We start from the raw sequence: 56323 nt of genomic DNA, 5'->3' as shown, positions 1-56323 counted from the left end.
CAGGCGGACACCCGACGACGACGTCTGACCGACCAAGGCTTCCCCGGCGTCGCCGGGTGCCGCTGCGGACCCCACCACGCCGCTCTCAGCCCAGAGCGGCGTTTTTCGCCCCGTCCCGCATGCCGTCGGCAGTGCAGGGCGGGGCGCCCCACCGTGATGCGCGCGCGTGTCGCGCACCGATGCGACCGGCCGTGCCGGTCACGTGTGTCTGTCGCGCGTCTCCGCCATCGCAGCGAAAACGCGCATCGTTGCAGCCGTGTTACGCGGCCGGCGTCTGGCCGATCTCGAAGTTCGACATGATCTCGAGCGCGCGCACGAGTGCCGAGTGATCCCAGGCCTTGCCGCCGTGCGACGCACACACGCTGAACAGTTGCTGCGCGCTGGCCGTGTGCGGCAGCGCGAGGCCGAGCTTGCGTGCGCCGTCGAGCGCGAGGTTCAGGTCCTTCTGGTGCAGCTCGATGCGGAAGCCCGGATCGAACGTGCGCTTCGTCATCCGCGCGCCGTGCACTTCGAGGATGCGCGAGGCGGCGAAGCCGCCCATCAGCGCCTGGCGCACACGCTCCGGATCGGCGCCCGAGCGTGCGGCGAACAGCAGCGCTTCGCCGACGGCTTCGATGTTCAGCGCGACGATGATCTGGTTCGCGACCTTGCAGGTCTGGCCCGCGCCGTTGTCGCCGACGAGCGTGATGTTCTTGCCCATCTTCTCGAACAGCGGCCTGGCGCGCTCGAACGCTGCCTCCGGGCCGCCGACCATGATCGTCAGCGTCGCTTCGCGTGCGCCCACTTCGCCGCCGGACACCGGCGCGTCGAGGTAGTCGCAGCCGAGTGCGTTGATCTGCTTCGCGAATGCCTGCGTGTCGAGCGGCGAGATCGAGCTCATGTCGATCACGAGCTTGCCGGCCGTCAGGCCCTTCGCGACGCCGTCGTCGGCGAACAGCACGTTACGCACGTCCGGCGTGTCCGGCACCATCGAGATGATGATGTCCGCGTTCCGTGCGACTTCGGTCGAGTTCGCGACGACCTTCGCGCTCGTGCGCAGGTCGTCCGGGATCGGGAACGCGCCGTTCACGACGAGCTGGTGGTCGCCCTTGAGCAGGTTGCGCGCCATGTGCGCGCCCATGATGCCGAGGCCGATGAAACCGATGGTTGCCATGTGAATGTCTCCTATAGGGCTGAAAACGGAAAGGGCGGATCTCAGGCGGCGCGACGCGCCGAGCCCGGTGCGCGGCCGGCGACGCTTTGCAGCCAGCCGAGGCCTTCCGTCGTGGTGGTGCGGGGCTTGTACTCGCAGCCGACGTAGCCGGCATAGCCGAGCCGGTCGAGCAGCGCGAACAGGAACGCGTAGTTGATCTCGCCCGTGCCCGGCTCGTTGCGGCCCGGGTTGTCCGCGAGCTGGACGTGGCCGATCGATGCGAGGTTGCGTTCGATCGTCGCGGCCAGTTCGCCTTCCATGCGCTGCATGTGATAGATGTCGTACTGCAGGAACAGGTTGTCCGAGCCGACCGCGCGGATCACGTCGAGCCCTTCCGACGAGCGGTTCAGCGCGAAGCCCGGGATGTCGAAGCTGTTGCACGGCTCGACGAGCAGGCGGATGCCTTCGCGCTTTAACGCATCGGCGGCAAAGCGCAGGTTGTCGACGATCGTGACGAACGTCTTGTCGCGCGCCGTGCTGGCCGACGGGATGCCGACGAGGCAGTTCAGCTGCGGCACCTTCAGCGCCTTCGCGTACTCGATCGCACGGCCGACCCCTTCCTGGAACTCGCCGACGCGATCGGGCAGGCACGCGATGCCGCGCTCGCCCTGGTCCCAGTTGCCGGCGGGCAGGTTGTGCAGCACGAGGCGCAGGCGGTGCGTCTCGAGCCGCTCGGCGAGCTCTTCTTTCGCGTACGGATACGGGAACAGGAACTCGACGGCGTCGAAGCCCGCGTCGGCGGCCGCCTTGAAGCGGTCGAGGAACGGCACTTCGTTGAACAGCATGGTCAGGTTTGCAGCAAACTTCGGCATGAGCTAAGCCTCTTCGGTCGGTCAGTCAAAAATGTCGTGCGGTTCAGTCGAGCATCGAGATCGCGGTCGGTGCGTGCTCGGCCTTTTCGGCGAGATCCTCGAATTCGTTGATCGCGTCGATTTCGGTGCCCATCGAGATGTTCGTCACGCGCTCGAGGATCACTTCGACGACCACCGGCACGCTGAACTCTTCCGCGAGCGTTTGCGCCTGGCGCAGCGCCGGCTCGATCTCTTCCGGCTTGAACACGCGCAGCGCCTTGCAGCCGAGACCTTCCGCGACGGCCACGTGGTCGACGCCATAACCGTTCAGTTCCGGCGCGTTCACGTTGTCGAACGCGAGCTGCACGCAGTAGTCCATGTCGAACGCACGCTGCGCCTGGCGGATCAGCCCGAGGTACGAGTTGTTCACGACGACGTGCACGTACGGCAGCTTGAATTGCGCGCCGGCTGCCAGTTCCTCGATCATGAACTGGAAGTCGTAGTCGCCGGACAGCGCGACGATCGGGCGGCTCGGGTCCGCTGCACGCACGCCGAGCGCGGCGGGAATCGTCCAGCCGAGCGGGCCGGCCTGGCCGCAGTTGATCCAGTTGCGCGCCTTGAACACGTGCAGGAACTGCGCGGCGGCGATCTGCGACAGGCCGATCGTGCTGACGTAGCACGTATCGCGGCCGAACACCTTGTTCATCTCTTCGTACACGCGCTGCGGCTTGACCGGCACGTTGTCGAAGTGCGTCTTGCGCTGCAGCGTGCGCTTGCGCGCCTGGCATTCCGAGACCCATGCGCTGCGGTCCTTCAGCTTGCCGGCGGCCTTCCATTCCCGTGCAACGGCGACGAACAGTTCCAGCGCGGCCTTCGCGTCCGACACGATGCCGAGATCCGGGCCGAACACGCGGCCGATCTGCGTCGGCTCGATGTCGACGTGCACGAACTTGCGGCCCTTCGTATAGACCTCGACGCTGCCCGTGTGGCGGTTCGCCCAGCGGTTGCCGATGCCGAGCACGAAGTCGGACGCGAGCATCGTGGCGTTGCCGTAGCGGTGCGACGTCTGCAGGCCGACCATGCCGGCCATCAGCGGGTGGTCGTCCGGAATCGCGCCCCACGACATCAGCGTCGGGATCACCGGCACGCCGATCGTTTCGGCGAACTGGACGAGCAGGTCTTCTGCCGCTGCGTTGAGCACGCCGCCGCCCGACACGATCAGCGGCTTGTCCGCGTCGTTGAGCATCGCGAGCGCCTTCTCGATCTGCGCGCGGGTGGCCGCGGGCTTGTAGACCGGCAGCGGCTCATACGTGTCGATGTCGAATTCGATTTCGGCGAGCTGCACGTCGATCGGCAGGTCGACCAGCACCGGGCCCGGACGGCCCGAGCGCATCAGGTGGAATGCCTGCTGGAACACGCGCGGCACGAGCGCCGGCTCGCGCACAGTGACGGCCCACTTCGTGACGGGCTTCGCGATCGATTCGATGTCGACGGCCTGGAAGTCTTCCTTGTACAGGCGGGCACGCGGTGCCTGGCCCGTGATCGCGAGGATCGGAATCGAGTCGGCCGAGGCGGAGTAGAGGCCCGTGATCATGTCGGTGCCGGCGGGGCCCGACGTGCCGATGCACACGCCGATGTTGCCCGGGGCCGCACGCGTGAAGCCTTCGGCCATGTGCGACGCGCCTTCGACGTGGCGTGCCAACACGTGGCTGATGCCACCCGACTTGCGCATGGCCGAGTAGAACGGGTTGATCGCTGCGCCCGGCACGCCGAACGCGGTCTGGATGCCTTCCTTCTCGAGCACGAGCACAGCTGCGTCGACGGCTCTCATCTTGGCCATGAATGTCTCCTTGAATGGGGTGGATCTTGCAAATGGGTCTGTTGGGGACACTTTAGGGATGCAGGAAAGGTTTGATAAGATCAGCCGAAGTCGCTTTTTTCGAAACTAAAAGTATGGAATGACGGCCGGGCGGGGCTTTCCGCCGGGCCGGAACAGAGACGGAGACGGGAGATGGATCGCTTCAAGCAGATCGAGACGTTCGTGCGGGTGGCCGATGCCGGCAGCCTCGCGGCGGCGGCGCTCGAGGAGGGCGTGTCGCCGGTGGTGCTCGGGCGGCGCATCGACGCGCTCGAAAAGCGTCTCGGCGTGAAGCTGATGTACCGCTCGACGCGGCGCCTGGTGGTCAGCGAGGAGGGCGCCGCGTTCCTCGAGCGCTGCCGCGGCCTCCTGTCCGAATGGGACCAGGCCGAGAACGAGCTGGCCGCCGGGCGGCGCGCGGTCAGCGGGCACCTGATCGTGTCCGCGCCGGCCGCATTCGGGCGCAAGCACGTCGCGCCGCACGCCCCCGGCTTTCTGGCGGACAAGCCCGAGATGCAGCTGTCGTTCAACCTGACCGACCGCGTCGTCGATCTCGTGCGCGAAGGCTACGACCTGTCGATCCGGATCGGCGGGGCCGTCGATCCGAACTTCGTCGCGGTGAAGCTCGCATCGAACCGGCGTGTCGTGTGCGGCACGCCCGAGTATTTCCGCCAGCACGGCCGGCCGAAGTCGCTCGACGACCTGCTCAAGCACAACTGCCTGGCGTTCAACCTGCAGGGCGGGCAGAACCGCGGCTGGTATTTCCAGCGCCACGGCAAGATCGCGACGATGCGCGTGGCGGGTAATCTCGACTGCAACGACGGCGAACTGCTGCACCGCTGGGTGGCCGAAGGTCTCGGGCTCGGCTGGCGCTCGACGTGGGAAATCGCCGCCCAGCTCGAGACGGGCGAGCTTGAGACCGTGCTCGACGAATATGCGTTGCCCGACTACGACATCCTCGCGGTCTACCCGCAGCAGCGCTACGTGCCGGCGCGCGTGCGCTACTTCATCGACTACCTGCGCGCCGCTTACGCGAGCCCGGGCTACTGGAGCACCACGCCATGACCGGCGCGGACGGCCCGGCCACGGGGCCGTCCGGCGATTTTTTACGCTTCGGGCGCGCGGCGCGGGAATAAACTCGACGCAACGACGGTAAGGTCATCGAGCGTGCACGTTGCCGGTCTGTCCGGGCGCCGTGCTCGGAACGGGCGCGGCTTGGGCCGCCGGGACCAGGGAGGCCATGTGGGGCAAGCCGGACAGGCGGTCGAAGACCGGTCGGCGGACGACGCGGTTGCGCGCGGCGAGCGGTTTCGCGCGCTCGTGCTGCCGCATCTCGACGCCGCGTACAACCTCGCGCGCTGGCTGAGCGGCAACGCCGGCGACGCGGACGACGTCGTCCAGGACGCGTGCATGCGCGCACTGCGCTTCGTCGATTCGTGTCGCGGCGACAACGCCCGGCCGTGGCTGCTGACGATCGTGCGCCACACCTGGTACACGGAATGGCGGCGCCGCACGCATGCGCATGAGGTTGCGCTGCCCGACACGCTCGACGACACCGACGTGCCCGACGACTGGCAACCGGCGACCGACGATCCGCTCGCGCACCTGTTGCGCGGCGAGAACGTGCGGCTCGTGAACGAAGCGCTCGCGAAGCTGCCGCCCGAATACCGCGAGGTGCTCGTGCTGCGCGAGATGGAGGACTTGAGCTACCGCGAGATTGCGGCGATCGCGGACGTGCCGGTCGGCACGGTGATGTCGCGGCTCGCACGGGGCCGGCGCAAGCTCGCCGCGCTGCTGGGCGGCCCGCCGGCATCGGCGGCCGAAGGCAGGCCGGGCCGTACGCCGGCTGGCGGAACCGCATCGGAGGCTATCGATGGACTGTAACGAAGCGCGAGCGTTGCTGGACGCGGACGTCGACCGCGAGCTGTCGGCGCCCGATGCGTTGCGGGTCCAGCAGCATGTCGAAGGGTGCGAAGCGTGCCGCCATGAACGCGCGCGGATCGTCACGCTAGTGCAGGCCGTGCGCCAGGCCGAGTATCACCGTGCGCCGGATGCGTTGCGGGCCGGCATTCTCGCGAACCTGCCGGCAGTGGCCGATGCGCCCGTGCGCGAGCAGGCGCGGGCGGAGCCGCGGCCCGAACCGCGGTCAAGGCCGCAGCCGCGTCCGCGTGGCCGCCGCTGGTTTTCGTGGCTGACGGATCAAGGCGGGGCGGCACGCCCGGCGTCGGCCGGCATGGGGCCGCGCGTTGCCGCGCTGCCCGGCCTCGGCTGGGGTGTCGCGCTGCTGGTGGCGCTTGCCGCGGCGGGCGGGATGGCGTTGTCCGCCCGCCACGCCGACACCGACCGCACGGTCGACGAACTCGTGTCGAGCCACGTGCGTGCCGACCTGTCGGCGCGCGACATCGACGTGATCTCGACCGACCGGCACACGGTCAAGCCGTGGTTCAACGGCCGGATCGACTATGCGCCGCCGGTCGAGGATCTCGCGGCGAACGGCTTCGCGCTGGTCGGCGGCCGGCTCGACTACGTCGGGCGGCGCCGCGTCGCGGTGCTCGTCTACCGTTACCGGCAGCACGTGATTGACGTCTACGTGCGGCCGGCCGGCGAAGGGCCGGGGGCGCCGTACACGACCGTGTCGCAAGGCTACGCGCTCGACCGCTGGGATGCGGCCGGAATGACCTGGTGGGCCGTGACCGACGCCGAACCGTCGGCGCTCGCGGCGTTCAGGACCGCGCTCGATGCGCGACTCGGCGTCACACGCACCGAGTGACGGCGCCGCGGCGGGCTGCGGCCCGCCGCGCGCTTCTGTTCCGACCCTGATCGGGAAATGCGCCGAAGCGCAGCCGTCCTGCCCGGGTTCGCCCCTTCAAGTCTTTGAAAACATGGCCGAATCCGCGTGCGAATCGTCGATTGGTCTTGCATGCGCCCTGTATCCGGGTTAGAATCTTCGGCTTCTCACTTGCCACACCGGTTCAGACGCCCGGGTGGCTTTAATCCACAAGGAGTGTGTAATGCGTCATTACGAAATCGTATTCATCGTGCACCCCGATCAGAGCGAGCAAGTGCCCGCGATGATCGAGCGTTACAAGACCACGATCACGTCGCACGGCGGTCAGATCCACCGTGTCGAGGACTGGGGCCGTCGCCAACTGGCCTACATGATCGAGAAACTCGCGAAGGCTCACTACGTCTGCATGAACATCGAGTGCGACCAGACGACGCTCGACGAACTCGAACACGCGTTCAAGTTCAACGACGCCGTGCTGCGTCACCTCATCGTCAAGATGAAGAAGGCCGAAACCGGCCCGTCGCCGATGATGAAGGAAGTTCAGCGCGAAGAAGCCAAGAAGGCGGCTGCAGCTCAGCCGACCGAAGCGCAGGCTTAAGTTCGTCATTCATTAAGCCATCAAGGAGCGCGTCACTCACGTGAACAGGTTGCAATTGAAGGCAAGCGTCGTCGAACGCGCGCCGGTGCGATATACGCCGGCAGGTGTTCCGATCGCAAGCGCCACATTGCATCACCGCACGGAAGTCGTCGAAGCAGGCATTCCCCGTCAGGTCGAAATGACGATCGAGGCGGTGGCGGCCGGTGAGGCGAGCGGCAGGCTGGAGAGTCGTGAAATGGGCGTCGAAACGCTGTTCACGGGCTTCCTGGCAAAGAAAAGCCGCAACGCGAGAACCTTGGTGTTTCACATCACAGCATTGCAGGACATTGGAAAGGACTGAAATCATGCCCCGCCCGACTGGTAAGAAATTCGACAAGCGTCGTCAGCAACAAAACCCGCTCTTCAAGCGCAAGAAGTTCTGCCGTTTCACGGCTGCAGGCGTCGAGCAGATCGACTACAAGGACACGGAAACGCTGAAGGACTTCATCGGCGAAAACGGCAAGATCACGCCGGCTCGTCTGACGGGTACGAAGGCGCACTATCAGCGTCAGCTGGATACGGCCATCAAGCGTGCGCGTTTCCTCGCGCTGCTGCCGTACACCGATCAGCACAAGGCGTAATCAGGCGACGCAATAAGGAGAATTCGAATGCAAATCATTCTGTTGGAAAAAGTCGCCAATCTGGGTAACCTCGGCGACATCGTCAAGGTCAAGGACGGTTACGCTCGCAACTTCCTGATCCCGAACCGCAAGGCTCGCCGTGCAACGAAGGAAGCGATCGCCGAATTCGAAGTTCGCCGCGCTGAACTCGAAAAGATCGCCGCTGAAAAGCTGGCAGCATCGCAGGCAGTCGGCGAGAAGCTGAACGGCCAGTCGTTCGAAATCACGCAGAAGTCGGGCGTTGACGGCCGTCTGTTCGGCTCGGTCACGAACGGCGACGTCGCGGAACTGCTGAAGAAGGCAGGTTTCGAAGTCGAGAAGCTGCAAGTTCGCATGCCGGAAGGCCCGCTGAAGATGATCGGCGAGCACAACGTCCAGGTCGCGCTGCATACGGACGTCGTCGTCGACGTCACGATCAACGTGATCGGCGACCACGCGTAAGCGTACGCAAGCTTGCCGGGCGGCTTCCGCCGTCCGGACAAGGGCAGGCGCCCGGGCAACCGGGGCCTGCCTTTTTTATTGCCGCATCGCCGGGGCTCTCTCTGGCGTCGTCGTAGGTTATTCGCGATAATCCCAACCCATGAACGCGCCGCAAGATCCTCAAATTGAATCGCTGAAAGTCCCGCCGCACTCGGTCGAAGCCGAACAATCCGTGCTCGGCGGCCTGTTGCTCGACAACGCGGCCTGGGACCGGATTGCCGACTTCCTGTCGCAGGGCGATTTCTACCGCTACGACCACCGGATCATCTACGAGCACATCGGCCGCCTGATCGCGTCGACGCGCCCGGCCGACGTCGTGACCGTGTACGAAGCGCTGACCACGTCCGGCAAGGCCGACGACGTCGGCGGGCTTGCCTACCTGAACGCGCTCGCACAGAACACGCCGAGCGCGGCGAACATCCGCCGCTATGCGGAAATCGTGCGCGACCGCGCGGTGCTGCGCCGGCTCGTGTCGGTCGCCGACGAAATCTCGGCCGATGCGTTCAACCCGCAGGGCAAGGAAGTCCGCCAGCTGCTCGACGAGGCCGAATCGAAGGTGTTCTCGATCGCCGAAGAGGGCGCGCGCGGCAACCAGGGCTTCCTCGAGATCGGTCCGCTGCTCACGCAGGTCGTCGAGCGCATCGATACGCTGTACCACACGGCGAACCCGAGCGACGTCACGGGCACGCCGACGGGCTTCGTCGACCTCGACCGGATGACGTCCGGGATGCACGGCGGCGAACTGATCATCGTCGCAGGGCGTCCGTCGATGGGTAAGACCGCGTTCTCGATGAACATCGGCGAATACGTCGCGGTCGAGTACGGACTGCCGGTCGCGGTGTTCTCGATGGAAATGCCGGGCACCCAGCTCGTGATGCGGATGCTCGGCTCGATCGGCCGGCTCGACCAGCACCGGATGCGCACGGGCCGCCTGACGGACGAGGATTGGCCGAAACTGACGCACGCGGTGCAGAAGATGAGCGAGGCGCAACTCTTCATCGACGAAACGGGCGGCCTGAACCCGATGGAGTTACGCTCGCGCGCGCGGCGTCTGGCGCGGCAATGCGGCAAGCTCGGCCTGATCATCGTCGACTACCTGCAGCTGATGTCGGGTTCGTCGCAGGGCGAGAACCGCGCGACCGAAATCTCGGAAATCTCGCGATCGCTGAAGAGCCTCGCGAAGGAACTCGACGTGCCGGTGATCGCGCTGTCGCAGCTGAACCGCGGCCTCGAACAGCGCCCGAACAAGCGTCCGGTGATGTCGGATTTGCGCGAATCAGGCGCAATCGAACAGGACGCGGACGTGATCCTGTTCATCTACCGTGACGAAGTCTACAACCCGGACAGCCCCGACAAGGGCACGGCCGAAATCATCATCGGCAAGCAGCGTAACGGTCCGATCGGCCCCGTTCGGCTCACGTTCCTGGGGCAATACACGAAGTTCGACAACTTTGCAGGGGCGCAGACGTTCTACGGCGAGTAACGCCGGTTGTAAAGCCCTAAATCGCCAAACGTTGTATCCAATCCCGGCGCGCGCATGTGCGCGCGTCGCGGCGCGACCGAAAACGGTACAATGTCGCCCGTTTTCGTGACAGTAGTTTGACAATCTCTCAGGAATCCCATGTTCGGTCGATTCATGCCCACCGAGGGCAAGTTCTTTGAACTCTTCAACGCGCACGCGAAGCACATCGTTTCCGGTGGCCGCGAGCTCGAACTGCTGATCGACAATCTCGCCGACGCCGAGATTCACAAGCAAAACGTGCAAACCGCCGAGAAGGCCGCCGACAAGCTCACGCACGAGGCGATCGATCTGCTGCACAAGACTTTCATCACGCCGCTCGATCGCGACGAGATCCACAAGCTGATCACGACGATGGACGACATCCTCGACCTGATGGAAGACGTCGCGACCGCCGTGTCGCTGTACGACGTACGTTCCGTCACGTCCGAAGCGAGCCAGCTCGCGCACATCGTCACGCAGTCGGCCCAGCACGTGCAGCAGGCGGTCGGGCTGCTGTCCGACATGAAGCAGTCGGCGCAGATCCTCAAGCAGTGCGAGGAGATCGACCGCTGGGAGTCGGAGGCCGATCGCGTGCTGCGCGCGGCCATGTCGAAGCTGTTCCGCGAGGAAGACGACGTGAAGACGCTCATCAAGCTGAAGGCGATCTACGAGCTGCTCGAAGAGATCACCGACAAGTGCGAGGACGTCGCGAACATCATCGAAGGCATCGTGCTGGAAAACGCCTGAGCGGACCACGATGCATTCGATACAACTCGCCCTATGGATGGTCGCGGCGCTCGTGCTCGTCGCGCTCGTATTCGACTTCATGAACGGCTTTCACGACGCGGCGAACTCGATCGCCACCGTCGTGTCGACCGGGGTGCTGAAGCCCCAGCAGGCCGTCGTGTTCGCCGCCGCGTTCAACGTGATCGCGTACTTCATCTTCCACCTGAAAGTCGCGCAGACCGTCGGTAAAGGCACGATCGACCCCGAGATCGTCGACCATTACGTCATATTCGGCGCGCTGGTCGGCGCGATCGGCTGGAACGTGATCACGTGGTACTACGGGATTCCGTCGAGCTCGTCGCACGCGCTGATCGGCGGCCTCGTCGGCGCGGCGCTCGCGAAGTCGGGCTGGAGCTCGCTGAACATCGACGGGCTGCTGAAGACCATCGCGTTCATCTTCATCTCGCCGCTGCTCGGCTTCATCCTCGGCTCGCTGTTCATGCTCGGCGTGTCGTGGCTGTATTTCCGCACCGCGCCCAGCAAGGTGGACCGGCGGTTCCGCCGGCTGCAGCTGCTGTCGGCCGGGCTGTACAGCCTCGGCCACGGCGGCAACGACGCGCAGAAGACGATCGGTATCATCTGGATGCTGCTGATCGCGTCGGGCTATGCGTCGGCGACCGCCGATGCGCCGCCGGCGTGGGTGATCGGCGCGTGCTACCTGTCGATGGGCCTCGGCACGCTGTTCGGCGGCTGGCGCATCGTGCGCACGATGGGCCAGAAGATCACGAAGCTCAAACCGGTCGGTGGCTTCTGTGCGGAAACCGGTGGCGCGATGACGCTGTTCCTCGCATCCTTCCTCGGCATTCCGGTGTCGACCACGCACACCATCACCGGCGCGATCGTCGGTGTCGGCGCGACGCAGAAGCTGTCGGCCGTGCGCTGGGGGGTGGCCGGCAACATCGTGTGGGCCTGGGTGCTGACGCTGCCCGCGGCCGCGCTGTTCGCGGCCGGCGGATGGTGGCTTGGTCACCAGATCTTCTGATTGCCGACGTAGCCGGATCGACATCCGATGCGCCGCAAGCCGAAAGGCTGCGGCGCATTTTCTTTTGGAGCGGGGGAGTTTGCGACGGAACGGGCGGGGCGGCGGCAGATACCGCCAACGTTATCGACTGTCGAGGTTCGGGCAACCGGTCAGTAGCTTCCGTTCGCAAACCGCGCGATCGGATCGTCTGCCGTACTGGTGCGCGGGCTGACGGGCGCGGATTGCGTCGACGCGCGCAATACCTGCACAGGTGCGGGCTCGAGACTGCGCGGAGACGCCGGCGCGGCGGCAGGCGGCGGTTCGGCATCGAACGCGGCGGCCTGGGCGGCCGTGAGCGCCGTCGTCGGAATCTGCGTGCCGGACTCAACCGGGGCGGCAGGCGCTGCATTGGCCGTCATCGCGGTCATGCCGTCATTCACTGACGTTGCCTGTTGCTGCGCGGCCTGCATACGCGGGGGCGGCGGTTCGTACGGATCGGCGGCCGGGGCCGCGGGTGCGGCTGCGGCGGTCGTTACGACCGGCGCGGCAGCGATGACCGGCGCGGGCGCAGGCGCCTGCGCCGGTTTCGCTTGCGACGAGGCATAGGCAGGCGGCCGCGGCGCAGCGGCAGTCACGACCACCGGGGCCGGTGCGCTGCGCGGCTCGTCGCGCTTCGCCTCGTAGGTCGGCGCATCGAACGGCGTTGGCGCCCCGCGCGGCGGCGCGACGCGGCGAATGCCGTCGAAACGCTTGGCCCAGTACGGGTTCGTCAGGTAGTCGAGCCGCACGGTGCCGCCCGTCGACGGTGCGTTGACGAAGCGCAGCTTGCCGACGTAGATGCCGACGTGCGAATGCGGCCGTCCGGTCGTATTGAAGAAGATCAGGTCGCCCGGCGCGATCTGGTCGGGGTCGATCGATACGCCGCGGCTGCTCATGTCGGCGGTCGTGCGCGGCAGGCTCACGTCGGCCGCCCGGCCGATCACGTAGCGCACGAGCCCGCTGCAGTCGAAGCCGCTCGTCGGCGTGTTGCCGCCCCAGCGATACGGGACGCCGACGAGGCTCATCGCCTGGATCGAGATTTCTTCCTGGCCGACGCTGTGATCGACGAATTTCGGGAAATTGGCGGGGGCGGGGAACGCGCGCGGCGTCGTGATCCTCATGCCCGAATCGGAGCGTGATGCCGACTGCGGCGGCACGCTGGAGCAGGCCGCAAGCAGGGAAACGACGGCGACGGGGACCCAAATTCGAAGCATGGCGAGGCGGGCGAGCGCGGCGCGCTCGCGAATCGTATGACAACAGACAGACCCGATGGTAGACGCTCCGGCGGGGCTTAAGCAACCATTCCTGAGAATTTACTTGAAGTTTCGCGCGTAAACTGCGTTGTTGCGTGACGATGCGTTACTTGCGTTTTCGACCCCAAATAAAAACGGCGCTCCGTTTCCGGAGCGCCGCGAGGCGTCGACCGCCGGCCAATCGGCCGGCTGGCCGCGTTACAGGATGTCCGACGCGTAGTCGGCGAGCCGCGAGCGTTCGCCGCGCGCGAGCGTCACGTGGCCGCTGTGGCCCCAGCCCTTGAAGCGGTCGACGACGTACGTGAGGCCCGAGCTGCCTTCGGTCAGGTAAGGCGTGTCGATCTGCGCGATGTTGCCGAGGCACACGATCTTCGTGCCCGGGCCTGCGCGCGTGACGAGCGTCTTCATCTGCTTCGGCGTCAGGTTCTGCGCCTCGTCGATGATCAGGTACTTGTCGACGAACGTACGGCCGCGCATGAAGTTCATGCTCTTCACCTTCAGGCGCGAACGGATCAGTTCCTGCGTCGCGGCACGGCCCCATTCGCCGGCAGCGTCGTCGGTCTTCTGCAGCACTTCGAGGTTGTCGTCGAATGCGCCCATCCACGGCTGCATCTTCTCTTCCTCGGTGCCCGGCAGGAAACCGATGTCCTCGCCGACGGGCACGGTCGCGCGCGTCACGATGATCTCGTTGTAGCGCTTGTCGTCGAGCACCTGCGCGAGGCCGGCCGCGAGCGCGACGAGCGTCTTGCCGGTGCCGGCCTGGCCGAGCAGCGTGACGAAGTCGATCTCGGGGTTCATCAGCAGGTTCAGCGCGAAATTCTGCTCGCGGTTGCGCGCGGTGATGCCCCACACGTTGTTCTTGTGGTGGCTGTAGTCGCGCAGCGTCTGCAGCAGCGCCGTCTTGCCGTTCAGTTCGCGGACGATCGCATGGAACGTCGGCTCGCCGTTCTGCGGCTCGAGATAGACGAACTCGTTGACGAGCATCGACGCGACGAGCGGGCCGGTCACGCGGTAGTACGTGGTGCCCGTCTTCGTGTCCTGCCAGCTCTCCATGCCCTTCGCATGCTTGGTCCAGAAGTCCTGCGGCAGTTCGCGCACGCCGTTGTACAGGAGGTCTTTATCCTCGAGCACCTGGTCGTTGAAGTAGTCTTCCGCGGGCAGGCTGAGCGCGTGCGCCTTGATCCGCATGTTGATGTCTTTCGACACCAGCACGACCTGGCGATCGGGCCGGTCGCGCTGCAGCGCGCGCACGACGCCGAGGATCTGGTTGTCGGCCTTGCCTTCGGGCAAGCCTTCGACGGGCGCGATGTCCGCAAGCTTCGTCTGGAAGTACAGGCGGCCGAGCGCCTCGCGGCTACCGAGGCGCGACAGCGGGATGCCGGCCGTGATCGGGCCGGCATCGGCGACGAGCGCGTCGAGCGTGCGGCTGACCTGGCGTGCGTTGCGCGCGACTTCGGACATCCCCTTCTTGTGGTTGTCGAGTTCCTCGAGCGTCATCATCGGCAGATAGACGTCGTGTTCCTCGAAGCGGAAGAGGCTGCTCGGGTCGTGCATCAGCACGTTGGTGTCGAGCACGAACAGTTTCTGCAGTTCGGCTTCGGCGGGCTTGCGGCTGCGCGACTTCGTCGCGGCGCCGGTATCGCGCGCGGGTGCGGCGGCCGGTTTGTCGGCAGCCGGTTTGTCGTTGCGTGCGACGACGGGTGCCGCGGGTTCGGCGGGCACCGGCATCGGCTGCAGCAGGGCAGCCGTCTGTCTGGTCTTGCGGCCGCGTGCGGGTGCGCTCGCGGCATCTTGCACCGAAGACGCGACGGCGCGCAAAGGCGCGGCCGTGTTCGCGGCTTCGGTCATCGGTTGGGCCACGCTCGCCGGACCAAAGTCACCGGCTGTGGATGCGTCCCCTTCGGCGGATTTCTTCGCGGCTTTCGCGGGCCGCGCTTTCGCCTTGTATTCGTCGGGCGGCAGCAGGCTGCCGAGCTTGCTGGGGGGAGTAGGCAAAGGCATGGTGTCCCTCGGGAGGAATCGTGTCGCATGGGGTGCGCCGCTGATCGCATCCTGCGTGACGTAGACGCATGCAGTTTGCGCGCGGTGGCGCACAGGAAGTTCGTCTAGCCGGTTCGCCTAAGTGTCGATCAGCTCCTTGACGGGGTGAGGGCCGGACCGAGGGCCGGCGCGCAATCCATAAAAAAAGCCGCTGCCCCGTCGACAGGAGCATGCGGCTTGGCTGATACCGTCGTAATGCGCGTCAGGTGCCGGCAAGCATCGCAACGAGCACCGGCGCAGCTACGAGAAATATGGGGCGAACTGGCATTCATTGCGGCCCAATATAACGCGCCTCAAAGCGCTTGTACAGCACTTAGCACGTCGTCCACATGACCCGGTACCTTGATGCCGCGCCATGCCTGGCGAAGCACGCCGTCGGCGTCGATCAGGAACGTGGAGCGCTCGATTCCGCGCACTTCCTTGCCATACATTTTCTTCATCTTGATGACATCGAACAGCGCGCACAGCGCTTCGTCGGCATCGGAAATCAGCGGGAACGGCAGTTCGAGCTTTGCCTTGAAATTGTCATGCGAGCGCAGGCTGTCGCGCGACACGCCGATGACTTCCGCACCGGCTTTCTTGAACTTCGGATAGAGATCGCGGAACTGCAGCCCTTCGGTCGTGCAGCCCGGCGTGTTGTCCTTCGGATAGAAGTACAGCACGAGTTTCTTGCCCTTCAGGTCGGACAGCGAAATGTCGCCGCCCGTGGCCGGTGCGGTGAAATCGGGAACTTGACGGTCAACTTCGACGGACACGTGTTTCTCCTGTTGTTATGGAAAGGCGCCGCTGCGGCGGCGCGGTACGGCGGGCCGTCGCGGCAGCGCGCCGCAAGGGCGGAGCGGCGACGCCGGCTCGTGCGAACTCAGTCGGGCTGGACGATCAGTTCGCCGGAGCGGCCGGGGATTTCGCCCCACGTGACAGGGTACGATGGCAGCGAGTCGCGGTCCAGCGTCGCGTGGTAGTCGCCCATCGTCGCGAACGTGTGGCCTTGCGCGCGCCAGCCAGCGAGCAGTTGCTCGAACACGGGCGCAAGCTTCTGGCCTTCCAGTTCCGCATGCAGCGTGAACACCTGGTCGTGCGGATTGGTTTCGGTGAACTTGAGGATGTGCGCGGCGACGTTGTGCGTGTCGACGCCGTCGATGCCGAGCACTTCGTCGAGCGTCGGCAACGTGGTGGGCATCTGCACGTGCGACAGCGTGCGGCCGTTGACGACGGGCAGGTACGGCGAATGGCCGCGGCCGTCGGATGCGTAGCGCATCCCCCATGCGTCGATCTGCTCGAACGCGGAATCGTTCATCTGCCAGCCAGCCGCGCCGTGCGTGACGGGCGGCGCGCCGAAGACCTCGATGAAGCGCGCGTGACTCTTCTGCATTTCACGCGCGGTCCAGTCACGATCGCGCACGCGGACGTTGTCCTGCCAGTACACGTGATCCCACGTGTGGATGCCGCATTCGAAGCCGGCCTCGTGGATCGCGCGCATGTCGGCGATCGCGCGGCGGCCGATGTCGGGACCCGGCAGCAGCACGCCATACATCAGCTGCTTCACGCCGTAGTGTTCGACCACCGACGTGCGCGACACCTTCTTCAGGAAGCCGGGGCGGAACACGCGCCGCAGCGCCCAGCCCGTGTGATCGGGCCCGAGGCTGAAGAGGAAGGTCGCGCGCGCACTGAAGCGGTCGAAGATGCGCGCGAGGTTCGGCACGCCTTCGCGCGTGCCGCGCAGCGTGTCGACGTCGATCTTGAGGACGATGCGAGCCAAGCGAACGTCCCGGTCAGCCTTGCTGTTCGACGAGCGCGCGCGCGTCGGCGACGTGGCCGCGATACGCTTCGAAGATGTTGCGCAGCGCGTCGTCGAACGTCGCCTGCGGCGCCCAGCCGAGTTCCTGCATCGTGTTGTCGATCTTCGGCACGCGGTTCTGCACGTCCTGGTAGCCGTTGCCGTAGTAGGCGCCGGACGTCGTTTCGACGAGCTTCACCTGCTTGGCCGAATCGGCGTACTCGGGGAATTCCGCCGCCAGTTCGAGCATCTTGTGCGCGAGTTCGCGAACCGAGAAGTTGTTCTTCGGATTCCCGATGTTGTAGATCTTGCCCGACGCGACGCCGTCCATGTTCTCGATGATCTTCATCAGCGCGCTGATGCCGTCGCCGATGTCGGTGAACGCGCGCTTCTGCGAGCCGCCGTCGACGAGGCTGATGTTCTCGCCGCGCACGATGTGGCCGAGGAACTGCGTGACCACGCGCGAGCTGCCTTCCTTCGGCGTGTAGATCGAGTCGAGGCCCGGGCCGATCCAGTTGAACGGACGGAACAGCGTGAAGTTCAGGCCTTCCATCCCGTAGCCCCAGATCACGCGGTCCATCAGCTGCTTCGAGCACGCGTAGATCCAGCGCGGCTTGTTGATCGGGCCGTAGGTGAGGGCCGATGCATCCGGGTCGAACTGCTCGTCCGAGCACATGCCGTAGACCTCGGAGGTCGACGGGAACACGAGGTGCTTGCCGTACTTGACGGCCGAACGCACGATCGGCAGGTTCGCCTCGAAGTCGAGTTCGAACACGCGCAGCGGTTGCTGGACGTAGGTGGCGGGCGTCGCGATCGCGACGAGCGGCAGGATCACGTCGCACTTCTTCACGTGATACTCGACCCACTCCTTGTTGATCGTGATGTCGCCTTCGAAGAAATGCATCCGCTCGTGGTTGACGAGGTCGCCCAGCCGATCGGTCTGCATGTCCATGCCGAACACTTCCCAATCGGTGGTTTCAAGAATGCGCTTCGACAGGTGATGGCCGATGAAGCCGTTCACACCCAGGATCAGGACTTTTTTTGCTTTCATGAATGACGGGAAGAATGAATGAACTGCGCGAATTCCGCGGGCGTCACGACGGTTTCGCTGCCGTCGCGCTGCTGCCACAGCTCGAGAATGGATAGGGCGCGGCTGTCGCCGCAGACGCCGAATAGCGCATTATCGCTTACGTGCAGGCCGGGCGGCAAATCTGCCGCGGCGGCCGCCGCCGCGCTGCCGGGCGCCGCAAGGCGCGCGCGTGCGATCACGAAACGCGAGCCGTCGACGTCCGTGAACGCGCCCGGATACGGGGGCGCGACCGCGCGCACCAGGTTGTAGACCTGCGCGGCCGGCTTCGACCAGTCGACGCGGCCGTCCTCGGGCTTGCGCCCGCCGTAGTAGCTGCCGGTCGAGAGATCGTTCGGCAGGTGCGGCGCCTCGCCCGCGAGCAGCGCGGGCAGCACGCGCCAGAGCGTCTGCTCGGCCGCTACCGTGACCTTGTCGAACACCTGCGTGGCCGTGTCGTCCGGCAGGATCGGCACCGCGGTCTGGCCGATGATCGCGCCGGCGTCGGGTTTCGCCGCCATCTCGTGGAGCGTCGCGCCGGTTTCGGTTTCGCCGTTCAGCACCGCCCAGTTGGTCGGTACCCGACCCCGGTATTTCGGCAGCAGCGACCCGTGCATGTTGTACGCGCCCTTCGGCGCGATCGCGAGCAGGTCCACCGGCAGCATGTGGCGGTAGTAGAACGAGAAGATGAAGTCCGGCTGCGCGTCGGATACCGCGCGGCGCAGCGCCGGATCGGCGGGATCGGCCGGCGTGAGCACCGGAATGCCGTGCTCGGCCGCGACGGATGCGACGCTGCCGAACCAGATGTTCTCGTTCGGGTTGTCCTCGTGCGTGACGACGAGCGCGACGTCGACGCCGCGCGCGAGCAGCACCTGCAGGCAGCGCACGCCGACGTTGTGATACGCGAAGACGACTGCGCGCGGCTTCATTGCGCGGTACCCGTGCGGTTTGCGCCGGCCGGCACTGGCGGCACGCCGTCGTGCTGCTCGAGCACGGCCTGGATCAGGTAGCGCGGCCGTGCACGCACCTGCTGGTAGATGCGGCCGACGTATTCGCCGAGCAGGCCGAGCGCGAAGATGATCACGCCGAGCAGGAAGAACGTGATGGCAAACAGCGTGAACACGCCTTGCACTTCCGCGCCGACGATGAAGCGTCGCACGAGCAGCAGCACGAACAGCGCGGCGGAGCCGAGCGACAGGATCACGCCGATGAACGACAGCCATTGCAGCGGCACGACCGAGAAGCCCGTCACGAGGTCGAAGTTCAGCCGGATCAGGCTGTACAGCGAGTACTTCGACTCGCCGGCGAAGCGCTCCTCGTGCGCAACCTCGATTTCGGTCGGTTTCTGCGCGAACGTGTACGCGAGTGCGGGGATGAACGTGTTGACTTCGCCGCACACGTTGATCGTGTCGATGATGCGGCGGCTGTATGCGCGCAGCATGCAGCCCTGGTCGGTCATCTTGATGCGCGTGATGCGCTCGCGCAGGCGGTTCATCATCTGCGACGCCTTGCGCCGCCACAGGCTGTCCTGGCGCTGCTTGCGGATCGAGCCGACGTAGTCGTAGCCCTCGCGCATCTTCGCGATCAGCTTGCCGATTTCCTCGGGCGGGTTCTGCAGGTCGGCGTCGAGCGTGATGACGATCTCGCCGCGCGATTGCGCGAAGCCGGCGAGGATCGCCATGTGCTGGCCGTAGTTGCCGTTGAGCAGCACGATGCGCGTCGTGTCGGGACGTACGTGGAACTGATCGGCGAGCATCGCGGCCGAGCGGTCGCGGCTGCCGTCGTTGATCAGGATCACTTCGTATGACGTGTCGAGTGCGTCGAGCGCCGGATACAGCCGCGCGAACAGCGCAGCGAGGCCGTCTTCCTCGTTGTACACGGGGATGATGACCGATACTTCGGGCCGGCCGGCGTCCAGGTGCCCGGCGGCCGGGTGCCCGGCGCGTGCTTCAAGGTGACTCATGTACGCTTATTTTCCGTATTGTTCGCAAATCTGGTTGATGGCGTCGACCACGCGACGCACGTCGCCTTCCGTCATCTGCGTGAAGAGCGGCAGCGTGACGGTCGACGCGCCATACCGTTCGGCGTGGGGGAACATGCCCTCCTTGAAGCCGCGCGCACGGTACAGCGTGAAAAGATGGATCGCCGGGTAGTGGATACCCGTGCCGATGCCGCGTTCCTTCATCTGCGCCATGAACTCGGCGCGGGTGATCGTCAGGCGCTCGAGCGGCAGCGTGATCAGGAACATGTGCCAGTTGCCGTTCTCGAATTCGGCGATCGGCAAGCCGACGCCGAGTTTCACGGCTGCACTGCCGTCGAATTCGGCGAAGTAGGCACGCGCAAGCGCGCGGCGCTGCGCGGTGAAGCGGTCGAGGTGCGGCAACTGGCCGAGGCCGACGCGCGCGGCAACGTCGGTCAGGTTGTACTTGCCGCCGAGCACGTCGCAGTCCATCCCGTCGAAGCCCGTGCGCGTGATGCCCTGCAGCCGGTACTTCTGCGCGAGCGTCGCTTCTTCCTCGTTGTTCAGCACGAGTGCGCCGCCTTCGATCGTCGTCAGGTTCTTGTTCGCGTGGAAGCTGAACGACACGATGTCGCCGATCGCGCCGATGCGCTTGCCGTTCCACGTCGAGCCGAATGCCTGCGCGGCATCCTCGATCACGCGCAGCTTGTGTGCGCGCGCAATGGCGTACAGGCGGTCCATGTCGACCGGCAGGCCGGACAGGAACACGGGGATGATCGCCTTCGTGCGCGGCGTGATCGCCTGCTCGAGCTTGTCGAGGTCGATGTTGCGCGTGACGGGATCGATGTCGGCGAACACGGGCGTCGCGCCCGTCTCGAGGATCACGTTGCTGGTCGAGACCCACGACGCCGGCGTCGTGATCACTTCGTCGCCGGGGCCGACGCCCGCGATGCGCAGGCCGATCTCCAGCGTGCAGGTGCCCGAATTGAACGCGCGGACCGGACGGCCGCCGCAGTACTCGGACAGCGCCGCTTCGAATTTCTGGCTCTGCGGGCCGGTGGTGATCCAGCCCGAGCGCAGCACGTCGACGACGCCCTGGATGGTTTCCTCATCGATCTCGGGGCGGGTGAACGGCAGAAACGGAGCGGTAGTCTGGCTCATGTACGCTTTGGCCTGTAATGGCGTGTAATAAAAGGGTCGGGCGATCCCGGCCGAAACCGGCATTAAACACCGGTTGGCGGAATCGCACCGTGATTTTTTGTAGGCAGACGCTTAATGCGCGCGGCGGGCATGCTCAGCTTCGCGCGAGCACCAGCACGCCGATCAGGATGATGCCGATGCCGACCAGCCGCTGGACCGACAGCACTTCGCCGAACAGGTACCAGGCCGCGAATGCGTTGACGACGTAGCCGAGCGACAGCATCGGGTACGCGATCGACACGTCGACCCGCGACAGCCCGACGATCCAGACCACGACGCTCAGCACGTAGCAGCCGAGGCCGCCGATGATCGGCAATTGGGTCGCGATCTTCAGGCCGACCGGGATGATGTTCGCACGGCTGAATTCGAAGTGTCCAACGGCGTTGACGCCGGCTTTCAGCAGAAGTTGCGCACAGGCGTTGAGCATCACGCCGGTGATGATGCAGACGAACGAAACGGGATTCATGCAGCGGGCGTCCTTACGATTGCGGTTTCTCGACGATCACGCGGCGGTTGTCGCGTGCAATCACGCGCATCGGCACGCCTTGCGTGACCAGGGTGTCGTACAGGCCGGGCGGCATGATCGCGAGCGCATGGGTTTCCTGCTTCCAGCGCGTGATCCACTCGTCGACGGTCGGAATCCACTTGTTCGGCTCCATCGAGATCCCGAACGCGAGCTCGTCCTGGCGCTGGACCATGATCGTCGTGTGGCCCATGTAGAACGGGAACGTGTGATCGAGCATCTCGATCGAGTAGAACGGCGTGTCGGCCGGCAGTTTCGCCAGTTCGGCGCGCACGGTGGGCGCGAGCAGCGCGCCCGAGCTGTAGCGGCCGAATTCGTCGTGACCGGTGCCGCCGATCGTGCCGAACGCGAGCCACGCGGCGCCGAAGGCGGCGAGCGCGGCGGCCACGCCCGCGCGGCGGTTCAGCCATGCGGCCGCGAGCGTCAGCACGGCCGCGACCGCGAGGCCCGCGTACAGCCACATCTGGAACGCGCGGTACAGCGCGTTCGGCGTGCGGGCATCGCCCTGGTACGCAAGGAAGATGATCCCGAACGCCGCGACGACGAGGAACACGAGGTAGCCGAGCAGGTGGCGGCGGAACCGGTCGGCGCTCATCAGCGGCAGGTACGCGCCGATGATCAGCGCGAGCGCCGGCGCGACCGGCAGCACGTACGAGATCAGCTTCGAATGCGACGCGCTGAAGAACAGGAAGATGAATGCGCTCCAGATCAGCAGCACGAGCATCGGCGAGAAGCCGTTCGGCTGGCGCGGCATCCGCAGCGCATGGCGGATGCTCTGCCACGCGACCGACAGCCACGGCAGGAAGCCGACCAGCAGCACGGGCACGAAGTAGTAAAGCGGGCCCGGGCGGTTCTGTTCCGGGGTCAGGTACCGGCGGAACTGCTGGACGATGAAGAAGAAGTTGAAGAACTCAGGGTTGCGCTGCTGGACGAGCACGAACCACGGCGTGACGATCGCGAAGAAGATCACGAGGCCGCTCACCAGGTACAGGCGCTTCCACAGCGCCCAGTCGCGTGCGATCAGCGTATAGAGCACGAGCACGGCGCCGGGCAGGATCAGGCCGACGAGGCCCTTCGACAGCACCGCGAACGCCATCGCGGCCCAGCACGCCCACATCCAGCCGCGTGCCGCGGCCGGGCGCAGCCCGGGTCGCTGCGCGAGCAGCAGCGAGCACAGCGACAGCGACATCCAGAACGCGAGCCCCATGTCGAGCGCGTTGAAGTGGCCCATCAGGTTCCAGTACGGCGCCGACGCGAGCACGACGGCGGCGAGGAAGCCAGACAGCGGGTTGAACAGGCGCGCACCGGTGTAGCCGACCAGCAGGATGCCTGCGAAGCTCGCGATGGCCGTGTAGAGGCGCGCCTGCCATTCGCCGATGCCGAACCACGCGAACGTGAGCGCATTCAGCCAGGTCTGCAGCGGCGGCTTCTCGAAATACTTGTAGCCGTTGTAGCGCGGCGTGATCCAGTCGCCGGTGACGAACATCTCGCGCGCCATTTCCGCATAGCGGCCTTCGTCGCTCGGGATCAGGTGGCGCAGCCCGAGCGGCGCGAACCAGACGATCGCGAGTGCGACGACGAGGAGGACGAGCGTGATGCGATTGAGCGGTAGCCTCGACGGCGTATCGTTCATGGATTTTCAGCCTGTTGGTTATTGTGACGGGCCGCCGGCGGGTTGCGCCGGGGGCGGGCGGCCTGGCCGGGCCGATCCGGGGGATCGACCCGCTGCGCCGGCCCGAGTTTTACCGCATCCGGGATTAACGTTCAATTAAGAGCGCGGCGGCGACTTTGCGGCCTTCGGCCATCAGGATGTTGTAGGTGCGGCAGGCAGCCTGGAAATCCATCGTCTCGACGCCGATCCGCTTCGCCGTGAGCGCCGCGACGAGCCGCGGGTGCGGGAAGCGCAGCCGCGCGCCGCTGCCGAAGATCACGAGTTCGGGTGTCGGGTCGAGCAGCATCGCGAAATGCTCGGGCGCGAGCGCGTCGAACGACGACACGGGCCAGGCCCGGACCGGCGCGCCGGGCAGCACGATGACGCTCGTTTCATGGCGTTCGAGATTGACGTCGACATAATCGGGGCCGTAGCCGGTGACGGTGTTGAGCGCGCCGCTCGTGTCCTGGTGCAGTTTCAAATCGGTATTCCGCGGTTCCGTAGGGGAATGTATCGCAGGGCCACACGGGCCCGGATGGCCGGTTTCGCTTGCCCGAGCGCGCGGGACGCCTGACGGCGCGGGCCCGGCGCGGCTATGGTGCATTGCGAAAGTCAGCCAAAATCCGCTAAATTATAACTTTTTGGTCGCCCCCGGGCGCCACTTGCGTCGCGCGTCGCCACAAGCCGCGCCCGACCGCCCGCTTTTTCCCAGTCTAGACAGCGCGCACAGACCGGCCGCTTTCCAGTTTTGATCCCGTCCCCCCGGCCGCAAGGCCAACCCAGGAACCGTGTCGTCGTGAAACCGATTCAGAAGTCGAACAAGCTGCTCAACGTCTGCTACGACATCCGTGGCCCGGTGCTCGAGCACGCGAAGCGCCTCGAGGAAGAAGGCCACCGCATCATCAAGCTGAACATCGGCAATCTCGCGCCGTTCGGTTTCGACGCGCCGGACGAGATCATCCAGGACATGATCCGCAACCTGCCGACGTCGTCCGGCTATTCGGATTCGAAGGGCGTGTTCTCGGCGCGCAAGGCCGTGATGCACTACACGCAGGAAAAGGGCGTCGTGGGCGTCGGCCTCGACGACATCTACATCGGCAACGGCGCGTCCGAGCTGATCGTGATGGCGACCCAGGCGCTGCTGAACGACGGCGACGAAGTGCTGCTGCCCGCGCCCGACTACCCGCTGTGGACGGCGGCGGTCAGCCTGTCGGGCGGCACGCCGGTGCATTACATCTGCGACGAGCAGAACGCGTGGATGCCCGATCTCGACGACATCCGCCGCAAGATCACGCCGAACACGAAGGCGATCGTCGTGATCAACCCGAACAACCCGACGGGCGCGCTTTATTCGGACGAATTGCTGCTCGAGCTGCTCGAGCTCGCGCGCCAGCACGGGCTGATCGTGTTCGCCGACGAGGTGTACGACAAGATCGTCTACGACGGCCTCGAGCACACCGCGCTGGGTTCGCTGTCCGAGGACGTGATCACCGTCACGTTCAACAGCCTGTCGAAGAGCTATCGGTCGTGCGGCTACCGCGCGGGCTGGATGGCCGTGTCGGGCCTCGGCGGCGACAACCGCCGGCACGCGAAGGATTATCTCGAAGGGCTCGGCATCCTGTCGTCGATGCGCCTGTGCGCGAACGTGCCCGGGCAGTTCGCGATCCAGACGGCGCTCGGCGGCTACCAGAGCATCAACGAGCTGATCGTGCCGAGCGGGCGCCTGTACAAGCAGCGCGAACTCGCGTACGACATGCTCACGTCGATCCCGGGCGTGACCTGCGTGAAGCCGCAGGCCGCGCTGTACATGTTCCCGCGCCTCGACCCGAAGCTTTATCCGATCCAGAACGACCAGCAGTTCATTCTCGACCTGCTGCTCGAGGAGCGGGTATTGCTCGTACAGGGCACGGGCTTCAACTGGACGACGCCGGATCACTTCCGCGTGGTCTTCCTGCCGAACCTCGACGACCTGACCGATTCGATCAACCGGATCGCACGCTTCCTCGACGGCTACCGCAAGCGCCATTCGGCCTGAGCGGCAGGACCCCACGGAATTCACTACTTCTTACTCATCGATCACACGCAGCATGGAACCGATCAAAGTTGGCCTGTTGGGCTTCGGCACGGTGGGCAGCGGCACCTTCACGGTGCTGGGCCGCAACCAGGAAGAAATCAAGCGACGCGCGGGGCGCGGCATCGAGGTGACGCGCATTGCGGTGCGCAACCCGGCCAAGGCGCTGGCTGCGCTCGGCGGCGACGCCGGCGCCGCGCAGATCACCGACGATTTCAACGCAGTCGTCGATGATCCGTCGATCGCGATCATCGCCGAGATGATCGGCGGCACGGGCATCGCACGCGAGCTCGTGCTGCGCGCGATCGCGAACGGCAAGCACGTCGTGACGGCCAACAAGGCGCTGCTCGCGGTGCACGGAACCGAGATCTTCGAGGCGGCGCGCGCGAAGGGCGTGATGGTCGCGTTCGAGGCGGCCGTCGCCGGCGGCATCCCGATCATCAAGGCGCTGCGCGAAGGCCTGACCGCGAACCGCATCCAGTACATCGCGGGCATCATCAACGGCACGACCAACTACATCCTGTCGGAAATGCGCGATCGCGGGCTCGACTTCGCGACCGCGCTGAAGGCCGCGCAGGAGCTCGGCTACGCGGAAGCCGATCCGACCTTCGACATCGAAGGCGTCGACGCCGCGCACAAGGCGACGATCATGAGCGCGATCGCGTTCGGCGTGCCGGTGCAGTTCGACCGCGCGTACGTCGAGGGCATCAGCAAGCTCGACGCGACCGACATCCGCTACGCGGAAGAACTCGGCTACCGGATCAAGCTGCTCGGCATCACGCGCCGCGCCGAAAACGGCATCGAGCTGCGCGTGCATCCGACGCTGATCCCGGAGAAGCGCCTGCTCGCGAACGTCGAAGGCGCGATGAACGCGGTCGTCGTGCACGGCGACGCGGTCGGCACGACGCTGTACTACGGCAAGGGCGCGGGCGCGGAGCCGACCGCATCGGCCGTGGTCGCGGATCTCGTCGACGTCACGCGCCTGCACACGGCGGACCCCGAGCATCGCGTGCCGCATCTCGCGTTCCAGCCGGACAGCCTCTCGAACACGCCGATCCTGCCGATCGAGGAAGTGACGAGCGGCTATTACCTGCGCCTGCGCGTTGCCGATCAAACCGGCGTGCTGGCCGCCATCACGCGCATCCTCGCCGAATCGGGCATCTCGATCGACGCGCTGCTGCAGAAGGAGTCGGAGCAGGTCGACGGTGCGAACGGCGAAACCGACATCATCCTGATCACGCACGAAACGGTCGAGAAGAACGTGAATGCGGCGATCGCGCAGATCGAGAGCCTCGCGACGGTGGTATCGAAGGTGACGAAGCTGCGCATGGAAGCGCTGAACTGAGCTGAGGACGACATGAACTACATCTCCACGCGCGGCGCCGGCATCGGCGAGCGCCACACGTTCTCCGACATCCTGCTCGGCGGTCTCGCGAAGGACGGCGGGCTCTACCTGCCGGCCGAGTATCCGACGGTGTCCGCCGACGAGCTCGCACGCTGGCGCACGCTGTCGTACGCGGATCTCGCGTTCGAGATCCTGTCGAAGTTCTGCGACGACGTGCCGGCCGACGACCTGCGCGCGATTACGCGCCGCACGTACACGGCCGACGTGTACCGCAACACGCGCCATGGCGAGAACGCGTCCGACATCACGCCGCTGAAGACGCTCGGTACCGAGAACGGCGCGCCGCTCTCGCTGCTCGAACTGTCGAACGGCCCGACGCTCGCGTTCAAGGACATGGCGATGCAGTTGCTCGGTAACCTGTTCGAGTACACGCTCGCGAAGCACGGGCAGACGCTGAACATTCTCGGCGCGACGTCCGGCGACACGGGCAGCGCGGCCGAATACGCGATGCGCGGCAAGGCCGGTGTGCGCGTGTTCATGCTGTCGCCGCACAAGAAGATGAGCGCGTTCCAGACGGCCCAGATGTTCAGCCTGCAGGATCCGAACATCTTCAACCTCGCGGTCGAAGGCGTGTTCGACGATTGCCAGGACATCGTGAAGGCCGTGTCGAACGATCACGCGTTCAAGGCGCAGCAGAAGATCGGCACGGTCAACTCGATCAACTGGGCACGCGTCGTCGCGCAGGTCGTGTACTACTTCAAGGGCTATTTCGCCGCCACTCGGTCGAATGACGAGCGCGTGTCGTTCACGGTGCCGTCGGGCAACTTCGGCAACGTCTGCGCCGGCCACATCGCGCGGATGATGGGGCTGCCGATCGCGAAGCTCGTGGTCGCGACCAACGAGAACGACGTGCTCGACGAGTTCTTCCGCACGGGCGCGTATCGCGTGCGCAGCGCCGAGAACACCTATCACACGAGCAGCCCGAGCATGGACATCTCGAAGGCGTCGAACTTCGAGCGTTTCGTGTTCGACCTGCTCGGCCGCGACCCGGCGCGCGTGATGCAGCTGTTCCGCGACGTCGAGGAGAAGGGCGGTTTCGATCTCGCGGCGAGCGGCGATTTCTCGCGCGTTGCCGAATTCGGTTTCGTGTCGGGCCGCAGCAGCCACACGGACCGCATCGCGACGATCCGCGATGTGTTCTCGCGCTACGACACGATGATCGATACGCATACCGCCGACGGCGTGAAGGTCGCGCGCGAGCATCTCGATGCGGGCGTACCGATGGTCGTGCTCGAGACGGCGCAGCCGATCAAGTTCGGCGAGACGATCCGCGAAGCACTCGATCGTGAAGCCGAGCGGCCGGCCGCGTTCGACGGGCTCGAGGCGCTGCCGCAGCGTTTCGAGGTCGTGAAGGCCGATGCGCAGCAGGTGAAGGACTTCATCGCCGCCCATACGGGCGCATGACGCACGGCCGGGCCTGCGGGCCCGGTTGCGCAGGGACGGCCGGAATGCCGATTCGTCGAACGGATCGGGGTTCCGGCCGTTTCGTTTGGCAGCTGCCAAGCGGCGGTCGTCACAACGCGTACGAAACAAGTGTCAGACCGGCGCGTTCGCGCGAATCACAGTTTCCGCATGTCGGCCATATCGCGCGCCCGCGCGACGGCGTCGCTACAATGACGTATTGAATCCAACGATCCCCGATTCCATCGATGTCGAACCCGAATCCCGCGGCGCCGCGCGCGCCGATGCTGTCGACCGCCGAGGCGCTCGCCGCGCTGCTCGATGCCGCGAAGCCGTTGCCCGGCGCCGAAACCGTCGCCACGCTCGACGCGCTCGGCCGTGTGCTGACGGCCGACGTGAGCTCGCCGCTCGACGTGCCGCCGATGCATACGAGCGCGATGGACGGCTATGCGGTGCGAGTCGCCGACCTGCTGCATGGCGAGCGGCGCTTGCCGGTCTCGCAGCGCATTCCGGCCGGTCATCCGGCCGCGCCGCTCACAGCCGGCACGGCCGCGCGGATCTTCACCGGCGCGACGGTGCCGCCCGGCGCCGACGCCGTCGTGATGCAGGAACAGGCGTCGGCCGACGGCGATGCGGTCGAGATCCTGCACACGCCGAAGGCCGGCGAATGGATCACCGCGCAGGGCGCGGATATCCGGCAGGGCTCGGTGATCCTGCCGGCCGGCACGCGGCTCACGCCGCAGGCGCTCGGCCTGGCCGCGTCGGTCGGCTGCGCGCAGCTGTCGGTGGCGCGGCGGATTCGCGTCGCGGTGTTCTTCACCGGCGACGAACTGACGATGCCGGGCGAGCCGTTGAAGCCCGGCGCGATCTACAACTCGAACCGGTTCACGCTGCGCGGGCTGCTGGAGCGGCTCGGCTGCCACGTGACCGACTACGGGATCGTGCCCGATTCGCTCGCCGCGACGCGCGACACGCTGCGCGAGGCCGCCCGCGATCACGACGTGATCCTGACGAGCGGCGGCGTGTCGGTCGGCGACGAGGATCACGTGAAGCCGGCCGTCGAGGCCGAAGGGCGGCTCGCGCTGTGGCAGATCGCGATGAAGCCCGGCAAGCCGCTCGCGTACGGCGCGGTGCGCCGCGGCGACGATCGCCCCGATGCACACTTCATCGGGCTGCCCGGCAACCCGGTGTCGAGCTTCGTCACGTTTCTGCTGTTCGTGCGGCCGTTCCTGCTGCGCCTGTCCGGCGTGCGCGACGTCGCGCCGCGCGCGCTGTCGCTGCGTGCCGACTTTTCGCAACACAAGGGCGACCGGCGCAACGAATTCCTGCGTGCGCGGATCAACGCGGCCGGCGGCCTCGACCTGTTCCCGAACCAGAGTTCGGCGGTGCTGACGTCGACGGTGTGGGGCGACGGCCTCATCGACAATCCGCCGCAGCACGCGATCAGCGCCGGCGAGACCGTGCGTTTCATTCCGTTTTCCGAACTGCTGTCGTAACGCGACGGCTTCCCGAACCATGAAGATTCAACTGAAATTTTTTGCCAGCGTGCGCGAGGCACTGGGCGTCGCCGACGAGCAGGCCGACGTGCCGGACGGCGTCACGACCGTGGGCGACGTGCGCGCGTGGCTGCGCGTGCGCGGCGGTGCGTGGGCCGAGACACTCGCGGAAGGGCGCGCACTGCGCATGGCGTGCAATCACGAGATGACCGATCCCGACACGCGGCTGACCGAAGGCTGCGAAGTCGCGTTCTTTCCGCCGGTCACGGGCGGTTGAGGCACCGGCAATGGCAACGGTACGAATCCAGACCGACGACTTCGACCTGAACGCCGAGGTCGCGGCATTGCGTGCGCGCAACCCGAAGATCGGCGCGGTCGCGTGCTTCGTCGGCACGGTGCGCGACCTGAACGAAGGCGATTCGGTTGCGGCGATGGAGCTCGAGCACTATCCGGGGATGACCGAGAAGGCGCTCGAGAAGATTGCCGCCGAGGCCGGCCGGCGCTGGCCGGGCATCGACGTCGCGATCGTGCATCGCGTCGGCAAGCTCCTGCCGCTCGACCAGATCGTGATGGTCGCCACGGTGGCGTCGCACCGCGGCGATGCGTTCGCGTCGTGCGAGTTCGTGATGGACTACCTGAAGACCGAAGCGCCGTTCTGGAAGAAGGAAACCACGCCGGATGGCGAGCGCTGGGTCGATGCGCGCAGCACCGACGATGCCGCGCTCGCGCGCTGGGGCATCGAATCGGGCAATACGCGGCGCTGAGCGTGGCGCCAGGGTAGTGTGGCGCGATGCCGCATGCGCGCAAGTGTCGCGCGCGCCGGTTGCCCGTTACGCGTCCGGATCGCTGCTGCGCCCGATGATCTTCGTCGGAAACGGCTCGCCGCGGGCACGCGACGGCAACGCGTGCGGATCGTCACCCGCATCCCGACGGCGCGGCGCGATCGCGTCGAGCAGCGCCTGCTGCTCGGGCGGAATCTGGTAGTCCCAGCCGAACCGGCTCAACTGGAGGCTCTGCGCGATGCGCAGTGCCGGCTCCATGAAGCGGATCGCCGCGGGCGGCGCGTAGCGCGTCTCCACGGTCTTCAGGAACAGCGACAGCCAGCGGCTGAAATGGGCGGGCTCGATCCCGTCGAGCGGCTGGTGCGCCTGCTGCACGTTGCCGCGATAGCCCTTGGTGCCGAGCACGAGGCTCGACCAGAACGTGACCATCTTCGGCAGGTGGTCGTCCCAGCGGCCGGCCAGCTTCGCGTCGAACACCGGCCCGAGCAGCGGATCGGCGCGCACGCGGTCGTAGAACGCGTAGACGAGATCGCGGATGTTCTCTTCGGTCGGCTCGGTGTCGCGAGGGCGGGCCGGTGCGGTATCGGGCGAGGCGGGCAGGACGGTCATGGCAAAAGGGCCGGAGAAATAGGCAGCGACAGGGGCGGCGCGGGCATCGAGTAGGACGCCGGCCGAATTTTGACGCAAAATAGCGTCCAATACCCCTGAAAAACGTGTAAGTGTCACGCATCTTATTGCGCGCGCGCCATCCCGGCAACCCGGAGCCGCGGAGCAGGGCCGTAAATCGGCCCCGCGCGCATCCCGATCGGCCCGGCTCACGTAATCGGGGCACGATCGATCTTTTCCGTATTCGCCCATGAGACTCACCGACTACACCGACTATTCGCTGCGCGTGATGCTGTACCTTGCCGTGCGCGGCGAGGGGCTCGCTACGATCCAGGAGATCTCGGACGCCTACGGCATCTCAAAGAACCATCTGATGAAAGTCGTGCAGCAGCTCGGCGAACTGGGGTGGGTCGATACCGTCCGCGGTCGCAATGGCGGGCTGCGGCTGTTCCCCGAATCGCTGCAACTGACCGTCAGCCAGGTCGTGCGTGCGACCGAGAGCGACTTCGCGCTGGTCGGCTGCTTCTCGGCCGACGGCGAATCGCGCGGCTGCGTGATCGAGCCGCAATGCCGGTTGAAGGGCGTGCTGGCGGCCGCGCGCGATGCATTCTTCGCCGAACTCGACCGTCACACGCTCGGCGAACTGGTCGAACCCGCTTCGCCGCTCGCCGCGTTGCTCGGCATCCACCCGGTCGTGCGCCTGCGCGCCGAGCCTTTGCCGGAAGACGCACCTGCGTCCGTCGAGCCGCCGTCGACGGCCGGCTGATACGCGCTCGCCGCGCTTCTCGATCCGGCCATGGTCCGTCCCGGGGCCGCTTCAAGGATATTCATCGATTTTTGCGCTGAATCAACCCGAATTTCGCTTGAAAGCCGCATGACCATCCTCATCTTGGTGTTAATCGAAAATTGGAGGTCTCGACTAAATGAGAATCGACAAGCTCACCACCAAGTTCCAGGAAGCACTCGCGGACGCGCAAAGCCTCGCGGCAGGCCGCGACAATCAATACATCGAACCCGTTCACGTTCTCGCCGCGCTGGTCGCGCAGCAGGACGGTTCCGCCCGCTCGCTGATGTCGCGCGCGGGCGTTCACATTCAGGCGCTGCAAGGCGCGCTGAACGAGGCCATTTCGCGCCTGCCGCAAGTGACGGGCACGGGCGGCGACATCCAGATCGGCCGTGAACTGGCCGGGCTGCTGAACCAGGCCGACAAGGAAGCGCAGAAGCTCAACGACACGTTCATCGCGAGCGAGATGTTCCTGCTCGCCGTGTCCGACGACAAGGGCGACGCCGGCAAGCTCGCCCGCCAGCACGGCCTCACGCGCAAGGCGCTCGAAGCCGCGATCGCCGCGGTGCGCGGCGGCTCGCAGGTGCACAGCCAGGACGCGGAAAGCCAGCGCGAGGCGCTGAAGAAATACACGGTCGACCTGACCGAGCGCGCCCGTGCGGGCAAGCTCGATCCGGTGATCGGCCGCGACGACGAAATCCGCCGTTCGATCCAGATCCTGCAGCGCCGCACCAAGAACAACCCGGTGCTGATCGGCGAGCCGGGCGTCGGCAAGACGGCGATCGTCGAAGGGCTCGCGCAGCGGATCGTCAACGGCGAAGTGCCCGAGACGCTGAAGGGCAAGCGCGTGCTGTCGCTCGACATGGCCGCACTGCTCGCCGGCGCGAAGTATCGCGGCGAATTCGAGGAGCGCCTGAAGGCGGTGCTCAACGACATCGCGAAGGACGAGGGCCAGACGATCGTCTTCATCGACGAAATCCACACGATGGTCGGCGCGGGCAAGGCCGAAGGCGCGATGGATGCGGGCAACATGCTGAAGCCGGCGCTGTCGCGCGGCGAGCTGCACTGCATCGGCGCGACCACGCTCGACGAATACCGCAAGTACATCGAGAAGGATGCCGCGCTCGAGCGCCGCTTCCAGAAGGTGCTCGTCGACGAGCCGAGCGTCGAGGCGACGATCGCGATCCTGCGCGGGCTGCAGGAGAAGTACGAACTGCACCACGGCGTCGACATCACCGACCCGGCGATCGTCGCCGCGGCCGAGCTGTCGCACCGCTACATCACCGACCGCTTCTTGCCGGACAAGGCCATCGACCTGATCGACGAAGCCGCTTCGAAGATCAAGATGGAAATCGATTCGAAGCCCGAAGAGATGGACAAGCTCGACCGTCGTCTGATCCAGCTGAAGATCGAGCGCGAAGCCGTGAAGAAGGAGCAGGACGAAGCGTCGCAGAAGCGCCTGCAGCTGATCGAGGAAGAGATCGAGCGTCTCGGCCGCGAATATGCGGACCTCGAGGAAATCTGGACCGCCGAGAAGGCCGCGGTGCAGGGCAGCGCGCAGCTGAAGGAAGAGATCGAGAAGGTGCGTGCGGACATCGCGCGCCTGCAGCGTGAAGGCAAGCTGGAGAAGGTCGCCGAGCTGCAGTACGGCAAGCTGCCGCAGCTCGAGGCGCAGCTGAAGCAGGTCACGCAGGCCGAAGAGCAGGAGCAGCACAACCCGACGCGGCCGCGCCTGCTGCGCACGCAGGTCGGCGCCGAGGAGATCGCGGAAGTCGTGTCGCGTTCGACCGGGATCCCGGTGTCGCGGATGATGCAGGGCGAACGCGAGAAGCTGCTGCACATCGAGGAAAAGCTGCACGAGCGCGTGGTCGGCCAGGACGAGGCGATCAGCGCGGTGGCCGATGCGATCCGTCGTTCGCGCGCCGGTCTCGCCGATCCGAACCGTCCGTACGGCTCGTTCCTGTTCCTCGGCCCGACCGGTGTCGGCAAGACCGAGCTGTGCAAGGCGCTGGCGTCGTTCCTGTTCGATTCGGAAGAGCACCTGATCCGCATCGACATGAGCGAGTTCATGGAGAAGCACAGCGTCGCGCGGCTGATCGGCGCGCCGCCGGGCTATGTCGGCTACGAGGAAGGCGGTTACCTGACGGAAGCCGTGCGCCGCAAGCCGTACAGCGTGATCCTGCTCGACGAGATCGAGAAGGCGCATCCGGACGTGTTCAACGTGCTGCTGCAGGTGCTCGACGACGGCCGCATGACGGACGGGCAGGGGCGCACGGTCGACTTCAAGAACACGGTGATCGTGATGACGTCGAACCTCGGCTCGCAGGTCATCCAGGCGATGACGGGTGCGCCGCAGGAAGAGATCAAGGACGCCGTGTGGCTCGAGGTGAAGCAGCATTTCCGCCCCGAGTTCCTGAACCGGATCGACGACGTCGTCGTGTTCCATGCGCTCGACCGCAGCAACATCGAGTCGATCGCGAAGATCCAGCTCGCACGCCTGCACGACCGGCTCGCGAAGCTCGACATGGCGCTCGACGTGTCGCCGGCGGCGCTCGAACAGATCGCGAAGGTCGGTTACGACCCGGTGTTCGGTGCGCGGCCGCTGAAGCGCGCGATCCAGCAGGAGATCGAGAACCCGGTCGCGAAGCTGATCCTCGCGGGCCGCTTCGGTCCGAAGGACGTGATCCCGGTCGACGTCAACGACGGCCAGTTCGTGTTCGACCGCGTCGTTCACTGATCGCAGGCCTTCGGCCGCCGCCCGGTTCGCGCCGGGCGCGCAAAAACAAACACCCCGCCTCGGCGGGGTGTTTGCTTATGGAGCGTCGCAACGACGCAGCGCGTCAGCCCTGCTTGTTGCCGCCGAACATGCCGGCGATCTGCGACAGCGAGCCGAGCACGTTCGACGGGTCGACCTGTGCCTGGCCATCGGCCGGCACCGCGCCGTCCGGCGTCGCGTGGTTGACGACGTGCGGCAGCACTTGCGCGAGGACGGTCGAGGCCATCGACGGATCGACACCGAACTTGCTCGCGAGCGCACCGATCGCGTCCGAGCCGAGCACGTTCTGCAGGGTGTCCGGCGAGATCGGCTGGTTCTGGCCGGTGCCGACCCACGAGCCGATGATGTCACCGGCGCCGCCGGCCTTGAACTTCTCGATCAGGCCATTCAGGCCGCCCGGCTGGTTGTTGATGAATTCGAGCGCGGTCGTGATCAGCGCGCTTTGCGAGTTGCCGCCGGCCTGGCCGCCGAGCAGACCGCCAACGATGTCGAGGAGACCCATGGTTCTTTACCTTTACCGATAAGGGCGCCACGCCGTGGGCGCCCGTTGAACGAATGCCGCGCGCACGCCGTCGCGCGCGCGGCGCACATCAGGCGCCCGACGCCGCGGCGGCGGAGGCTGCCTTGTCCTTCTTGCTTTTCTTCTTCGAACCCTTCGTCGCTTTTGCCGACGACGCTGCGGCCGGTGCGCTCGCACCCGCATCGGCGGATGCCGCCGCTGCTGCGGCCGCTTTTTCCTTCTTCGTCATGCGCTTGGCCTTGGCCGGCTTCGCGGCCGCATCCGGTGCGCTTGCCGCCGGTGCCGGTGCGGTGGCCGTCGTGCCGGCCGTCGCGGTCGTGGACGTCGACGTCGACGCCGTGCCGGTCGACGTCGTGGCCGGCGTGGTGGCCGATGTCGTTGCGGCCGGCTTCGACAGCTTCACGCCCTTCGGCGGCGTCGACGCGCCGCCGATCGTCAGGCCGTTTTCCTCGAGATGCCCGACCGACTTCGTGCCGAGGCCCTTGACGCGGTTCGCGAGATCGTCCGCGTCCTTGAACGGGCCGTTCTTGGTGCGTTCGTCGATGATCGCCTTCGACTTCACGGGCCCGAGACCCTTCACGGATTCGAGCGCGGCCTGGTCAGCCGTGTTGACTTCGACGGCCGCGGCAAGGCCTGCGGCGAGCGACAGCGATAGCGCGACGAACAGCATCAGCAGCTTTTTCAGCATGGAAGGCTCCCTGGTTCTGACGGATGAATGGCTGTTGCAACGGACGGCGGGGTGACGCCCGGCCGGGCGTCGCCGTTAAGCATAGGACAAATGCGTGCCCTTTTTAAGACAGGCTGAACGAATCTTGCTGAAGGCTTGCGGCGCTGTAAAGACCAAACCTGCGCCGGGCGGCGGTTTTGACCATTCTTTACGGTGTCGCCGGGGTGTCGCCGTGGGTGTCACTGACAATCGTTGCACTGGCTGTTCGACAGGGCTTGACTTAGAGTGAACTCTAACTCCTAACCTTGTTCCTGCCATGTCGAAAACCGTCACCCAATCTTCCTCCACCGGCCCGCTGACGATCGGCCAGGTCGCCGAAATGACCGGCCTGTCGACGCATACGCTGCGGTACTACGAGCAGGCCGGCCTGCTGCGCGCGATTTCGCGCACGGCGGCCGGGCACCGGCTCTATGCACCGGCCGACCTTGACTGGCTGGCCTTCGTGATGCGCCTGAAGGCGACCGGCATGCCGATCGCGCAGATGCAGGCGTTCGCGGCGCTGCGCGCGCAAGGCGAGTCGACCTTCGGTACGCGGCGCAGCCTGCTGGTCGAGCATCGCGACGCGGTGCGTGCGCATATCGCGGAGCTGCAGGCGAGCCTCGACGTGATCAGCGACAAGATCGCGTACTACGAGGCTCAGGAGCGGGATACGGCGCGACGGGCGAAACCTTCTCACTCTCTATCGGAACAGGACGGACACAATGGAACGACTCGTTGAAGATCGCTACACGCGCGGCTGGAACAAACTGAAGGAAATCGACGGCGAAGTGGGCGAACGCGTGATCGCGGCGCTCGCGCCGATCGCGCCGGACTTCGGGCGGCTCCTGGTCGAATTCGGTTTCGGCGACATCTACAGCCGGCCGCAGCTCGACCTGAAAGCGCGCGAGATCGCGACGATCGCGGCGCTGGCCGCGCTCGGCAACGCGCAGCCGCAACTCAAAGTGCATATCGAGGCCGCGTTGAACGTCGGCTGCACGCGCGACGAGATCGTCGAGGTGTTCATGCAGATGGCCGTCTACGCGGGTTTTCCGGCCGCGCTCAACGCGCTGTTCGCCGCGCACGAGGTGTTTATGCGGCGCGATGAAATCGAAGCGGCCAGCAAGTCGGGTGACACCGCGAACGCGCGTGAAGCGGCGGCGCATGCGTCATGAGTGGTAGACGCGCCGGCGGCGTGTCACGCGCGGTGCGGCGCGACGATCCGGTGCTTCGCGATGCGCCGGTACAGCGTCGCGCGCGAGATGCCGAGCGCCTGCGCGGCCGCGTCGGGCCGCCAGCGATGCGCGGTGAGCGCCGCGACGATGCGGCCGCGTTCGTCGTCGGGCAGCGTGCCGGGTAGGACGCCGCCGAGTTGCGTGGCGATCTCGGCCGGCAGGTCATGTCGCGTCACGCGCGCGGCGTCGCACACCGCGCACGCATAGCGCAGCACGTTGCGCAATTGCCGCACGTTGCCGGGCCACGGATACGCGGCGAGCTGGTCGGCGAGCGTCGCATCGAGCGTCAGCACGTGGCCGGTGGCCTGCGCTTCCTCGGCGAACACGGCGGCGATCACGTCGCGCACGTCCGCGCGCTCGCGCAGCGGCGGCAGTTCGAACGTCGCGCCGCTCAGCCGGTAGTACAGATCCTCGCGAAACGTGCCGTCGGCCACCATCCGTGCGAGATCGCGGTGCGTCGCGCAGATCACGTCGAGATCGACGCGGACGGGCGTATCGCTGCCGAGCGGCACGACTTCGCCATCGGCGAGCACGCGCAACAGGCGCGTCTGCAGCGCGAGCGGCATGTCGCCGATTTCATCGAGGAACAGCGTGCCGCCGTCGGCGAGCGCGATCTTGCCGCGCGCGCCGTGCTTGCGTGCGCCGGTGAACGCGCCGGCCGCATAGCCGAACAGTTCGCTCTCGATCAGCGCCTCCGGCAGCGCGCCGCAGTTGACCGCGACGAACGGCCGCGTACGCCGTGCGCCGGCATCGTGGATCGCGCGTGCGAATACTTCCTTCCCCGCACCGGTTTCGCCGAGCACGAGAATCGGCAGCCGCTTGCTTGCGACACGCAGCGCGAGTTCGGCCTGCTGCGCGATATGCGCGTCGCTGCTTTGCAGGAACGGCGTCAGCGCGCCGACGTGGCGTTGCGCGCTTCCCGGGCGGCGCGAGGCCGTGCCGGGTTCGCGGCCGGTGCGCCGTAGCGGCGCACGCAGCCGCGCATAGAGCGGCGCGCCGGTCGCGCGCAGCCGCAGCGCGACGATCGCATCGAGCCGCGCGGCATCGCGCAGCGGCATCTCGGTCGCATCGAAGATCTCGTCGATATGGCGCGGTTCGCGCAGCGCCGGCAGTGCGTCGCGCGCCTGCCGGTTCGCGGCGACGATGTTGCCGCATTCGTCGAACGCGATCAGCCACTCGGGTTGCGCTTCGACGTAGTGACGATTCGGATGACCAAACAGGATCCAGTGCTGCGCGGTGCTGTGCACGAAGTAGCCGTCCTCGATCAGCGCCGCGCTCTGCCGCACGAGCTGATAGACGAGACGCTGGCTGTCGCGGCCGTCGGGCGAATGAACGGCCGACGCGTCGAGCACGCCGATCAGCTCGCCGCCGGGCGAAAAGATCGGCGCCGCGCTGCAGGTGAGCGTCGTGAACGCCGCACGAAAGTGATCGGTCTTGTGCACGGTGATCGGCGCGAGATCGGTCAGTACGTTCGCGACGCCACAGGTGCCTTCCTCGCTTTCCGACCAGCACGAGCCGATGTGCAGCCCCGCATGACGGAAGTCGTTGCGGCGCTCGCGGTCGATCCGGTAGTCGATCGTCACGCCGTGCGCGTCGGTCAGCATCACGCAGTAGTCGGCGACGCGGATCATCTCGTGCAGCCGCGTCAGGCACTGGCCCGACGCGCGCAGGAAGGCCTCCTCCTTGTCGCGCACTTCGCGGAGCTCGGCCGCGGTCAGCACGCGCGGGCCGATCGACGAAGCGGGGTCGAGGCTGTAACGCTCCAGGGACCGCTGCCACGACGACACGAGGCGCGTGGAGTCGGCCGGCGCGGGCAGGCGTCCGGCGAGCGCGCCGAGCACGCGGTCGGCGTGCTGGGCCTGGGGGACGGCGTAGGGCATGGTCGGCTCCGGTTCCGTACGGCGGGGATGCGATGTTCTTGTAGCACATCCCGTTCGACGGATCACATTGCATCGCAGCACGCGGCGGGCCTGAGACGTTCGTCTCACCGGTATCGCGGGCTGTCTCGTGTCGTTGAGACGCGTTCATGTGCGACAGGCGGAGATCGTCCGGCATGACGCGGCCTGCGCGGCGCCGCGATACCGCGGGGTTTGCGGGCGGAACGGTGCGCCTGCACCGGCGTCGCGGTGGTCGTTTGGTCGCATCGGCGATGTGAGACGAACAGGCCGAATTGCCGCACGCTCCGTCGTTCCAGCATCGAATCAGGGACACCTGCAGGCCGGCTGCTCCAGTACCCACAAGGGTTTCACGTTCATCGCACGCACGATGGCACGCTGCTTGCAGATATCTCGGGCAAGTCGGCGCGGTCGCGTCGACGACGACGATCCGCCGCCCGGCGATGGCAGCGGACGAGACAGGCAGGACTGCGGCGCACGCGAATGCACTGCGGCCGGCCAACTGGATGGAGACGAACCCGTGACGATGCCCGTTACCGTCGGTGTGATCGCGAATCCCGCATCGGGGCGCGACATCCGCCGCCTCACGACGCATGCCTCCGTGTTTCCCACGGCCGAGAAGGCGAACATGATCGTTCGCCTGCTGGCCGGCCTCGGCGCGATGGGCGTCGAGCGCGTGCTGACGCTGCGCGACCGGACGGGCATCGCGACGCTGCTGCTGCGTGCGATCGACACGCACCGGGCGGTCGCGCCGCACGAGCGCTGGCCCGAGGTCGAATTCGTCGACCTGCCGATCACCGACACCGTCGCGGATACCCAGGCCGGCGCCGCGTACCTGCACCGGATGGAAGTTGCGCTGATCGTCGTGCTGGGCGGCGACGGCACCCATCGCGCGGTTGCCGCGCACTGCGGCGCGACGCCGCTCGTCGCGCTGTCCACCGGCACCAATAACGCATTTCCCGAACATCGTGAAGCCACCATCGCCGGCGTCGCGGCTGGACTCGCCGCGACCGGCGCCGTGCCGGCCGAAGTCGCGTTCACGCGCAACAAGCGGCTCGTCGTGCGCTGCGTGGCGGGCGCGCAGCCGGGGCGCGAGGAGATCGCGCTCGTCGACGTGTGCGCCGCGCGGCAGCGCTTCATCGGCGCCCGCGCGATCTCGGGGTCCGACGACATCGATTCGCTCTACCTGACATTCGCGGAACCGGACGGAATCGGCCTGTCCGCGCTCGGCGGCGCGTGGGCGCCGCTCGAACGCAGCGCGCCGCACGGGCTGGCGATGCGCTTCGCGGCCGACGGCAAGACCGCCGGCACGCCGCTCGTCGCGCCGATTGCGCCGGGCCGTGTCGATCGCGTCGTGATGCGCAGTTGCGAGCGGCTCGAGCCGGGCGCCTGGCAGACGATTCCGTTCGAGCACGGCACGCTCGCGTTCGACGGCGAGCGCGAGATCGAGGTCGCGCGCGGCGATCGCTACGAGATCTCGCTCGACTGGCGCGGGCCGCTGACGGTCGACGTCGGGCGCACGCTGCGCTACGCGTCGTCACGCCAGCTGCTGCGCGATGCCGGCGAGTGGCGCTATTGAAACACCGTTCTACCCGATGACATTTCGATATCCATAACGATCAACAAGGAGACATCGCATGACAGCCCCACTCGAAGGACAGGTCGCCATCGTCACGGGCGGTGCGCGCGGCATCGGCCGCGGCATTGCACTGACGCTTGCCGGCGCGGGCGCCGACATCCTGCTGGCCGACCTGCTCGACGACGCACTCGACGCCACCGCGCGCGAGGTACGCGCGCTCGGCCGCCGGGCGGCGGTTGCGAAGGTCGACGTCACGCAGGCCGCGCAGGTCGACGCGATGGTTGCGCAGGCGCTCGCCGACCTTGGTCGGCTCGACATCCTCGTGAACTGCGCGGGCGTGATCAGCATTCATCCGGTCGGCGAACTGACCGAGCGCGACTGGGATTTCGTGATGAACGTGAACGCGAAAGGCACGTTCCTCGGCTGCCGCGCGGCGCTCGCGCCGCTGAAGGCGCAGGGCCGCGGCCGGATCATCAACGTCGCGTCGATCGCCGGCAAGGAAGGCTTTCCGAATCTCGCGCATTACAGCGCATCGAAATTCGCGGTCGTCGGCTTCACGAACGCGCTCGCGAAGGAGGTCGCGCGCGACGGCGTGACCGTCAACGCGATCTGCCCCGGCATCGTGCGGACCTACATGTGGGACCGGCTGTCCGACGAATGGAAGACCGACGGCGAATCGGTCGAGGAGTCGTGGCAGCGGCACCAGTTGACGCTGATTCCGCAGGGCCGCGCGCAGACGCCGGAGGACATGGGCCGGCTCGCGCTGTTCTTCGCGACGATGGACAACGTGACGGGCCAGGCCGTGAACGTCGACGGCGGCTTCACGTTCCACTGACGGCCGCGGGCCGTGAAATCCGTCGCCGTGGCCCGGCCGCGGCGGCATTCGCAGTCAGACCTACTCAGGAGACACACATGACCGCTTCGACACAGCTCAGCAGGGACAAACTGCTGGACGCCTACCGGCTGATGCGCACGATTCGCGAATTCGAGGAGCGCCTGCACGTCGAATTCGCGACCGGCGAGATTCCCGGCTTCGTTCACCTGTATGCGGGCGAGGAGGCGTCCGCGGTCGGCACGATACTGCACCTCGGCCTCGACGACTACGTGGCCACCACGCACCGCGGCCACGGCCATTGCATCGCGAAGGGCGTCGACGTGCACGGGATGATGGCCGAGATCTACGGCAAGAAGACGGGCGTCTGTCACGGCAAGGGCGGCTCGATGCACATCGCCGATCTGTCGATGGGGATGCTCGGCGCGAACGGGATCGTCGGCGCGGGCGGCCCGCTCGTCTGCGGCGCGGCGCTCGCGGCGAAGCACAAGAAGACCGGCGGCGTCGGCGTGTGCTTCTTCGGCGACGGCGCATCGAACCAGGGCGTGATCTTCGAATCGATGAACCTCGCGTCGGTGTGGCGGCTGCCTGCGATCTTCGTGGCCGAGAACAACGGCTATGCGGAAGCGACGTCGTCGAGCTGGTCGGTCGCGACCGACAACATCGCCGATCGTGCGAACGGGTTCGGGATGCCGGGCGTGATCGTCGACGGATTCGACTTCTTCGCGGTGCACGAAGCGCTCGGCGAAGCCGTCGAGCGCGCGCGCAACGGCGGCGGCCCGACGCTCGTCGAAGTGAAATTCACACGCTATTTCGGCCACTTCGAAGGCGATGCGCAAACCTATCGCGCACCCGGCGAGGTGCAGAAGCTGCGCGACGAGAAGGACTGCCTGAAGCATTTCGAAACGCGCGTCGTGCGGGCCGAAGCGCTGACGACCGCCGACCTGCGCGCGATCGATGCACAGGTGAAGGCGCTGATCGACGATGCGGTCGCGCAGGCCAAGGCCGCACCGGTACCCGATGCGGCCGACCTGCTGACCGACGTCTACGTGTCGTACCCGTGAGCGCCGCCTGACACCACGGCCGACACGGCGAACCGAACATTCCAGGAGACAGACATGGCAAGGAAGATCACTTATTCGCAGGCGATCAACGAGGCGCTCGCGCAGGAAATGGCGCGCGACGACAGCGTGATCGTGATGGGCGAGGACAATGCAGGCGGCGCGGGCGCGCCGGGTGAGGACGACGCGTGGGGCGGCGTGCTCGGCGTGACGAAGGGGCTGTTCCACAAGTTTCCGGGCCGCGTGCTGGATACGCCGTTGTCGGAGGGCGGCTACATCGGCGCGGCGGTCGGCGCGGCCGCATGCGGGATGCGGCCCGTCGCGGAGCTGATGTTCATCGATTTCATGGGCGTGTGCTTCGACCAGATCTTCAACCAGGCCGCCAAGTTCCGCTACATGTTCGGCGGCAAGGCCGTGACGCCGGTCGTGATCCGCGCGATGTACGGCGCCGGCTTGCGCGCGGCAGCACAGCACTCGCAGATGCTCACGTCGCTGTTCACGCACATTCCGGGGCTGAAGGTCGTGTGCCCGTCGACGCCGTACGACGCGAAGGGGCTGCTGATCCAGGCGATCCGCGACAACGATCCCGTGATCTTCCTCGAACACAAGCTGCTTTATACCCGCGAAGGCGAAGTGCCGGAGGAGTCCTATGCGATTCCGTTCGGCGAAGCGAACGTGCTGCGCGACGGCGACGACGCGACGATCGTCACGTACGGCCGGATGGTGCATCTCGCGATGGACGCAGCCGCGAAACTCGCGAAGGACGGCATCCAGGTCGATGTGATCGACCTGCGCACGACGTCGCCGCTCGACGAGGAAACGATCCTCGAAAGCGCGGAGCGCACCGGGCGCGTGGTGGTCGTCGACGAAGCGAACCCGCGCTGCTCGATCGCGACCGATATCGCCGCGCTCGTCGCACAGCGTGCGTTCCATGCGCTGAAGGCGCCGATCGAGCTCGTGACCGCGCCGCATACGCCCGCGCCGTTCGCGAGCGTGCTGGAAGACCTGTATATCCCGTCCGCCGATGCGATTGCGCAGGCGGTCCTGAAGACGAGGAGCTGACACGATGTCGATTCACATGATCACGATGCCCAAGTGGGGGCTGTCGATGGAGCAGGGGCAGGTCAACGGCTGGCTGAAGGCGCTCGGCGAACGCGTGACGAAGGGCGACGAGGTGCTCGACGTCGAGACCGACAAGATCTCGTCGGGTGTCGAATGCGCGTTCGACGGCACGCTGCGCCGGCAGGTCGCGCAGGAAGGCGAGACGCTGCCGGTCGGCGCGCTGCTCGGCGTCGTCGCGGCCGCCGACGCGAGCGATGCCGACATCGACGCGGCGATCGCCGATTTCCAGCGCGATTTCGTGCCGAGCGCGGCTGCCGACGAAGCGGCGGGCCCCCAGCCCGAGAAGGCGCAGATCGGCGGCCGGACGGTGCGCTTCCTGAAGCTCGGCGAAGGCAGTGGCACGCCGGCCGTGCTGATCCACGGCTTCGGAGGCGATCTTAACAACTGGCTGTTCAATCACGCGGATCTCGCCGCGCACCGGCCGGTGTGGGCGCTCGATCTGCCCGGTCACGGCGAGTCGGGCAAGGCGGTCGAGACGGGCAGCCTCGATGAACTGGCCGACGCGGTGCTCGCGCTGCTCGATGCGAAGGGCATCGACCAAGCCCACCTGATCGGCCATTCGATGGGCGGTGCGGTCGCGATGGCGGCGGCCGAGCGCGCGCCGCAACGTGTCGCGTCGCTGACGCTGATCGCGAGCGCGGGGCTCGGTACCGACATCAACCGCGCTTACATCGACGGCTTCGTCGCCGGCAACAGCCGCAACACGCTGAAGCCGCACCTCGGCGCGCTGTTCGCGGACAACGCGCTGGTCACGCGGCAGCTCGTCGAGGATCTCGTCAAGTACAAGCGGCTCGAAGGCGTGCAGGCCGCACTGGAGAAGATCGCGAATGCCGCGTTCGACGGTGCCGCGCAGCGGCGCGTGTTCCGCGACCGGCTCGCGACGCTTGCGCCGCGCACGCTCGTGATTTGGGGCGAGCGCGACCAGGTGATCCCGGCGCAGCACGCGCAGGGTTTGCCGGATGGCGTGCGTGCCGAGGTGATCGCCGGCAGCGGGCACATGGTGCAGATGGAGGCGGCCGCCGACGTGAACCGCCTGATCGTCGCGTTTCTCGGAGACTGACGATGACCGCCGCGCTCGAACGACCCAGCCTCACGGCGCTCGGCCAGCCGGGCGCGAGAAGCCGTGACAAGCTTGCGCGCATTCCGGTGCGCGTCGAGCCCGCGGCCGGTGCGGCGTTGCCGAAGCCGCCGTGGCTGCGCGCGCGGCCGATGATGAGCGCGGCGGTCGCCGACATGGCGGCCGTGCTGCGCGACCATCGGCTGCATTCCGTCTGCGAGGAGGCGATGTGCCCGAACATCGGCGAATGCTTCGCGCAGCGCACGGCGACCTTCATGATCATGGGCGGGCTGTGCACGCGGCGCTGCCCGTTCTGCGACGTCGCGCACGGCCGTCCCGAGCCGCTCGATCCCGACGAGCCCGCGCGTCTGGCCGACGCGGCCGCGGCGCTCGGGCTGCGCTACGTCGTGATCACGTCGGTCGACCGCGACGACCTGCGCGACGGCGGCGCCTCGCATTTCGCCGCATGCATCGCGGCGGTCCGCGCGAGCGTGCCGGGTATCGGCGTCGAAGTACTGACACCGGACTTCCGCGGCCGCGTGGCTCGCGCGCTCGATGCGCTGTCGACGGCCTGGCCCGACGTGTTCAACCACAACATCGAGACGGTGCCGTCGCTGTATCGCGCAGCGCGGCCGGGCGCCGACTATCGCGGCTCGCTCGAACTGCTCGCGCAGGCAAAGCAGGCGCGGCCGGAGCTGGTGACGAAATCGGGGTTGATGCTCGGCCTCGGCGAGTGCGACGACGAAGTGCGCGACACGCTGCGCGACCTGCGTGCGCATGACGTCGACGTGCTGACGCTCGGCCAGTATCTCGCGCCGTCCGTGCACCATCTGCCGGTACGGCGCTACGTGAGCCCGGACGCATTCGCCGCGTGGCGCGACGAGGCGCTATCGCTCGGTTTCAGGGAAGTCGTCGCCGGCCCGCTCGTACGGTCGTCGTATCACGCGGCCGACGTGCTGGAGGAGACGTAGCGGCCAGCGCGTCAGGCGGACGTGGAAGCGGCGGCATGCGCACGACTGACGCGGCGCAGGTACAGCACGAGCCCGGCGCCCGCGAGCATCAGGCTGATCGTGTTCGCGAACCAGAAGCCGCGCGCGCCGGTCAGCCACGCGGGCGCGATCCCGCCCACGTCGAAACCGAGCGCATAGCCGCCGCTGAGCCCGACGCCCCACAGCGCGACCGCATAGATCACGGTTGGCACGACCGCGACCTTGTAGGCGCGCAGCACGAACGCCGACGTGACCTGCAGCGCATCGAAGACGTGGTAGCACGCGACGATCGCGACGAGCGGCATCGCGGCCGCGGCGACGGCCGGGTTCGGCGTATAGCCGCCGATGATCAGCGGGCGCAGCACGAACACGAGCAGGCCGTAGGTCGCGGCGATGCCGCACGCGAAGATCACGCTGTGCCGGCCGAGCAGCCGGGCTTCCTCGGGCCGTCCGGCGCCGAGCGCGCGCGCGACCAGCGTCGACGCCGCCACGCCGATCGACAGCGGCGTCATGTACAGCACCGCGCCGATGTTGCCGGCGATCTGGTGGCCGGCGAGCGTCGTCGTGCCGAACTGCGCGATGAACAGCGCCATGCACGTGTACGACGTGACCTCGATCAGGTACGACAGGCCCATCGGCACGCCGAGTTTCAGGATCACCTTCTGGCGTTCCCAGACCGGCCAGCAGAAGCGCGAGAAGATCGCGAGCGGCGCGAACACGTCGAGCTTCGCGAGCAGCGTGTAGCCGATCAGCGCGAGCGCCCAGTTGATCAGCGTGCTCGCAAGCCCGCAGCCGGGGCCGCCGAGGGCCGGCACGCCGAACCCGCCGAAGATGAACCACACGTTGAGCGGAAACTTGAGCAGCAGCGCGCCGATCTGCAGGATCATCGCGAGGCGCGGCTTGCCGGCCGCGTTGGTCAGCGCGTTGTAGATGCGGAAGACGAGGCTGGCGGGCAGCCCGTACGACAGGATGCGCAGGTAGTCGACGGTGCGGTCGTGCAGCGCGGCGGGCGTATGCGCGACGCGCAGCAGCGGTTCGGGAAAATGCAGCAGGAGAAAGCCGGGCACCGCGAGCAGCAGCGCGAGCCACAGCGCCTGGCGCACTTCTTCGCCGATCTCGGCATAGCGCCGCGCGCCGTACAGCTGCCCGGTGATCGGCTGCAGCGCCGACAGGATGCCCGTCAGGCCGATATAGATCGAAATGTAGATCGACGAACCGAGCCCGAGTGCGGCCAGATCGACGGCCGAGTAGCGCCCGACCATCGCGGTGTCGATCACGCCGAACGCGATGATCGCAAGCTGGCCGACGAGCACCGGCCATGCGAGACCGACGATCCGGCGGATGTCGCCGAACATCGTCAATCGGCCGGCTGGCGGCGCGGCTGACGCCGCTTGACGGGCGTCTTCGGCCGTTCGATGCGCTCGTACAGGCGGAAGCGCTCGTCACGGTCGGCGGCGCGGCGGCCTTCCCACACGAGACGCCACACGTATTGCGACATCGAGCTCGGCTCGCCGAAGTCCGAGCGGTCCTGGCGCAGGATCACGTCGCAGTCGCCGGAGAAGTCGAAGCGCATGTTGCCGAAATACGCGAAGGTCGCGATCTGCGCGTCACCGAGCCGCACCGGCGAGATGCACTCGTAGTCGGACGGCAGGTGCACGGCGATCTGCTGCGCGACGTCGCGATAGGTCCGGCCGTAGTTGACGATCGGCAGCCACAGCGTCATCAGCAGCACCCACATCAACGTGGTGCCCGCACCCGACAGCACGACGCTGCGCCACAGCACCTTCGGCTGCCGCGAGATGCGCCAGCGCACCAGGAAGCACCAGCACACGGTGGCGATCACCGCGCAGATGAACGACAGGATCTTGAAGTGCGGCTCGTAGCCGGGCACGAGGCGGGCGAGGTTGCGCGCGAGCGGATGCGGGAAGCCCGTGATCGAGGCGAGCCACACGAGCCACACGAAGGTGCCGAGGATCGTGAAGCTCAGCACCGCGAACCAGTCGATCGCATTGATCGCGCCGCGCTTGAGGGTCGGCAGCGCGAACGTCGCGAGCACGGCGAGCGGCGGCAGCAGCAGCATGTACATGCGGTTCGACTGCTGGCTCTGCAGGATCACGAGCGCGACGAGCGGCACGGCGACCGACAGCGGAATCGCGACGTGCGCACGTCGGCGCATGCCGGCCCAGCTCCACCATGCCCAGATCGCGAGCGGCCACGCGGGCCACGTGAACAGCGGCAGGTTCTTCGCCGCATAGCCGAGCACCGCGGTCGGCGGGCCCGAAAAGCGCATCAGGCTGCCGTGGATCCACTGGTTGAAGAACCACGCGGCATCGTCGGGCGCCGCGACGAACGCGGCCAGCGGCCACAGTGCGAAGATCGCGGCCGCGAGCGGCACGCCGACCAGCGGCAGGCGCAGGTTGCGCATCTCGGGCGTGACGAGCCACAGCACGGCGGTGCCGGCGAGCAGCGCGACGACCAGCACCGGATTGCCGGACAGCGCGACGAGGCCCATCGCGAGGCCCCACCACAGCGCGCCCTGCATCGGCTTGTCGATGCCGCGCACGATCCCGTAGACGAGCATCGCGATCCACGCGAACTGCGCGAGCTGCGGCGTCGTTTCGTGCCCGCGCTCCGCGAGGCCGAAGCAGGCGACGAGCACCAGCAGCGCGCCGTCGGCGAGCGTGCGGCCGTAGTCGCGCGGCTCGGGCTCGCCGCCGAATGCGTATTTGAACGGCTGGACTTCGGCACGCCGGCCGAGCAGGTAGGCGGCATACCAGACGAACGCGCACGCGACGCAGAACAGCACGCCGGTGTCGATGCGCGACGCGTTGCTCGCGTCGACCCACGGGCCGAGGCCGCGGATCGACAGCGCGCCGAGCCAGTAGCCGAGCGGCCCGTCGGTCGTGATGAACTTGCCGACCAGGTTCGGCAGCAGCCAGTCGTGCCAGCCGCCCTTGGCCATCGTCCACATCACGCCAAAGCCTGCCGCGTCCTCGTTCTTCCACGGGTCGCGGCCGAACAGGCCGAACGCTGCGTAGACGAAACAGAGCGTGAGCAGCAGCCAGCGCGGTAGCGCGCGCGTGGCGGAGGCGGTGAGACGGACGACAGGCTTCATGCAGATGAGCGATTTGTTATGGGCGGGTGGCCGGCGCGGATGCGCGCGGTCGAGCCGGTTTCGAGCATCCGGCATTGTAGACGCGCCCGCTGTTGCACGTCAGGTCGATGCCCGGGCGCCGGCCGGCGCTTTTCGGGCGAGCAGAGACAAAAAAGGGCAGCCTGGGCTGCCCTTTTGTGCGGTACCGGTGCGTTGCAACCACCGGATGCAGTGCGAAGCTTACTTCGCCTTGCCGCTGGCGCGAACGCCGAACTTGTTCTTGAACTTCTCGACACGGCCTGCCGTGTCCATGATCTTTTGCTGACCCGTGTAGAACGAGTGCGATTCCGACGACACTTCGATCTTGGCGAGCGGGTAGGTCTTGCCGTCGAGTTCGATGTTTTCGCGCGTCTGGATCGTCGAGCGCGTGATGAACTTGAAGCCGTTCGACATGTCTTGGAAGACGACTTCGCGGTAGTTCGGGTGGATGCCTTCTTTCATGGTCTTTCCTTGGTGAGAGCGGTAGCCAACCCGCCGCTTGTCGTGCCGGAGCGCGCACATTGCGCAAACCAGATGACGCCAAGCCCGGCGCGAGCCACTTGCCTAAGGTCGAAAAACGGCGATTATGCCAGAAAATCAGATGGTTGACGAATAATTTTCACGGTGCGTCGAGCACGCCAGTGCCGGCCGGATCCTGCCGGTAGTAGCGCGCGAGCAGCCGGTACAACTCCGGAAATTCGGACTCGAACGCTTTTGGCCTGACGAACAGCGCCTCGCTGCATACCGCGAAGAATTCCGACGGGTGGTCCGCGGCATAGGGATCGATCAGCGAATCCCGCTCGAAGCGCGCCCACGCACGGTCCGGCACCGCGTCGACGCGCGCGCAGAACTGGTCGTACGCGTGCTCGAACACGTCGGCCCAGGCTTGCGCATCGAGGTGCGGCGCGTGCCAGCGGCGAAATAGGGGCGGATAGCCGTCGGCCGCGCCGTTGACCATGTCGATCTTGTGCGCGAACTCGTGGATCACGACGTTGTACGCGTCGCGGCCGTCCGTCATCTGCGCGTCCTCCCAGGACAGGATCACGGGGCCGCCTTCCCAGGCCTCGCCGCTCGCGTCCTGCTCGACTTCGTGGACGACACCGTCCTCGTCCTGCACCGTCTTGCGGATCACGAATTCGCCCGGATACACGACGACGCCGACCCAGCCGTCGTACAGCGACAGGTCGAGATTCAGCACGGGCAGGCAGGCTTGCGCGGCGATCGCGACGATCATCGCGTCGGTCAACTCGAGCCCGTGCGCGGTCGAGAACGATTTCTTCGCGACGAACAGGCTCGTCAGTTCGCGCAGCCGGCCGAGCGCGTCGGGCGACAGCGCCGCGAGGAACGGCAGGCGCTCGACGGTGTCCTGCCACAGCGCGTCGGGAATCGGGTGGCTGCGCAGCGCGCGGTCGCGGCGGCGGTCGTCGAACCAGCGGGTCAGTTTCGAGAGCATGAAGGCGTTTCGCGGAAATCCAATGCCTGTCTTTTAACTCAATCGATCTCTTTTTGCCATGCCGCGAAGAGGCCGCCGACGAGCGCCACGCCCGCCAGGAAGTAAAAGCCGTCGAGCGATGCGAGGAACGACGCCTGTTGCGCGACCATGCGTGCGATCGACGCGATCGCGAGGCCGTGCGCCTCGTTCAGCGCGTGGCCGGCGGCGGCATAGCTGCGCGTCAGCGCATCGACGGTCTGCTGGAACAGCGGGTCGAACACGTTTGCACGTTCGACGAGCCGTGTCTGGTGCACGGCCACGCGGTGCTGTTCGACGATGATTACCGACGACGTCGCGAACGAGATCGTCAGTTGCCGCACGATGTTCTTCAGCCGGTAGCCGTGCGTGTATTCGTCGATCGCGAAGATCCGGAACGTCAGGTTGGCCACCGGCAGCACGATGAAGAGCAGCAGCAATCCGCGCAGCAGCAGCGGGACGATCAGCGCGGCTTCGCCGACCTGCGGCGTCATCCGCGTCATCCACAGCGCGGCCGTGATGGCGATCGCGAACCCCGGCACGACGAACCACTTCTTGTGCGTGACGAATTTCGCGTAACGCAGGTACGCGAACAGCGCGGTGGCCGAAATCAGCGACATCGTGCCCACCAGCCGCCCGGCGTTCTCGACCGGATAGCCGAGCCCGCTTTCGAGAAAACGCGACGTCAGGTAACTGAAGCCCGTCGACTCGTAGTAATAGAACATGTAGAGCAGCAGCCCGACCTGGAACGTCCGCTCGCGGAACGCGTGCAGGCGCACGAGCGGCGTCGGATGATGCCACTGGTGATACGCGAACCACGCAAGCGCGCCGATCCCTGCGATCGTCAGCAGGATCAGCATCGGCGAGCCGCTGTAGAGCTGGTAATGCACCTGCTGCAGCACGATCTGCAGCGCGCCTTGCGCGAGCGCGAACACGACATACGGCCAGAAGTGTCCGGAGCCGCGTTGGTCGTCGGGTGTCCGGCCCGAATCGGGCAGCGTGAGCAGCGCGAGGATCGCGAACGCGATGCCGGCCGGCGCCGAGCACGCAAACAGCGCGCGCCACGTCGAATGTGCGACGAGCAGGCCGCCGATGATCGGCGCGAGCGCGCTCCCGAGCAGGATCATGATCAGGAACGCGCGCGTCGCGGGCGGCCGTTCCTGCGGCTTGAAACTGATCTGGATCAGGATCCGGCACGCGCCCATCATCGGGCCGATGAAATAGCCCTGAAAACCGCGCGCGAACGCGAGTTCGAGCGACGTGTCGGCGAGCGCGGCCGCGATCGCGCCGAACGAGAACATCAGCATGCAGCCGGCGACGTAGCGGCGATGGCCGAGCCGGTCGACCCACCATTGCTGCTGCAGGATGCCGAGCACGGCGGTGACCGCGTAGGCGCTCGACGACCACACGAGTTCGTCGGGCGATGCGTTGATGCCGCCCGCGATGTAGCTCGCGAAGAACGAGAAGATTGCGTTGTCGAAGTAGTCGATGCCGGTGACGAGCGCGAGCGCCCACGGGAACAGGTCCGCGCGCAGGTTTGCGCGGCTCCACAGTGGCGAGCGACCGGGCATCGCGTTCATTCGCGAGCCTTGCGCGTGCGCCGCGTGCCGGCTTCGGCCTGCCGCTGCGCGATCAGCGCATCGGCGTTTTCGCCGGCAAGACGCCGTTCGACGTAGTCGATGTCGTGCTGCAATTCCTTGCGCAGCGCGACGGCTTCCTTCAGTTCGCGCTGGACGGCCGCGATCCGCCGGTCGAGCGTGTCGACCTGCTCGGCAAGGCCGGCGCGGATCTCGCGCAGCGACGCGTCCGAATAGCGGCGCCGGCCGTCGCCCGTTTCTTCCAGCGGGCGCTTCAGCATCTCGGTGATGCCGTGCAACGAGAAACCGAGCGCGCGCAGCCGCAGGATGCGTGCGAAGCGCTCGAGGTCGGCTTCGTCGTAGAGGCGGTAACGGCCTTCGCTGCGCGACGGCGTGACGAGCCCGCGCTCTTCGTAATACTTCAGCGTGCGCGGCGTGACGCCGAGCCGTGACGCCGCGTCGCTCACGGTCAGCAGCGGGGTGGAGGCGTCGTTCGGCATCGGGAGGAGGATTGGGTTTGGACGATGACGCGATTATAGATCAACCTGTACGTTCACGTTCAGGTTGACACCGAAAAACGGCCGCCGGGCAGGATGCGCGGGCGGCCGTTTCCGGGGTGCGGGGCGGGGGTGATCAGCCGCCGCGGCGCATCAGGTCGAAGAACTCGGAGTTGCTCTTCGTCTGGCGGATCTTGTCGAGCAGGAATTCCATCGCTTCGACTTCGTCCATGTCGTGGATGAACTTGCGCAGCACCCAGATCTTCTGAAGGATCTCGGGCTTGATCAGCATTTCTTCGCGACGCGTGCCCGACTTGTTCAGGTTGATTGACGGATACACGCGCTTTTCCGCGAGGCGGCGCTCGAGGTGCACTTCCATGTTGCCGGTGCCCTTGAACTCTTCGTAGATCACGTCGTCCATGCGGCTGCCGGTTTCGATCAGCGCGGTGCCGATGATCGTCAGCGAACCGCCTTCCTCGATGTTGCGCGCCGCGCCGAAGAAGCGCTTCGGGCGCTGCAGTGCGTTCGCGTCGACACCACCCGTCAGCACCTTGCCCGATGCCGGGATCACGGTGTTGTACGCGCGTGCCAGACGCGTGATCGAGTCGAGCAGAATCACGACGTCGTGCTTCATTTCGACGAGGCGCTTGGCCTTCTCGATCACCATTTCGGCGACCTGGACGTGGCGCGTGGCCGGTTCGTCGAACGTCGACGCGATCACTTCGCCGGCGACCGAGCGCTGCATTTCGGTCACTTCTTCAGGGCGCTCGTCGATCAGCAGCACGAACAGGATCACGTCCGGGTGGTTCTGCTTGATCGCGTGCGCGATGTGCTGGAGCATCACGGTCTTGCCCGACTTCGGCGACGCGACGAGCAGGCCGCGCTGGCCCTTGCCGATCGGCGCGATCATGTCGATGATGCGGCCCGTGACGTTTTCCTCGCCGCGCATTTCGCGTTCGAGCGACAGCGGCTTGTTCGGGTGCAGCGGCGTGAGGTTCTCGAACATGATCTTGTGTTTCGAGGCCTCGGGCGGCTGCCCGTTGACTTTGTCGACCTTCACCAGCGCGAAGTAGCGCTCGCCGTCCTTCGGCGTGCGGACTTCACCTTCGATGGTGTCGCCGGTGTGCAGGTTGAAGCGGCGGATCTGCGACGGGCTGATGTAGATGTCGTCGGTGCTCGCGAGGTACGACATTTCCGGCGAGCGCAGGAAGCCGAAGCCGTCCGGCAGCACTTCGAGCGTACCGTCGCCGAAGATCGTCTCACCCGTCTTGGCGCGCTTTTTAAGAATGGCAAACATCAACTCCTGCTTGCGCAGGCGGTTCGCGTTTTCGATCTCCAGGCCATTGGCCATTTCGATCAGTTCGGAGACGTGCAGAGACTTGAGCTCGGATAAATGCATACGGAGAACCCGCCAGGGAGGAGACGACGAAAGAAATAAAGGGAGGAGGGCGAGCGGAAGCGCTCAGAGACTTAAATGCGTCTTGTAGACGTTTTTTAATTCTAGCATAGGCCGATTCGCGCTTGAGCGAGCGATCGGCGGCTTGTCGACGGACGTGTTGCCGGCTGACAACACGTCCGCGGAACTGCCTGTATTACAGGTGGCTGTCCAGGAATGCGGTGAGCTGCGACTTCGACAGCGCGCCGACCTTCTGCGCGGCGGCCGCGCCGTTCTTGAACAGGATCAGCGTCGGGATGCCGCGCACGCCGAACTTCGCGGGCGTTGCCTGGTTGTCGTCGACGTTGATCTTCGCGATCTGCAGCTTGTCGCCGTAGTCCTTCGCGACTTCGTCGAGGATCGGGGCGATCATTTTGCACGGGCCGCACCATTCGGCCCAGAAATCGACGAGCACGGGCTTGTCGGATTTGACGACGTCCTGTTCGAACGATGCGTCGCTAATGTGTTTGATCTGTTCGCTCATTGGGTCAATACCTCTTACGGTTCGGGGACTGCCTGCTTGCGCGTTGCGGCGTACCGGCCGCCGTTGGCGGCCGGCCGCTGCGGCAGGTCACTCCACTCTCCGGAAAGGAGGCGTGTAAGCGCTGCATGCCGCGGCTCGCGGGTCGTTCGGGCGTCATATTAGCCTAAATTGCTATCTGCTGCGGGCGGCGATAGTAGCCGCTACGCGAGTAGGGGTACGACGCGACGTTCGACCGTTGTGTCCTGCAGGTGGAGGCCGGCTCGCAAATTACAAGGGGTAGACGCGCAGGCCATGCGCGTCGGGTGAGCTTCGCGGCGCCCGATGCGCGTCGATTTGTCGGGTCATATTCGCATTGGTGCGAACAAACGGTCGCATTCATCCGGAAGCGATGATAGAATATGCCGTGACGGGCCTCCTCGCATGGTGGGGCGGTGAACCTGGTCAGGTCGGGAACGAAGCAGCCACAATCGTTTTCCGCCAGTGCCGAGGGTTGGGCTCGTCACCTTCCTTCTCGCCCCGTTCGCCGGGCGTTTTTTATTTCTGCACCACACTCCGTTTTACCCGCGCGTTGCCTGTCTTCCGCACCGTTTCGCGTGTCGGCGCGACGCAGCGTTACTGATACAATTTCCTGATGACCTATCAAGTTCTCGCACGCAAGTGGCGTCCGAAGGATTTCGCTTCGCTCGTCGGCCAGGAGCACGTCGTCAGGGCGCTTACGCACGCGCTCGACGGCGGGCGTCTCCATCACGCCTATCTGTTTACCGGAACCCGCGGCGTCGGCAAGACGACGCTGTCGCGGATCTTCGCCAAGGCACTCAATTGTGAAACCGGCGTCACGTCGCAGCCGTGCGGCGTGTGTCGCGCCTGTCGCGAGATCGACGAAGGGCGTTTCGTCGATTACGTCGAGATGGATGCCGCGAGCAACCGCGGCGTCGACGAAATGGCCGCGCTGCTCGAGCGCGCGGTGTACGCGCCCGTCGATGCGCGCTTCAAGGTCTACATGATCGACGAAGTGCACATGCTGACGAATCACGCGTTCAACGCGATGCTGAAGACGCTCGAAGAGCCGCCGCCGCACGTCAAGTTCATCCTCGCGACCACCGATCCGCAGAAAATCCCCGTCACCGTGCTGTCGCGCTGCCTGCAGTTCAACCTGAAGCAGATGCCGGCCGGGCACATCGTGTCGCATCTCGAACGGATCCTCGGCGAAGAGCAGATTACGTTCGAGCCGCAGGCACTGCGCCTGCTCGCGCGTGCCGCACAGGGCAGCATGCGCGACGCGCTGTCGCTCACCGACCAGGCGATCGCCTATTCGGCCAATGAGGTGACCGAGTCGGCCGTGTCGGGCATGCTCGGCGCACTCGACCAGACTTACATGGTGCGTCTGCTCGACGCGCTCGCCGCGGGCGGCGGCCCGGAAATCCTCGCGATTGCCGACGAGATGTCGCTGCGCAGCCTGTCGTTCTCGACCGCGCTGCAGGATCTCGCGAGCCTGCTGCATCGCATCGCGTGGGCGCAGTTCGCGCCGGGCTCGGTGCTCGACGAATGGCCCGAAGCGGGCGACCTGCGCCGCTTCGCCGAGACGTTGAGCCCCGAACAGGTCCAGTTGTTCTATCAGATCGCGACGGTCGGTCGTGCCGAGCTCGGCCTGGCGCCGGACGAGTACGCCGGTTTCACGATGACGCTGCTGCGGATGCTCGCGTTCGAGCCGGCGGTTGCCGCCGGCAGTGCGCCGGGTGGCCAGCCGTCCGTGCCGCGTGCGGTGCAGGGTCCTCGTGCGGTGGCGGCATCGGCCGCTGCGGCGAAGCCGGTATCGGCCGCACCTGCCGAAGCAGCGCGGCCGCAGGTTGCTGCACCGGCTGCGCCGGCTGCGCCCGCGGCACCGGTTGTGCGGGCCGTACCGCAGCCCGGCGACGACGCAGACAAGCCGCCCGTGAAGCCGGCTGCCGTTCAGACATCCGCGCCGGCCCCGGTTGATGCGCCCGTCATCGAGACGCCGCAGCCGCAGACGGCCGCAGCACCGCAAGCAGAGCCGGCCGGCGACAGGCCGGCACCCGTCCGCACGGAACCCGAACCGCCTGCTGTCGTTACGCAGCGAAGCGACGAGCCGGCTGCGCCGGCCGAACCGATGCCGCGCGCTGTGTCGCCTGAGCCCGCTGCGCGTCCGACAGCGCGCTCCGGAGGCGCTGCCGCCGCGCTCGACGTGTTGCGCAATGCGGGGATGCGCGTGTCGTCCGACCGCGGGCGCGCGGGCGCCGCCGCCGCGAAACCGGCAGCCCAGCCGGCTGCCGA

The 56323-nt window shown here is 66.6% G+C and carries 53 protein-coding genes, 1 other RNA gene and 1 pseudogene; 29 read left to right on the top strand and 26 right to left on the bottom strand.

Annotation, left to right across the window (positions count from 1 at the left end; translation table 11 throughout):
* Positions 1-259: 259 nt before the first annotated feature.
* From F3J15_RS05545 to gcl, 3 genes are read right to left on the bottom strand one after another with little or no spacing between them, the layout of a single operon-like run.
* On the bottom strand, positions 260-1159 hold the full coding sequence (locus F3J15_RS05545; RefSeq protein ID WP_256990339.1) for a 2-hydroxy-3-oxopropionate reductase: 900 nt from the start codon (positions 1157-1159) through the stop codon (positions 260-262).
* 35 nt (positions 1160-1194) lie between these two features.
* A complete protein-coding gene (hyi, locus tag F3J15_RS05540) occupies positions 1195-2004 on the bottom strand; it encodes a hydroxypyruvate isomerase (protein WP_166888600.1) in 810 nt (269 codons plus the stop codon).
* A 43-nt stretch (positions 2005-2047) separates the two neighbouring features.
* Positions 2048-3823, bottom strand: coding sequence for a glyoxylate carboligase (gcl, locus tag F3J15_RS05535; protein WP_089445794.1), 1776 nt, complete (start codon positions 3821-3823; stop codon positions 2048-2050).
* A 171-nt stretch (positions 3824-3994) separates the two neighbouring features.
* Here gcl and F3J15_RS05530 point away from each other — a divergent pair, with 171 nt between their 5' ends.
* The 10 genes from F3J15_RS05530 to F3J15_RS05485 all read left to right on the top strand — a co-directional run bounded on the left by F3J15_RS05530 (position 3995) and on the right by F3J15_RS05485 (position 11635).
* Positions 3995-4906, top strand: a complete 912-nt coding sequence (locus F3J15_RS05530) for a LysR family transcriptional regulator (RefSeq protein ID WP_089425595.1) — start codon at positions 3995-3997, stop codon at positions 4904-4906.
* Between the two features lie 177 nt (positions 4907-5083).
* Positions 5084-5725 (top strand): RNA polymerase sigma factor, encoded by a 642-nt coding sequence (locus F3J15_RS05525; RefSeq protein ID WP_069248144.1) that lies wholly within the window; start codon positions 5084-5086, stop codon positions 5723-5725.
* On the top strand, positions 5715-6611 hold the full coding sequence (locus F3J15_RS05520) for a zf-HC2 domain-containing protein (protein WP_166888597.1): 897 nt from the start codon (positions 5715-5717) through the stop codon (positions 6609-6611). The genes F3J15_RS05525 and F3J15_RS05520 overlap by 11 nt, the downstream gene beginning before the upstream one ends.
* A gap of 241 nt (positions 6612-6852) precedes the next feature.
* Positions 6853-7227 carry a 30S ribosomal protein S6 gene (rpsF, locus tag F3J15_RS05515; RefSeq protein WP_006402295.1) on the top strand — a complete coding sequence of 125 codons (375 nt, stop codon included), beginning with the start codon at positions 6853-6855 and terminating at the stop codon, positions 7225-7227.
* A 40-nt stretch (positions 7228-7267) separates the two neighbouring features.
* Positions 7268-7567, top strand: coding sequence for a primosomal replication protein N (gene priB / locus F3J15_RS05510; protein WP_014896852.1), 300 nt, complete (start codon positions 7268-7270; stop codon positions 7565-7567).
* 4 nt (positions 7568-7571) lie between these two features.
* The gene (gene rpsR, locus F3J15_RS05505) at positions 7572-7847 is read left to right on the top strand and encodes a 30S ribosomal protein S18 (RefSeq protein WP_006486248.1); all 276 of its coding nucleotides are present in this window, start codon (positions 7572-7574) and stop codon (positions 7845-7847) included.
* A 27-nt stretch (positions 7848-7874) separates the two neighbouring features.
* Entirely contained in the window at positions 7875-8327 is a 453-nt protein-coding gene (gene rplI / locus F3J15_RS05500) for a 50S ribosomal protein L9 (protein WP_021156519.1), read from the top strand.
* A 139-nt stretch (positions 8328-8466) separates the two neighbouring features.
* Positions 8467-9849 (top strand): replicative DNA helicase, encoded by a 1383-nt coding sequence (locus tag F3J15_RS05495; protein ID WP_006486249.1) that lies wholly within the window; start codon positions 8467-8469, stop codon positions 9847-9849.
* A 138-nt stretch (positions 9850-9987) separates the two neighbouring features.
* Positions 9988-10614, top strand: a complete 627-nt coding sequence (locus F3J15_RS05490; protein WP_034188683.1) for a DUF47 domain-containing protein — start codon at positions 9988-9990, stop codon at positions 10612-10614.
* Positions 10615-10624: 10 nt separating this feature from the next.
* Complete coding sequence (locus tag F3J15_RS05485; RefSeq protein ID WP_046543500.1) at positions 10625-11635, top strand: inorganic phosphate transporter; 1011 nt, start codon at positions 10625-10627, stop codon at positions 11633-11635.
* 149 nt (positions 11636-11784) lie between these two features.
* Here F3J15_RS05485 and F3J15_RS05480 read toward each other — a convergent pair whose 3' ends face one another.
* Positions 11785-12867 (bottom strand): C40 family peptidase, encoded by a 1083-nt coding sequence (locus F3J15_RS05480; protein WP_166888595.1) that lies wholly within the window; start codon positions 12865-12867, stop codon positions 11785-11787.
* Between the two features lie 237 nt (positions 12868-13104).
* The gene (locus tag F3J15_RS05475) at positions 13105-14907 is read right to left on the bottom strand and encodes a PhoH family protein (RefSeq protein WP_089445790.1); all 1803 of its coding nucleotides are present in this window, start codon (positions 14905-14907) and stop codon (positions 13105-13107) included.
* Between F3J15_RS05475 and F3J15_RS38195 the strand changes: the two are divergent.
* Positions 14803-15047: pseudogene (locus F3J15_RS38195) on the top strand (hypothetical protein); the annotation flags it as partial. The gene F3J15_RS05475 and the pseudogene F3J15_RS38195 sit on opposite strands and share 105 nt — an antisense overlap.
* Positions 15048-15239: 192 nt before the next feature.
* Here F3J15_RS38195 and F3J15_RS05470 read toward each other — a convergent pair.
* The 9 genes from F3J15_RS05470 to F3J15_RS05430 form a co-directional block, all read right to left on the bottom strand.
* Entirely contained in the window at positions 15240-15701 is a 462-nt protein-coding gene (locus tag F3J15_RS05470) for a peroxiredoxin (protein ID WP_006756046.1), read from the bottom strand.
* Positions 15702-15808: 107 nt separating this feature from the next.
* Positions 15809-16705: a polysaccharide deacetylase family protein gene (locus tag F3J15_RS05465; RefSeq protein ID WP_089445789.1), complete on the bottom strand. Its 897-nt coding sequence runs from the start codon at positions 16703-16705 to the stop codon at positions 15809-15811.
* Positions 16706-16718: 13 nt separating this feature from the next.
* Positions 16719-17774, bottom strand: a complete 1056-nt coding sequence (locus tag F3J15_RS05460) for a bifunctional UDP-4-keto-pentose/UDP-xylose synthase (protein WP_166888592.1) — start codon at positions 17772-17774, stop codon at positions 16719-16721.
* Positions 17771-18718: a formyltransferase gene (locus tag F3J15_RS05455; protein WP_166888589.1), complete on the bottom strand. Its 948-nt coding sequence runs from the start codon at positions 18716-18718 to the stop codon at positions 17771-17773. Before F3J15_RS05455 ends, F3J15_RS05460 begins: the two co-directional genes overlap by 4 nt.
* Positions 18715-19752 carry a glycosyltransferase gene (locus F3J15_RS05450; protein ID WP_089425587.1) on the bottom strand — a complete coding sequence of 346 codons (1038 nt, stop codon included), beginning with the start codon at positions 19750-19752 and terminating at the stop codon, positions 18715-18717. Before F3J15_RS05450 ends, F3J15_RS05455 begins: the two co-directional genes overlap by 4 nt.
* Before the next feature lie 6 nt (positions 19753-19758).
* A complete protein-coding gene (locus tag F3J15_RS05445) occupies positions 19759-20910 on the bottom strand; it encodes a DegT/DnrJ/EryC1/StrS aminotransferase family protein (RefSeq protein ID WP_166888584.1) in 1152 nt (383 codons plus the stop codon).
* Positions 20911-21043: 133 nt separating this feature from the next.
* Entirely contained in the window at positions 21044-21415 is a 372-nt protein-coding gene (locus tag F3J15_RS05440; RefSeq protein WP_011352303.1) for an EamA family transporter, read from the bottom strand.
* A gap of 13 nt (positions 21416-21428) precedes the next feature.
* Positions 21429-23105, bottom strand: coding sequence for a glycosyltransferase family 39 protein (locus tag F3J15_RS05435; protein ID WP_166888581.1), 1677 nt, complete (start codon positions 23103-23105; stop codon positions 21429-21431).
* A gap of 124 nt (positions 23106-23229) precedes the next feature.
* Entirely contained in the window at positions 23230-23604 is a 375-nt protein-coding gene (locus F3J15_RS05430) for an Mth938-like domain-containing protein (RefSeq protein WP_069248135.1), read from the bottom strand.
* Positions 23605-23919: 315 nt separating this feature from the next.
* Here F3J15_RS05430 and F3J15_RS05425 point away from each other — a divergent pair, with 315 nt between their 5' ends.
* The 6 genes from F3J15_RS05425 to F3J15_RS05400 all read left to right on the top strand — a co-directional run bounded on the left by F3J15_RS05425 (position 23920) and on the right by F3J15_RS05400 (position 30260).
* Positions 23920-25158, top strand: a complete 1239-nt coding sequence (locus F3J15_RS05425) for a pyridoxal phosphate-dependent aminotransferase (RefSeq protein ID WP_166888578.1) — start codon at positions 23920-23922, stop codon at positions 25156-25158.
* Between the two features lie 52 nt (positions 25159-25210).
* Positions 25211-26539 (top strand): homoserine dehydrogenase, encoded by a 1329-nt coding sequence (locus tag F3J15_RS05420; protein ID WP_166888576.1) that lies wholly within the window; start codon positions 25211-25213, stop codon positions 26537-26539.
* Between the two features lie 12 nt (positions 26540-26551).
* Complete coding sequence (gene thrC / locus F3J15_RS05415) at positions 26552-28003, top strand: threonine synthase (RefSeq protein ID WP_069248133.1); 1452 nt, start codon at positions 26552-26554, stop codon at positions 28001-28003.
* A gap of 245 nt (positions 28004-28248) precedes the next feature.
* A complete protein-coding gene (glp, locus tag F3J15_RS05410) occupies positions 28249-29496 on the top strand; it encodes a gephyrin-like molybdotransferase Glp (RefSeq protein WP_166888574.1) in 1248 nt (415 codons plus the stop codon).
* A gap of 19 nt (positions 29497-29515) precedes the next feature.
* Positions 29516-29773, top strand: a complete 258-nt coding sequence (moaD, locus tag F3J15_RS05405) for a molybdopterin converting factor subunit 1 (RefSeq protein WP_031403202.1) — start codon at positions 29516-29518, stop codon at positions 29771-29773.
* Between the two features lie 10 nt (positions 29774-29783).
* A complete protein-coding gene (locus F3J15_RS05400) occupies positions 29784-30260 on the top strand; it encodes a molybdenum cofactor biosynthesis protein MoaE (protein ID WP_089445783.1) in 477 nt (158 codons plus the stop codon).
* Positions 30261-30326: 66 nt separating this feature from the next.
* Here F3J15_RS05400 and F3J15_RS05395 read toward each other — a convergent pair whose 3' ends face one another.
* Positions 30327-30887, bottom strand: a complete 561-nt coding sequence (locus tag F3J15_RS05395; protein ID WP_166888572.1) for a group III truncated hemoglobin — start codon at positions 30885-30887, stop codon at positions 30327-30329.
* A gap of 247 nt (positions 30888-31134) precedes the next feature.
* Between F3J15_RS05395 and F3J15_RS05390 the strand changes: the two genes are divergently transcribed.
* Positions 31135-31650, top strand: a complete 516-nt coding sequence (locus F3J15_RS05390) for an Rrf2 family transcriptional regulator (RefSeq protein ID WP_166888570.1) — start codon at positions 31135-31137, stop codon at positions 31648-31650.
* A 157-nt stretch (positions 31651-31807) separates the two neighbouring features.
* Positions 31808-34405, top strand: coding sequence for an ATP-dependent chaperone ClpB (gene clpB / locus F3J15_RS05385; protein WP_069248128.1), 2598 nt, complete (start codon positions 31808-31810; stop codon positions 34403-34405).
* A 103-nt stretch (positions 34406-34508) separates the two neighbouring features.
* On the opposite strand, the gene F3J15_RS05380 is transcribed toward clpB, so the two are convergent.
* Together F3J15_RS05380 and F3J15_RS05375 are read right to left on the bottom strand one after the other, a co-directional pair.
* Positions 34509-34946, bottom strand: a complete 438-nt coding sequence (locus F3J15_RS05380; RefSeq protein WP_069248127.1) for a YidB family protein — start codon at positions 34944-34946, stop codon at positions 34509-34511.
* Positions 34947-35034: 88 nt separating this feature from the next.
* Positions 35035-35652 carry a helix-hairpin-helix domain-containing protein gene (locus F3J15_RS05375; protein ID WP_089445780.1) on the bottom strand — a complete coding sequence of 206 codons (618 nt, stop codon included), beginning with the start codon at positions 35650-35652 and terminating at the stop codon, positions 35035-35037.
* A 295-nt stretch (positions 35653-35947) separates the two neighbouring features.
* Between F3J15_RS05375 and F3J15_RS05370 the strand changes: the two genes are divergently transcribed.
* Both F3J15_RS05370 and F3J15_RS05365 read left to right on the top strand, forming a co-directional pair.
* Positions 35948-36409, top strand: coding sequence for a MerR family transcriptional regulator (locus F3J15_RS05370; protein ID WP_166888568.1), 462 nt, complete (start codon positions 35948-35950; stop codon positions 36407-36409).
* Entirely contained in the window at positions 36393-36842 is a 450-nt protein-coding gene (locus F3J15_RS05365) for a carboxymuconolactone decarboxylase family protein (protein ID WP_166888565.1), read from the top strand. The genes F3J15_RS05370 and F3J15_RS05365 overlap by 17 nt, the downstream gene beginning before the upstream one ends.
* 23 nt (positions 36843-36865) lie before the next feature.
* Here the strand turns inward: F3J15_RS05365 and F3J15_RS05360 are convergent, their stop codons facing one another.
* Positions 36866-38782, bottom strand: a complete 1917-nt coding sequence (locus F3J15_RS05360) for a sigma-54-dependent Fis family transcriptional regulator (RefSeq protein WP_166888562.1) — start codon at positions 38780-38782, stop codon at positions 36866-36868.
* A gap of 535 nt (positions 38783-39317) precedes the next feature.
* On the opposite strand from F3J15_RS05360, the gene F3J15_RS05355 reads away from it, so the two are divergent.
* The 6 genes from F3J15_RS05355 (at position 39318) to lipA (ending at position 45419) form a co-directional block, all read left to right on the top strand.
* A complete protein-coding gene (locus F3J15_RS05355; RefSeq protein WP_166888559.1) occupies positions 39318-40376 on the top strand; it encodes an NAD(+)/NADH kinase in 1059 nt (352 codons plus the stop codon).
* Between the two features lie 58 nt (positions 40377-40434).
* Complete coding sequence (locus tag F3J15_RS05350; protein WP_089445775.1) at positions 40435-41211, top strand: SDR family NAD(P)-dependent oxidoreductase; 777 nt, start codon at positions 40435-40437, stop codon at positions 41209-41211.
* Positions 41212-41288: 77 nt separating this feature from the next.
* Positions 41289-42272, top strand: a complete 984-nt coding sequence (locus F3J15_RS05345) for a thiamine pyrophosphate-dependent dehydrogenase E1 component subunit alpha (RefSeq protein WP_166888557.1) — start codon at positions 41289-41291, stop codon at positions 42270-42272.
* Between the two features lie 54 nt (positions 42273-42326).
* Positions 42327-43331, top strand: a complete 1005-nt coding sequence (locus F3J15_RS05340; protein WP_069248121.1) for an alpha-ketoacid dehydrogenase subunit beta — start codon at positions 42327-42329, stop codon at positions 43329-43331.
* A 4-nt stretch (positions 43332-43335) separates the two neighbouring features.
* Positions 43336-44451 carry an acetoin dehydrogenase dihydrolipoyllysine-residue acetyltransferase subunit gene (locus F3J15_RS05335; RefSeq protein ID WP_166888554.1) on the top strand — a complete coding sequence of 372 codons (1116 nt, stop codon included), beginning with the start codon at positions 43336-43338 and terminating at the stop codon, positions 44449-44451.
* Positions 44452-44453: 2 nt separating this feature from the next.
* Complete coding sequence (lipA, locus tag F3J15_RS05330; protein WP_166888552.1) at positions 44454-45419, top strand: lipoyl synthase; 966 nt, start codon at positions 44454-44456, stop codon at positions 45417-45419.
* 11 nt (positions 45420-45430) lie between these two features.
* Here lipA and F3J15_RS05325 read toward each other — a convergent pair whose 3' ends face one another.
* The 8 genes from F3J15_RS05325 to trxA all read right to left on the bottom strand — a co-directional run bounded on the left by F3J15_RS05325 (position 45431) and on the right by trxA (position 54031).
* Positions 45431-46792 carry an MATE family efflux transporter gene (locus F3J15_RS05325; RefSeq protein ID WP_089445772.1) on the bottom strand — a complete coding sequence of 454 codons (1362 nt, stop codon included), beginning with the start codon at positions 46790-46792 and terminating at the stop codon, positions 45431-45433.
* Between the two features lie 2 nt (positions 46793-46794).
* Positions 46795-48627 carry a glycosyltransferase family 39 protein gene (locus tag F3J15_RS05320; RefSeq protein ID WP_205190694.1) on the bottom strand — a complete coding sequence of 611 codons (1833 nt, stop codon included), beginning with the start codon at positions 48625-48627 and terminating at the stop codon, positions 46795-46797.
* Positions 48628-48771: 144 nt separating this feature from the next.
* A complete protein-coding gene (locus F3J15_RS05315; protein WP_006753671.1) occupies positions 48772-49032 on the bottom strand; it encodes a type B 50S ribosomal protein L31 in 261 nt (86 codons plus the stop codon).
* 157 nt (positions 49033-49189) lie between these two features.
* Positions 49190-50023 (bottom strand): M90 family metallopeptidase, encoded by an 834-nt coding sequence (locus F3J15_RS05310; RefSeq protein ID WP_089484078.1) that lies wholly within the window; start codon positions 50021-50023, stop codon positions 49190-49192.
* A 38-nt stretch (positions 50024-50061) separates the two neighbouring features.
* Positions 50062-51618 carry an MFS transporter gene (locus F3J15_RS05305; RefSeq protein ID WP_089445769.1) on the bottom strand — a complete coding sequence of 519 codons (1557 nt, stop codon included), beginning with the start codon at positions 51616-51618 and terminating at the stop codon, positions 50062-50064.
* Positions 51615-52115: a MerR family transcriptional regulator gene (locus F3J15_RS05300; RefSeq protein WP_166888546.1), complete on the bottom strand. Its 501-nt coding sequence runs from the start codon at positions 52113-52115 to the stop codon at positions 51615-51617. Before F3J15_RS05300 ends, F3J15_RS05305 begins: the two co-directional genes overlap by 4 nt.
* Positions 52116-52248: 133 nt before the next feature.
* A complete protein-coding gene (gene rho, locus F3J15_RS05295) occupies positions 52249-53511 on the bottom strand; it encodes a transcription termination factor Rho (RefSeq protein ID WP_006478662.1) in 1263 nt (420 codons plus the stop codon).
* A gap of 193 nt (positions 53512-53704) precedes the next feature.
* On the bottom strand, positions 53705-54031 hold the full coding sequence (gene trxA, locus F3J15_RS05290; protein WP_006402348.1) for a thioredoxin TrxA: 327 nt from the start codon (positions 54029-54031) through the stop codon (positions 53705-53707).
* 405 nt (positions 54032-54436) lie between these two features.
* Between trxA and ffs the strand changes: the two genes are divergently transcribed.
* Together ffs and dnaX are read left to right on the top strand one after the other, a co-directional pair.
* An RNA gene (gene ffs, locus F3J15_RS05285) (signal recognition particle sRNA small type) lies at positions 54437-54535 on the top strand.
* Between the two features lie 127 nt (positions 54536-54662).
* A partial coding sequence (gene dnaX / locus F3J15_RS05280; RefSeq protein ID WP_166888543.1) for a DNA polymerase III subunit gamma/tau occupies positions 54663-56323 on the top strand: 1661 nt, incomplete at its 3' end.

The sequence above is a fragment of the Burkholderia sp. Ap-955 genome, assembly GCF_011753045.1.
GTDB lineage: Bacteria > Pseudomonadota > Gammaproteobacteria > Burkholderiales > Burkholderiaceae > Burkholderia > Burkholderia lata_D.
The sequence above is the reverse complement of the archived record's forward strand: the minus strand, read 5'-3'. Positions and strand labels throughout refer to the sequence as shown.

What these genes read in the sequence shown, in the direction of transcription:
- hyi (WP_166888600.1), bottom strand. Translation starts at nt 2,004, where the DNA reads ATGCCGAAGTTTGCTGCAAACCTGACCATGCTGTTCAACGAAGTGCCG.
- gcl (WP_089445794.1), bottom strand. Translation starts at nt 3,823, where the DNA reads ATGGCCAAGATGAGAGCCGTCGACGCAGCTGTGCTCGTGCTCGAGAAG.
- F3J15_RS05530 (WP_089425595.1), top strand. Translation starts at nt 3,995, where the DNA reads ATGGATCGCTTCAAGCAGATCGAGACGTTCGTGCGGGTGGCCGATGCC.
- F3J15_RS05520 (WP_166888597.1), top strand. Translation starts at nt 5,715, where the DNA reads ATGGACTGTAACGAAGCGCGAGCGTTGCTGGACGCGGACGTCGACCGC.
- rpsF (WP_006402295.1), top strand. Translation starts at nt 6,853, where the DNA reads ATGCGTCATTACGAAATCGTATTCATCGTGCACCCCGATCAGAGCGAG.
- rpsR (WP_006486248.1), top strand. Translation starts at nt 7,572, where the DNA reads ATGCCCCGCCCGACTGGTAAGAAATTCGACAAGCGTCGTCAGCAACAA.
- rplI (WP_021156519.1), top strand. Translation starts at nt 7,875, where the DNA reads ATGCAAATCATTCTGTTGGAAAAAGTCGCCAATCTGGGTAACCTCGGC.
- F3J15_RS05495 (WP_006486249.1), top strand. Translation starts at nt 8,467, where the DNA reads ATGAACGCGCCGCAAGATCCTCAAATTGAATCGCTGAAAGTCCCGCCG.
- F3J15_RS05490 (WP_034188683.1), top strand. Translation starts at nt 9,988, where the DNA reads ATGTTCGGTCGATTCATGCCCACCGAGGGCAAGTTCTTTGAACTCTTC.
- F3J15_RS05485 (WP_046543500.1), top strand. Translation starts at nt 10,625, where the DNA reads ATGCATTCGATACAACTCGCCCTATGGATGGTCGCGGCGCTCGTGCTC.
- F3J15_RS05480 (WP_166888595.1), bottom strand. Translation starts at nt 12,867, where the DNA reads ATGCTTCGAATTTGGGTCCCCGTCGCCGTCGTTTCCCTGCTTGCGGCC.
- F3J15_RS05475 (WP_089445790.1), bottom strand. Translation starts at nt 14,907, where the DNA reads ATGCCTTTGCCTACTCCCCCCAGCAAGCTCGGCAGCCTGCTGCCGCCC.
- F3J15_RS05460 (WP_166888592.1), bottom strand. Translation starts at nt 17,774, where the DNA reads ATGAAAGCAAAAAAAGTCCTGATCCTGGGTGTGAACGGCTTCATCGGC.
- F3J15_RS05455 (WP_166888589.1), bottom strand. Translation starts at nt 18,718, where the DNA reads ATGAAGCCGCGCGCAGTCGTCTTCGCGTATCACAACGTCGGCGTGCGC.
- F3J15_RS05450 (WP_089425587.1), bottom strand. Translation starts at nt 19,752, where the DNA reads ATGAGTCACCTTGAAGCACGCGCCGGGCACCCGGCCGCCGGGCACCTG.
- F3J15_RS05445 (WP_166888584.1), bottom strand. Translation starts at nt 20,910, where the DNA reads ATGAGCCAGACTACCGCTCCGTTTCTGCCGTTCACCCGCCCCGAGATC.
- F3J15_RS05440 (WP_011352303.1), bottom strand. Translation starts at nt 21,415, where the DNA reads ATGAATCCCGTTTCGTTCGTCTGCATCATCACCGGCGTGATGCTCAAC.
- F3J15_RS05435 (WP_166888581.1), bottom strand. Translation starts at nt 23,105, where the DNA reads ATGAACGATACGCCGTCGAGGCTACCGCTCAATCGCATCACGCTCGTC.
- F3J15_RS05420 (WP_166888576.1), top strand. Translation starts at nt 25,211, where the DNA reads ATGGAACCGATCAAAGTTGGCCTGTTGGGCTTCGGCACGGTGGGCAGC.
- thrC (WP_069248133.1), top strand. Translation starts at nt 26,552, where the DNA reads ATGAACTACATCTCCACGCGCGGCGCCGGCATCGGCGAGCGCCACACG.
- glp (WP_166888574.1), top strand. Translation starts at nt 28,249, where the DNA reads ATGTCGAACCCGAATCCCGCGGCGCCGCGCGCGCCGATGCTGTCGACC.
- moaD (WP_031403202.1), top strand. Translation starts at nt 29,516, where the DNA reads ATGAAGATTCAACTGAAATTTTTTGCCAGCGTGCGCGAGGCACTGGGC.
- F3J15_RS05400 (WP_089445783.1), top strand. Translation starts at nt 29,784, where the DNA reads ATGGCAACGGTACGAATCCAGACCGACGACTTCGACCTGAACGCCGAG.
- F3J15_RS05395 (WP_166888572.1), bottom strand. Translation starts at nt 30,887, where the DNA reads ATGACCGTCCTGCCCGCCTCGCCCGATACCGCACCGGCCCGCCCTCGC.
- F3J15_RS05390 (WP_166888570.1), top strand. Translation starts at nt 31,135, where the DNA reads ATGAGACTCACCGACTACACCGACTATTCGCTGCGCGTGATGCTGTAC.
- clpB (WP_069248128.1), top strand. Translation starts at nt 31,808, where the DNA reads ATGAGAATCGACAAGCTCACCACCAAGTTCCAGGAAGCACTCGCGGAC.
- F3J15_RS05380 (WP_069248127.1), bottom strand. Translation starts at nt 34,946, where the DNA reads ATGGGTCTCCTCGACATCGTTGGCGGTCTGCTCGGCGGCCAGGCCGGC.
- F3J15_RS05375 (WP_089445780.1), bottom strand. Translation starts at nt 35,652, where the DNA reads ATGCTGAAAAAGCTGCTGATGCTGTTCGTCGCGCTATCGCTGTCGCTC.
- F3J15_RS05370 (WP_166888568.1), top strand. Translation starts at nt 35,948, where the DNA reads ATGTCGAAAACCGTCACCCAATCTTCCTCCACCGGCCCGCTGACGATC.
- F3J15_RS05365 (WP_166888565.1), top strand. Translation starts at nt 36,393, where the DNA reads ATGGAACGACTCGTTGAAGATCGCTACACGCGCGGCTGGAACAAACTG.
- F3J15_RS05360 (WP_166888562.1), bottom strand. Translation starts at nt 38,782, where the DNA reads ATGCCCTACGCCGTCCCCCAGGCCCAGCACGCCGACCGCGTGCTCGGC.
- F3J15_RS05350 (WP_089445775.1), top strand. Translation starts at nt 40,435, where the DNA reads ATGACAGCCCCACTCGAAGGACAGGTCGCCATCGTCACGGGCGGTGCG.
- F3J15_RS05345 (WP_166888557.1), top strand. Translation starts at nt 41,289, where the DNA reads ATGACCGCTTCGACACAGCTCAGCAGGGACAAACTGCTGGACGCCTAC.
- F3J15_RS05340 (WP_069248121.1), top strand. Translation starts at nt 42,327, where the DNA reads ATGGCAAGGAAGATCACTTATTCGCAGGCGATCAACGAGGCGCTCGCG.
- F3J15_RS05335 (WP_166888554.1), top strand. Translation starts at nt 43,336, where the DNA reads ATGTCGATTCACATGATCACGATGCCCAAGTGGGGGCTGTCGATGGAG.
- lipA (WP_166888552.1), top strand. Translation starts at nt 44,454, where the DNA reads ATGACCGCCGCGCTCGAACGACCCAGCCTCACGGCGCTCGGCCAGCCG.
- F3J15_RS05325 (WP_089445772.1), bottom strand. Translation starts at nt 46,792, where the DNA reads ATGTTCGGCGACATCCGCCGGATCGTCGGTCTCGCATGGCCGGTGCTC.
- F3J15_RS05320 (WP_205190694.1), bottom strand. Translation starts at nt 48,627, where the DNA reads ATGCCGGATGCTCGAAACCGGCTCGACCGCGCGCATCCGCGCCGGCCA.
- F3J15_RS05315 (WP_006753671.1), bottom strand. Translation starts at nt 49,032, where the DNA reads ATGAAAGAAGGCATCCACCCGAACTACCGCGAAGTCGTCTTCCAAGAC.
- F3J15_RS05310 (WP_089484078.1), bottom strand. Translation starts at nt 50,023, where the DNA reads ATGCTCTCGAAACTGACCCGCTGGTTCGACGACCGCCGCCGCGACCGC.
- F3J15_RS05305 (WP_089445769.1), bottom strand. Translation starts at nt 51,618, where the DNA reads ATGAACGCGATGCCCGGTCGCTCGCCACTGTGGAGCCGCGCAAACCTG.
- F3J15_RS05300 (WP_166888546.1), bottom strand. Translation starts at nt 52,115, where the DNA reads ATGCCGAACGACGCCTCCACCCCGCTGCTGACCGTGAGCGACGCGGCG.
- rho (WP_006478662.1), bottom strand. Translation starts at nt 53,511, where the DNA reads ATGCATTTATCCGAGCTCAAGTCTCTGCACGTCTCCGAACTGATCGAA.
- trxA (WP_006402348.1), bottom strand. Translation starts at nt 54,031, where the DNA reads ATGAGCGAACAGATCAAACACATTAGCGACGCATCGTTCGAACAGGAC.